This is a genomic window from Sphingomonas sp. IC4-52 (assembly GCF_020707225.1).
Classification (GTDB): Bacteria; Pseudomonadota; Alphaproteobacteria; order Sphingomonadales; family Sphingomonadaceae; genus Sphingomonas.
In genome coordinates, this window is sequence record NZ_JAJFEU010000002.1 from 227,817 (window position 1) to 283,882 (window position 56,066).

Consider the following 56,066-nt stretch of genomic DNA (forward strand, 5'->3'; position numbering starts at 1 on the left):
GGTCGCTGGTGCTCCTCGTCGGCGTCGTCAGCGTCATGGGGCGCTGGCGAGCGGTTCGGGCGGCCATTAACCCGCGCACTCTCGCGATGCTGGTTGCCAGTGCAGCGCTGATCGGGATCAACTGGCTGATCTATATCTGGGCGGTCAACAACGGGCACACCTTGGCGGGCAGCCTCGGCTATTTCATCAACCCGCTGCTGAACGTCGCATTAGGCGTGGTGGTGCTCGGCGAGCGGCTGCGTAAGTGGCAGGGCGTTGCCATCGCGCTTGCTAGCGTGGGCGTGCTGGCGATGGCCTTTGTTGCGCTCGATACCTTGTGGATCTCGCTCTCTCTCGCGGTGAGTTTCGGCCTGTACGGGCTCGTGCGCAAGGTCGTGGCGATCGACTCGCTGGGCGGGCTCCTGATCGAGACGCTGCTCCTCGCTCCGCTTTCGCTTGGCTATGTCGCGGTTGTCGGAAGTGCAGGCAGTGGCGCGATGGGTGCCGCCCGGTCGACGGACGTGCTTCTCGTTCTGCTGGGTGCGTTAACTGCGCTGCCGTTGCTGATGTTCGCCGCGGCCGCGCGGCGGCTTCCCTATTCCACATTGGCGCTGCTTCAATATGTCGCGCCGACTCTTCAGTTCATTGTCGCCGTAGCGATCTTTGGGGAGCCCCTGCGGCCGCTGCACCTGCTGGTCTTTTCGCTGATCTGGACGGGGTGCGCGATTTTCGCCTGGGATAGTGTCCGGGGCGCTCGGGCGCGTCGTCTCGCTCTGGAGCCGTAACGGGATCTGCACGTTCGATCACCGGGCCGGACATGCTATGTGATGCGGTGATACAAGCTACGGAGGTTACGATATGAGCCGGTCGCAATCCGATGTGATCCGCCACCATCTGGTATTCGCCAACCCGAACCGTGGCAGTTTCGATGGCCAGATCGTCGACGCTTATGTGGAGGCGGCTGAGCGTCATGGGCAGCAGGTGATCGTCCGTGATCTCTACGCCATGGGTTTCGACCCTGTGCTGCGTGATGAGGAGCGGCCACTACACGGAAACGGCGAGATCTCGCCCGACGTCGCAGCCGAGCTGGAGCTGCTTCAGACGGCGCAGATCCTTGTGCTAGTCTACCCGATCTGGTTCGCTCTGCCGCCGGCCATCATGAAGGGTTATGTCGACCGGGTGCTCGGCTCCGGGTACAGTTTTCGCGACGTTCAGCAGCAGTCCGGCCACCCGGCGCTGAGGGGAAAGCCGCTTCTGTCATTCAGCACGTCGGGCACGTCATTGTCATGGCTGCACGAAAAGGGGCAGGTCGGCTCGCTGCGCGAAATTTTCGACGCCTATCTGTGGCAGGGGTTCGGCATGCAGCAAGCCGAGCACATCAGGATCGATTCCGTCGTACCGGATATGAAGGCCGATTACGCCGCGCAGCAGCTTGATCGAGTCCGCGCAACGGCCGAACGAACCTGTGCGATGTTGTTGAGCGCGCGGCATTCGCAGCGAACGGATGCAGTGATGTCCCGAACGGGGGACTAATCCCACCCCGCTTGATCTGCGCGCTTGTTGGCGCTCAAGCGGCGAAAAGCTCGAGCTGCTTCTTCTTCGGCGCGACGAGCGGCTTCAACTCTGCCTTGTCGGTCAAGGCGACGGGGCGCCAATCCTCCGTGACGATGAACGGGCGGATCTTCGCTATCGAAACAGTGAGCCGCGCCACGTCCTCCAGTCGCAAGCGGCGCCAACGCCGGCTGGTGAGGATATTGGCCACCGCCTTCGTGCCGAGACCGGGGACACGAAGCAGAAGTTCGCGCGGCGCCCGGTTCACGTCCACCGGGAAGCTATCGCGAAACTTCAGCGCCCAGGCGAGCTTGGGATCTATATCGAGCGGCAGCATACCGGTGGCTTCATCCGCGGCCGCGACTACTTCGTTCGGTTGGAAGCCGTAGAAACGCATCAGCCAGTCCGACTGATACAGACGATGCTCGCGCATCAACGGTGGTCGTTGAAGAGGTAACACGGCTGAAGCATCGGGAATCGGGCTGAAGGCCGAATAATATACCCGGCGCAGGTCAAACCTGTTGTAGAGCGTTGCCGCCTTGGTGACGATATCACCATCGGTCGCCGCATCCGCGCCAACAATCATCTGCGTCGACTGCCCTGCCGGCGCAAAGCTGGGGGCGGATTTGTAGCGGGATTTCGCGTCCTTGGTATCCAGAATTGACGACTTCATGTCGCCCATCGCACCCTCGATGCGACCACCGTCCTTTTCGGGAGCGAGCCGCTTCAACCCGCTTTCCGTCGGCAATTCGACATTGATAGAGACGCGATCGGCATACAGCCCTGCCTGATGGATCAGCTCGGGATCAGCGTCGGGGATGGTCTTCAGGTGGATGTAGCCGCGGAAATGATGATCCTCGCGCAGCGATCGCGCCACCTCCACGATTTGCTCCATCGTGTAGTTGGATGAGCGAATGATTCCGGAGGAAAGGAACAGTCCTTCGATATAGTTGCGACGATAAAAAGCGAGGGTGAGATTCACGACCTCCTGCGCGGTGAAGCGCGCACGCCGAACATTGGAGCTCTTCCGATTAATGCAATAATGGCAGTCGAAAATGCAGCTGTTGGTCAGCAAAACCTTCAGCAAGCTGATGCAGCGGCCATCCGGGGCATAGGCGTGGCAAATGCCCATCCCCTCTGTGGAGCCCAGCCCCTTGCCATCGCTGGAGTTGCGCTTTGCCGTTCCGGACGATGCACAGGAAGCGTCATATTTTGCCGCATCCGCAAGGATTTCCAGCTTCTGTCGAACGTCGAGCTGCGCCATTCGTTCTACATAAGTTCTCGTTGGGCGCTTGTCGACCTCGTGCGGCGCGCAAGCTATCGACGCAAGGATGGGGACATCGCGTGTTGATCGGCTTGGACCTTATATTCTGCTCGCCCTGACGTGCGCCGCCGGGTGGTTGTTCAAGGCTCATTGTGGCGCGACATGGACCGGCGACGAGCAGTATCTGACCGGCTGCTATTCGGATGCGCTGCCGTTCTGGGGATTGCGAGGCGTAGCCGCGGGCCAACTGCCGTACGTCGAGTCCAGGATCGAGTATCCGGTGCTCACCGGTGCACTGATCTGGCTTGAAGGTCTGGCAGCGCGCACGTTGGCTGGCCCTCGGGCCGACGCGGCTGATTTCCTGCTGGTCGTGTCCATCGTCAATGCAGCATTCGCCTTTGCAGTGCTGAGAATGATGGAGCGCGCGGGCGTGCCGCTGCTGCGGCGCTGGTGCTGGGCCGCCGCGCCGCCACTGATCCTGTACCTTGGGCATAACTGGGACATGCTGGCGGTTGCTCTTGCCATGGCCGCCATCCTCGCTGCTCGGCGCGGTGAGCCGGCAGCAGCAGCCGCGCTGGCGGCGATTGGCACCGCCGCCAAACTTTTCCCCATCTTGTTACTGCCGCTGCTCGGCCTCAGCGCGCTGTTCCAGCGGAACCGTAGTTGGACAGCACGATTTCGCAGCGCCGGTGGGCTGGCGCTTGTTGCAGTCGTCTTCTGGGGCGCGCTGAATGCCCCGCTCGCGGCTCGCGCATTCGAGAACTGGGCCGAATTCTACACATTCAGCCGCGAACGAAGTGGCACCGCTGCATCCGTCTGGGAAATTCTAGCGGTACAAGGATGGTGGAACACGGACCTGGCGACGCGAAACCTCTGGTCGTTTCTGATCTTCGCTGGCGGGGCAGGAGCGATCGTCGCGTTCGGCTGGCCACGGCATCGCGATCACCTCTGGGCCTTGTTCACGCCCGTGCTCGCGTGGTTTCTTCTCACCAACAAAGTCTATTCGCCGCAATTCGACCTTTGGCTCTATCCCTTCCTCCTGTTGACGAGCCGCCGGCTGTGGCCGATCGCCTGGTTCGCGCTCGGGGACGTAGGCGCTTACTGGGCGGAGTTCTGGTTCTTTGCTTCTTTGGGCGGGGGCGGACCGGGCGTGACCCAAATGCATATCGCCTGGGCAGCCGCATTTCGGGCGGCGGCGTTGCTCTGGATAATTGTTGATATTGTACGGGGCCGTGCGCCCGATTGGGTGATGACGAGAGCTCAGCAGGAAGCTCGCAATATCGGGTCAGCTCATCTGAAGCGATGAGGTGGCATCATCACCCAGGCGGGTCAGAACTTCGCTCCATCCACCTTCTCGATCGTCAAAGAATCGAGATCGATGGTCGGAACGCAGCGCAGGTTGATCGCCGCCATCGCGGTTCCGCCCGGCGCTGTACCGCTACCAAAGGGCTGACAACCGCAGGTTGCGCAGAAGCGATGCGCGATCACATGCCTGTTGAAGAAGTACTCGGTTAGCGATTCTGTACCCTGGGTAATCGTCAGCGCCTCCGCGGGTACAAACGACAGCAGAAGTCCCTTCCTGCGGCAATGCGAGCAATTGCAGCTGATCGCTGTCGTGGGGGGTTGGTCATCGACACGAAAGGTGACCTCACCGCAGTGGCAGCTACCCTCAAAAGCCATTTCACTCTCCCGAAACAGCGGTGGATGGTAGCAGTACCGGTCGACACCGCAACAACATGGGGAGGCGGTCGCTCGCCAGGCTGCGGACAATCACTCCGCCGCGAGCAACGTCTCCGCTGCCTGAAGGTCCACCGACACCAATCGGCTGACGCCGCGCTCGATCATGGTGACGCCGAACAGGCGGTGCATGCGGCTCATCGTGACGGCATTGTGGGTGACGATGAGGTAGCGCGTTTCCGTCTCGCGGCTCATGCGATCGAGGAGGTCGCAGAAGCGCTCGATATTGGCGTCGTCGAGCGGAGCGTCGACTTCGTCCAGGACGCAGATCGGCGCGGGATTGGTGAGGAACAGGCCGAAGATGAGCGCGACCGCGGTCAGCGCTTGTTCGCCGCCGGAGAGCAAGGTGAGCGACTGGAGCCGCTTGCCGGGCGGCTGCGCCATGATCTCCAGCCCGGCCTCGAGCGGATCATCCGAATCGACGAGTTCGAGATGCGCCTGGCCGCCGTTGAATAGGGTGGTGAAGAGGCGCCGGAAGTGGCCGTTCACCGCCTCGAACGCGGCAAGCAGGCGCTGGCGGCCTTCGCGATTCAGTGTGCCGATGGAGCCGCGCAGACGATTCACGGCCTGGCCCAGCTCCTCGCGCTCCGCGGCGTTGCCGCTGGCGCCGGCCTCAAGCTCGGCCAGTTCCTGTTCGGCGACGAGATTGACCGGGCCGATGCGCTCGCGGTCGCGGGTCAGCTTGTCGTGCGCGGCGGCTTCTTCCTGCGGAGAGCGGACGTCGGTGCTGTCGAAGCCGACCTTTTCGGGGAGGACGGGCGCGGGGCATTCGAAGCGTTCGCCCGAGACCCGGCCGAACTCGACACGGCGAAGCTCCTGGCTTTCGGCACGGGCGGCAGCGCCGGCACGCGCCTCGCGCGCCGCGGCCAATGCCTCGCCGGCGCGGCGTGCGGCTTCCTCACTCTGGCGCAGCGCGGCCTCGGCGGCGTGTTCGGCGGCGGCGAGTTCGTCCGCGGCCTTGCGCGCGGCGTCATGCGCGGTGGCGGCCTCAGCGATCGCGGCGGCCAGTACGTCAGGACGCGCGGCAAGGGCGGTGGTTTCGGCGGCGATTTCCGCCTCGCGCTTGCCCATGTCGGCAATCCGCCGGGCAGCGTCGCCGGCGCGGGCGCGCCAGCTTTTCACATCGGCCTGTGCGGCGGCGAGGCGGGTGCGGGCGTCCGCCCCGGCGCGCTCGGTGGCGACGCGGGCGGCGCGCGCCTCGGCGACGGCGGCGCGGCGCTGCTCAGCCTCGCGCTGGAGCGTGGTGACGGTGGCGGCGGTGGCGCTGGTATCGGGCAGCGCGGTGAGCGCGGCGGCGGCGGTTTCGTGGTCGCGCGCGGCCTCGTCGCGTTCGGCGGCAGTCCGCGTCGCGCGGGTGTCGAGATCGGCGCGCAGGCCCGCGAGCCGCTCGATCTGGGCGGCGGCGCGGTCCTGGCGGGCGCGCGCCTCGCGGGCGGTTGCATCGGCGCGTGCGAGTTGTTCACGTGCGGCGCGCGCGGCGGTGCGGGCGGCGGCGATCGTCGCTTCCTCGCGGGCAAGATCTGCTTCGGCCACTGCCACGCGCTGGCGGGCGGCGGGGAGCGCTTCGTCGATTGCGGCAAGGCGGTTGAGGCGTTCGAGCCGTTCGGCAGCCGCAGCGCCGCCTTGTTTCGCGACATAGCCGTCCCAGCGGCGGAGCTGGCCGGTGCGGGTGACGAGGCGTTCCCCGGGCGCCAGCGGGCGCTGATCGTCGGTTTCGAGGACGATGATGTGCGCGAGGCGGGGGGCGAGAAGTGGTGGCGCGGTGACGTAGTGGATCAGGCGGTCAGCCGAGGCGCTTGCGCCTCCCTCTGACTGGGCGGCGGCATCTGACCAGTAAGTGCTGGCCTGCTGATCGAGCCCAACCTCCAGATCGTCGCCCAAGGCTGCCGCGAGGGCGCGTTCGTAGCCGGGCGCGGCGCGGACGTGATCAAGCAGGCGGTCGCGGCCCTTGCGCTCAGTGGCGCGGCGGAGCGCGGCAGCCTCGCTGTCGAGCGCGGCGAGATCGGCGCGCGCGGCGGCGCGGGTGGCTTGCGCTGCGTCTCGCGCGGTGAGCGCGGTGCGTTCAGCCGCTTCCGCCTCAGCCTGCGCGATGCGGGCGGTTTCGGCCTGCTGGAGAGCGGCGGCGAGTGTGGCGGCGGCGGTGTCGCGATCATGCTCGATCGGGGCGGCGTCGCCTAGCGCGGCGAGCTGCTGCGCGACCTGTGCCACCTCGCGATTGGCGCGGTCGAGGCGAGTGCGGGCGGCGGTGACGGCGGCCTGGGCGACGCGGGCGTCGGCAGCCTCGGCGGCCTGGCGGGCGAGTGCCTGGGCAAGTGCGACTTCGGCGTCGCGGGCTAGGCGCTCGGCCTCGGCGAGGGCGGCCTCGCGCAGCGGCAGGTCGGTCGCGGCACTGGCGATGGCGGCTTCCAGCGCCTTGCGCTCGGCATCGAGCCGGGCGAGCGCTTCAGCGGCGTCGTTGGCGAGGGCGCCCTCGCGCGTGCGATCGTCGGCGATGCGCGCAGTGGCTTGCGCCAGTTCGGCGAGGCGGCGGCGGGTGGCCTGCTCCTCGGCGCGAAGGGTGGCGAGCTGGTGGGCGATCTCGCTGCTTTGATCGCGCGCGGCGAGGGCGGCGGCGCGTGCGGTGGCGAGCGTTTCGGTGGCCTGTGCCTGCGCGGTCGCGGCCTGTTGCTGGAGAAGATTGGCCGCGGTCACGCGTGCCTCGGCCGCCGCGGCCTCTGCCTTGGCCAGATCGGCAGCGGCGGCTGCTTCGCGCCAACGGGCGAAGATCATCCGTGCCTCGGCGAGCCGGATCTGGGTGGAGAGGAGGCGGTATTTTTCCGCCTGGCGCGCCTGACGGCGGAGCGCGGCGGCGCGTGCCTCCTGATCGGCGATGACTTCGTCGAGCCGCAGCAGATTGGCCTCGGTGGCGCGCAATTTCTGCTCGGCGTCGCGGCGGCGGACGTGCAGGCCCGCGATGCCGGCGGCTTCCTCCAGCATCGCGCGGCGGTCGGTCGGCTTGGCGGCGATCACCGCGCTGATCCGCCCCTGACTGACGAGGGCGGGCGAGTGCGCGCCGGTCGCCGCGTCGGCGAACAGCAGCGACACGTCCTTGGCGCGCACGTCCTTGCCGTCGATGCGATAGGCGCTGCCGGCGCCGCGTTCGATGCGGCGGACGATCTCTGTCTCCGCGCCGTTCACCTCGGCGAGCAGCGACACCTCGGCGAAATCGCGCGGGGGGCGGGTCGCGGTGCCGGCGAAGATCACGTCCTCCATGCCGGCGCCGCGCATCGATTTCGCGCTATTCTCACCCATGGTCCAGCGCAGCGCTTCGAGCAGGTTGGACTTGCCGCAGCCGTTGGGGCCGACGACGCCGGTCAGCCCCGGCTCGATCCTGAGATCGGCCGGATCGACGAAGCTTTTGAAGCCGGAAAGGCGCAGCCGCTTGATCTGCACAGTCGCGCAGTCTTGGCGCGATCAGCAGGCGTTGCGCAAGGGGGCGTCAGTTGCGCTGTGCGACCAGCCCGCGCGCGATGACCTGCGCCTGGATTTCCGCTGCGCCTTCAAAGATGTTGAGGATGCGCGCGTCGCACAGGATGCGGCTGATCTCGAACTCCAGCGCATAGCCGTTGCCGCCGTGGATCTGAAGGCTGGCGTCGGCATTGCTCCACGCGGCGCGGGCGGCGAGCAGCTTCGCCATGCCGGCCTCGATATCGCAGCGCTTGCCCGAGTCCTTGGCGCGCGCGGCGGCATAGGTGAGTTCGCGCGCGGCGATGAGATCGACGAGGCTCATCGCCAGTTTGTCGGCGACGCGCGGGAAGTGGATGATCGCGCGGCCGAACTGCTGGCGGTCGAGCGCGTAGGAAAGGCCGAGTTCCAGCGCGCGGCGGGCGACGCCGACGGCGCGCGCCGCGGTCTGGATACGGGCGCCCTCGAAGGTGCGCATCAGCTGCTTGAAGCCCTGACCCTCCTCGCCGCCGAGCAACGCGTCGGTCGGGGCGGCCATGCCGTCGAAGGAGAGCGCATATTCGCGCATTCCCCGATAGCCGAGCACCTCGATCTCGCTGCCCGACATGCCGGGGGCGGGGAAGGGATCACCATCGGTGCCGCGCGGCTTGGGGACGAGCAGCATCGACAAGCCGGCATAACCCTTCGCATCCGGCAGCGTGCGGGCGAGGAGGGTCATGAGGTCCGAGCGGCTGGCGTGGGTGATCCAGGTCTTGGCGCCGTCGATCCGCCAGTTCTCACCGTCGCGGCGGGCGCGGGTCTGGAGCGACCCAAGGTCGCTGCCGACGTCGGGTTCGGTAAAGACGGCGGTGGGGAGCACCTCTCCGCTGGCGATACGCGGCAACCATTCGGCCTTTTGCGCCTCGGTGCCCGAGCCCGCGATCAGTTCGCCGGCGATTTCGGAGCGGGTGCCGAGCGAGCCGGCGCCGATCCAGCCGCGCGACAATTCCTCGGTGACGATGCACATGACGAGCTTCGACAGGCCGAGGCCGCCGTAATTCTCGGGGATGCAGACGCCGAAGGTGCCGAGTTCGGCCATGCTGGCGACGGTGGCGTCAGGGATCAGATCGTTGGCGAGGTGCCAACCGTGCGCGTGGGGCAGGATTTCGGCATCGGTGAAGCGGCGGAACTGATCGCGGATCGCGTCCAGCTCGGCATCGTGGAGCGTCTCGCTCGGCCATTCGCCGGCGGCGAGCCGATCGACCAGCGCGCGGCGATCCGCGGCGGCGTCATGATCGAGGAGGTTTGCGCAGGCGCTCGCCAGCGTGTGGGCGGCGGCGGTGAGGCCGAGGTCGGCGGGGCGGAACAGCTCATTCTGGCCCATCGGCAGCCCGCCGACGAGCTGGGCGATGCTTTCCCCAAAGGCGAGGCGGGCGACGAGGGCATTGATCTCACCGGCGTTGCGATCGGACCAGTCGGCCACCGCCTCAAGCGCGGCGACGGTGGTGGCGACCCAGGCGAAGCCGTGCGCCGCGCGCTGTTCGCTGTCGATCGGCGCGGCGTCGAGCCGGGCCGCGAGGGCGGCACGGGCGTCGTCGCGATAGCGTTGCGCCGCCGCCAGTGCCTGCCCCAGCGCGCTCATGCGCGCGTCTCCACCGAGAGCCGCAGCATCAGGCGCGCTCGAAGATCGCGGCGATGCCCTGGCCGCCGCCGATGCACATCGTCTCCAGCCCATAGCGGCCGTCGCGGCGGACGAGCTCGCGCGTCAGGTTGGCGAGGATGCGGCCGCCGGTCGCGCCGATCGGGTGGCCGAGCGAAATGCCCGAGCCGTTGACGTTGAGGATTTCGTTGCGGCTGTCGTCCTTGCTCCAGCCCCAGCCCTTGAGCACGGCGAGCACCTGCGGCGCGAAGGCCTCGTTCAGCTCGACGAGGTCGATATCGTCCCAGCCGAGGCCGTTGCGGGCGAACAGGCGCTCGACCGCGGGCACCGGGCCGATGCCCATGCGGGAGGGATCGCAGCCGGCGGCGGCCCAGCTGTGGAACCAGGCGATCGGCTCCAGACCCAGCTCCTCCAGCTTGTCCTCGGCGACGACGAGGCAGGCGGCGGCGGCGTCATTCTGCTGGCTGGCGTTGCCGGCGGTGACGACGCCGCCCTCGAGCGGGCGCAGACGCCCAAGCGAGTCCATCGTCGCGTCGGGGCGGAAGCCCTCGTCGCGATCGAAGACGATCGGATCGCCCTTCTTCTGCGGCACCGAGACGGGGACGAGCTCGTCGGCGAACAGGCCCTGTTCCCAGGCGGCGGTGGCGCGCTGGTGCGAGCGGACGGCATAGGCGTCGGCCTCCTCGCGGGTGATGTCGTAATCCTTGGCGAGGTTCTCGGCGGTCTCGATCATGCCGCTGATGACGCCGAAGCGCTCCACAGGCTGCGACATGAGGCGGCCGCGCGTCAGGCGATCGTGGATGGTGAGGTTGCCGGCCCGCACGCCCTTGCGGATGTCCGTGGTATAATGCTCGACGTTGGACATGCTTTCGCAGCCGCCGGCGACGACCACGTCGCTGACGCCGGTCTGCACCATCATCGCGGCGTCGATCACCGCCTGAAGGCCCGAGCCGCAGCGGCGGTCGAGCTGATAGCCGGGTACCTCGATCGGCAGGCCGGCGGCGAGCCATGCCCAGTGGCCGATCGCCGGCGCCTCGCCATTGCCATAGCCCTGCGCGAAGACGACGTCGTCGACGCGGCTCGGGTCGATCTTCGTGCGCTCCATCAGCGCCTTCAGGATCGTGGCGCCAAGCTGGCCCGCGGTCAGCGAGGAGAGGCTGCCACCGAACTTGCCGACGGCGGTGCGGATCGGGGCGACGATGGCGGCGCGGCGGAGGGTCATTGTGTCAGCTCCTGCTTGGCGGGAGCGAACTGGACGAACAACCGGCCGTCCGTGGGGACGATCCATCTCGCCTGTGAGCCCGCTCTCCTTGTCGCCATCCGGTTAAAGGATGCGGGCCGCGGTTTCAATCATCGGCAAGAAGATTCAGCGGGCTGAAAAATCCTGCCAACAGGCGATGCTTATTCGGCGGCGACTTTCGTCGCGTCAGCAGCGGCGACTTTCGTCGCGTCAGCAGCGGCCTCGATCTCCGCTGCCTTGGCTTCGACCAGCCGGACGATGTGGTCGATCATGCCCTCGTCCTGGACGACATGGTCGGTCACGCCCGAGAGGTAGACCATGTGCTTGCCGTTGCCGCCGCCGGTAAGGCCGATGTCGGTCTCGCGCGCCTCGCCCGGGCCATTGACGACGCAGCCGAGGACGGAGAGCGACATGGGGGTGCGGATGTGCTGAAGGCGTTCCTCCAGCGTCTGGACGGTGCGGATCACGTCAAAGCCCTGGCGCGCGCAGCTGGGGCAGCTGACCACGCGCACGCCGCGGTTGCGGATGCCGAGGGCCTTCAGGATCTCGAATCCGACGCGGACCTCCTCCTCCGGCTCGGCCGAGAGCGAGACGCGGATCGTGTCGCCGATGCCGTACCATAGCAGCGAGCCGATGCCGATCGCGCTCTTCACCGTGCCGCCGACGAAGCCGCCCGCCTCGGTGATGCCAAGGTGCAGCGGGCAATCCACCGCGTCGGCGAGCTGCTGATAGGCCGCGACGGCGAGGAACACGTCCGATGCCTTCACCGCGACCTTGAATTCGTGGAAGTCGCGGTCCTGCAGCAGCTTGATGTGATCAAGCGCGCTTTCGACCAAAGCCTCGGGGCAGGGCTCGCCGTATTTTTCGAGCAGGTCCTTTTCGAGGCTGCCGGCGTTGACGCCGATACGGATCGCGCAGCCGTTCGCCTTGGCGGCGTTGACCACCTCGTTGACGCGATCGGCGGAGCCGATGTTGCCCGGGTTGATGCGCAGGCACGCCGCGCCAGCATCCGCCGCCTCGAGCGCGCGCTTGTAGTGGAAATGGATGTCGGCGACGATCGGCACGCGCGCCGCGCGCACGATTTGCTTCAGCGCGGCGGTGGATTCGACGTCGGGGCAGCTGACGCGGATGATGTCGACGCCGGCGTCCTCGCAGCGGCGGATCTGGTCAATCGTCGCGCGCGCGTCGTCGGTCGGCGTATTGGTCATCGTCTGAACGGTGACGGGCGCATCGCCGCCAACGGGCACGTTGCCGACCATGATCTGGCGGCTCGCACGGCGGTGAATATCACGCCAGGGGCGTAGGGACATCGAAGGGCTTCCTATCGGCTTTGGCGGCGATATAGCGCTTCGCACACATAAACGAAACGTGGGGCAGGACGATGACGCTTTCGCTGTACGACGCGGTAATTCCGTCGAACATTCAGATCCTGGGCGCGATCGATCGCCTGCTGGACAAGGCGGAAGCGTTTGCGGCCGAAAAGGGCATGACCGCCGCCGAGCTGATCGACGCGCGCCTGGCCCCCGACATGCTGCCGTTCGGTTATCAGGTGAAATCGGTGGCGGAACATTCGATCGGTGGGATCGAGGGCGTGCGCGGGGGCAATTTCTCGCCCAGCATGGCGGCGTGGCCCACCGACTTTGCCGGGCTGCACGAGCGGGTACGCGGTGCGATTGCCGCATTGGAGGCCGTCAACCGTGCCGAGTTCGACACGCTGGCGGACCGCGATACGCAATTCTCGATGGGCGAGCTGCGCATGCCGTTCACCGGCGCGCAGTTCCTGCTCTCCTTCTCGCAACCGAACTTCTATTTCCATGCCACCACGGCCTATGGGATCCTGCGATCGCTCGGGATGAAGATCGGCAAGCGCGACTTCCTGGGCGCGTTGCGGATGAAGCGCTGATCCGCGCGACCTATCCGTAGTCGCCGCAAGCGGGTAGTCAGCGCGCGATGCAGCGGCACTATGGCCTCGACTGGCTTCGGATCGGGGCGTTCGCGATCCTGATCCTTTATCACATCGGCATGGTGTTCGTGCCGTGGGGCTTCCACGCGAAGCTCGCGGCCGAACAATGGGTGACGGTGCCGATGATGCTGTCCAACCCGTGGCGATTGTCGCTGTTGTTCCTTGTCTCGGGCTATGCCAGCCGGGCGCTGTTCGTGCGCCATACCGGGCCGTGGCCGTTCATGCGCAACCGCACCGCGCGGCTGCTGATCCCGCTCGTGTTCGGCATGGCAGTGATCGTGCCGCCACAGCCGTGGGTCGAGCTGGTGACGCAGCATGGCTATGCTGCTGGCTTCTTCGCGTTCTGGTCGGGCGATTATCTGGCGTTCGGCCGCCTCGATGGGCTGTTCCTGCCTACGTGGAACCACCTGTGGTTCGTCGCTTACCTGTGGGTCTATACGCTTGCCTTTACCGCCGTGCTGACGGTTACGCCGGGCGGCGTGCGGGCGCGGGCACAGCGCGTTTTCGAGCGGCTGTTCGGCGGGGCTGGCGCGCTGATCCTGCCAATGGCGTGGCTGATGCTGGTCAGCGGCGTCCTGTTCCCCGGCGCGCGCGAAACGCACGAGATGGTCGGCGATTGGGTGGCACACGCCACCTACTTCCCGATGTTCGTGCTCGGCTATGCCATGGCGGGCAGCGAGCGAATGATCGCGACCTTTGCGCGTTGGTGGAAAGTAACGGCGATCCTCGCTTTGCTGGCGTTTCTGACCGTGGCGGCAATCCAGATCGTCTTTGCCGGCTATCGCGTCACACCGCGGCCGTTCGGCACGATCTTCAGCCTGGCGCGCGGCGTGCAGGGCTGGATGACGATCGCGGCGCTGATCGGGATCGCCGAGACCTTCTGGAACCGCGACCATCGCTGGCGACCGATGCTGACCGAGGCCGTGTTTCCGTTTTACATCATCCACCAGACGATCATCGTGGTGGTGGCCTATTGGCTGCTGCACGCCGGGCTGCCGCTGGTGCTCGATTTCCTGATCCTGGTGGCGGCGACGGTGGCGGGATGCTGGGCCTTTTACCTCGGCGGCCGCCGCATCCCCTGGCTCCGCCCGCTGATCGGCCTGCGTCTGCACCGCCCACGCGCCGATATTCCCGATTCACGCCCGGCCATTGTTTGAAAAAGAGAAGAAGAAGGGATTTCATGCGCCTGTTTCTGCCTGTTCTCGCCGCCTTGCTGGCCACCCCGGTTACCGCTCAGCAGGCGCCGCGCTGGTCGCTCGCGATTCACGGCGGCGCCGGGGTGATCGAGCGTGACAAGCTCTCGCCCGAGCAGGACAAGGCGATCCGCGCCGCGCTGAACCAGGCGCTGAAGGCGGGTTCGGCCGTGCTGGACAAGGGCGGCAGCGCCCTGGATGCGGTTGAGGCGGCGATCCACGTCCTGGAGGATGATCCGCACTTCAACGCCGGTCGCGGCGCGGTGTTTACCTGGGATGGCCGCAACGAGCTGGACGCGGCGATCATGGATGGCCGCACCCGCGCCGCGGGCGCCGTGGCCGGCGTCACCACCACCCGCCACCCCGTCAGCCTTGCCCGTGCGGTGATGGAAAAGAGCGATCACGTCTTCCTGGGCGGGGCAGGTGCCGACGCCTTTTCTCGCGCCCAGAAGCTGGAACAGGCGGACCCCAGCTGGTTCGCAACGCCAGAGCGTCGGCAGCAGCTGGAGACTCTGAAGGCCAAGAAGCTGTCAGCCATCGACGTCGATCGCAAATATGGCACCGTCGGCGCCGTGGCGCGCGACGCGAACGGCCATGTCGCGGCGGCGACGTCGACGGGCGGCGTGACGGGCAAGCGCTGGGGCCGGATCGGTGACGCGCCAGTGATTGGAGCCGGCACCTATGCCGATGACCGTGCCTGCGCCGTTTCCGCAACGGGGGCAGGGGAGTATTTCATCCGCGAGGGCGTGGCGCACGAGATCTGCGCCAGGATCCGCTTCAAGGGCGAGAGCCCGCAGGTCGCCGCCGATGCGGTGATGGCGGAGGTTCAGGAACTGGGCGGCGACGGCGGGGTGATCGTCAACACGCCGTCCGGCGCCACGGCCTGGAGCTACAACACCCCCGGCATGTACCGCGGACGGGTAAGCGCCGGCAGCGCCCCGACGGTCGCGATCTACCGCGACGAGCCGTAGGAGGTACGCCCCTCCCCCACGCAGCCGCGGAGGCCCCGTTGCGTGGGGGGGAGGGGCCACGCAAGAGCGGAGGTCAGTGGCCGCAACGTCGGCCGCCAGGCGATGACGTGCTACCCAAGCGCGGTTATCTGGAAATCGATGTTTGGATCAGCGCTTGTGCAGCGCGTTGCCCCGAAAGCCCCTTCAACGTCAGCAGCGTAGGCGTGGGTCGATAGCGGCGGACGATCTCCTCCGCCCGCTTCTTATCGCCGGGCGATAGCTGCTGTTCAAAGCGGCTGAGCCACGCCTCCTGCTGTGCGTCAGGTTCTGACCGAGACAGGAAGAGCCGAAAATACGCTGCTGTTTTTGCAGGATCGGGCGTGATTCCCGATGTCCCGTTGTACACTGATGCGAGTCAGCAGGCTTTCGGTCCATCCTTGCGACGCAGACTTTTCGAGCCAAGCGAGGCCCTCCGCCATATTGCCGCGGCGTGCATAGAGGATGCCTACGTCCTGTTCGGCCAGAGCATATCCTGCCTTTGCAGCGACCAGCTTGTATTCAAGCGCTTTCTCTTCGTCGAAGGAGACCAGTCCTGCCCCTTGTCCGTCGTAATAGCAGCCGATTTTATAGGACGCCAATGGATCACCCAGAGCCGCAGCCTTCCTGAAGGCGGCGAGTGCCTTGTTGAGATCTTTGGCGGCACCCGACCCGGTGTGGTATGCCATTCCCAGGTGGTAGATCGCCTCTGGGTTATCGGTCTTTGCAAGCCGTTCCAGCGACGGGAGCAACCCCGCCTCTTGTGCGTGCCCCGCGGTTGCCATCAAGGCAACTGCCGTCACCGACGCCGCGATCAGTCGCATACTCCTCCCTGCACGATACAGAATGACCGCGTCTTCTCACTTGCTTTCGCCAGGGCGACTTATTGTGCGCGGCGGCAAGAAGTGCCCGGATCAGACCGGGCCTCAGGTTGTTCATTCGCGGAAGGCACGTTCCGACAGGCGGGTGATCGGCGTCAGGATGTACTGCAACACCGTGCGCGGATCGCCGAGCAGGTTTACCTCCGCCGTCATGCCGGTGCCGATCGGCAGCAGCTTGTTCGTCCGCCGATCCAGCAGGCCCTTGGTGTCGGTGCGGACGTAGACGTTGTAGTAGCTCACCTGAGCCCGCTCATCGACAATCGCGTCTGGCGAGATCGATTCCACTTTCCCGTCGATCCAGCCGTAGATGGAGCTGTCATAGGCGGTGATGTTGATCCGCGCATGCTGGCCGGTTCGCACGCGGGCGATATCTTCGGGCCGGATGCGTGCTTCGATCAGCAGCGTGTCGCGTGAGGGCGAGATTTCGGCAAGCGGCGCGCCCGGGGAAACGGCGGCGCCGACGGTTGTCACCAGCACGCGGTTGATCCGCCCGGCGAGCGGTGCGCGCACGGTGGTGCGTTGTACGCGCGCCGCCAGCGCCGGGATGGTGGAGGCGCGTGCCGCCAGGTCCGCCTGTGCCCGCGCCAACTCGTCCGCGGCACGCGCTCGCCAATCCTGCCGCGCCTGGGCGAGGCTGGCATTGGCCTCTGCCACGCCGGCCTGCGCGCGGGCGAGCGACGCCGCCGCCTGTGCCGCTTCGCTTGCGGCCACGGAGGCGGCGCTGTCGGCCTGCGCCAGGGAAAGGCGTGGCTCGATCCCCTTTTCGACGAGCGGCTTGATCGTGGCGAGCTCGGTCGCCCGCGCCTCGCGCGCGCTTTGCCGGGCACTGAGCGCGGATTGCGCCTCCGCCACTGCGCGAGTGGCCTGCACGCCGCGCGCGCCATAGGCGCCGGTAATGCCGGCCAGTTCCTGCATCCGTGCGGTGTGCAGCGCCTTCTCGATCTCGATCTGCTCAGCCACCGCCGCGTTGATCGGCGCAGGATAGACCGGCTCGCGGCCGAGAACCTCAGCCTTCAGTCGCGCGATCTTGACCTGAAGCGCAGCGGCCTGCGCTTCGCCTGAACTGAGCTCACCCCCGGTCGCCGTGGGATCGAGCCGGACGAGCGGCTGACCGGCCCGCACCACTTGTCCGGTGCGGACCAGGATCTCCTGCACGATCCCGCCTTCAAGATTGGACACGGTCTGCAACTGAGAGCTGGCGATCACCCGGCCTGGACCACGCACCGTTCGATCAAGCGTTGCCCAGGAGGCCCAGATTATGAAGATGACGAAAAAGGCGAGGATGGCCCAAAGCAGCACGTTGGACGCCTGGCGGGGCTTGATGCGCTCCGCCAAATCCTCGAGCCGCGTCGGTTCGGCTGGTGCCAGGGGGTTTACGGCGCGCGGGGCAGGTGTTTGCGACATGGTTCAGGCCACCTTCGGCCGGGTAAGTTGCTGCATCACCTTGTCGCGCGGGCCGTCCATTGCGATCCGGCCGCGCTCCATCACGATGATCCGCTGCACAAGCTGAAGCAATGGCGGGCGATGAGTGACGAGCACCATGGTGCGACCCTGTACCTCGTTCTGAAGCCGCTCGATCAATCCCTGCTCGGTCTGCGCGTCCATGCTGGCGGAAGGCTCGTCAAACACCAGCATCGGCGGCCGACCGGCGAGTGCCCGCGCAATGGCAATCGACTGGCGCTGCCCGCCGGACAGGCCTTCGCCACGATCCGCCAGCTTCAGATCATAGCCGTTGGCGATTTGCCCCATGAACTGGTGCGTGCCTGACAGCGTCGCCGCGCGCAGCAGTTCGGTATCATCGACGCCCGATCGGCCCAGACTGATGTTCTCCCGGACACTGCCGGTCATCAGCACGCTGTCCTGCATCGCCACGCCAATCTGGGCGCGCAGCGTGGCGGGGTCGATCTGCCGCAGGTCGCTGCCATCAACCATCACCAGGCCGTCTTCGGGTGGGTAGAGCCCGAGGATCAGCCGAGTGATCGTCGACTTGCCCGAACCCACGCGGCCCAGAAGCGCCACGCGCTCGCCGGGTTCGATGGTGAAGGACACGCCCTGCAGCGCCGGCTCTGCGGCGCCGGGATAGCGGAAGGTGACGTTCCGGAATTCGATCTTGCCGGAGAGTGATGCGATCTGCAGCGGTTCTCCTGCGGGCCCTTCGCTGGGCTGCTCCATCATCGCGTTGATCTGGCGATAGGCGGTTCGGGTTGCCGAGAGCCGTGCGAGCAACTGAGAGATTTGGGCAAGCGGCGCGATGGCCCGGCCGGCGAGCAAGGAGCAGGCGATCAGGCCGCCCGAGGTCAGCTCACGCGCGGCGATCAGGTTGACCCCGACGATCACCACCGCGGCATAGCTGATCGTGCTTGCCGAGCCGGCGACGGTGATCGCGATGCTGGAAATCAGGCGCTGGCGAAGCGAGGAATCGGATTGTTGCCGGACGGCGCCGAGCCAGCGATCGGTAAGCATCGGCCCGGCGCCTGATGCCTTCACCGTTTCCAGCCCGCCAATCGTTTCCACCAGCACGGACTGTTTGGACAAACCCTCCCGCAGCGTTCGCGCGGTGAGTCGTTCCAGGGCCGGATTGGTCGCCCAGGCGGTCAGCAGCACGACGGGGATGATGACGAGCAGGACGAGCACCACCTTGCCGCCGATCGCCCAGATCACCACGACGGTGAGGATCAGGAACGGAAAGTCGACCAGCGCCGTCATGGTGGCGGAGGCGAAGAAGTCGCGCAGCGCTTCCAATTCCCGCATCAAGCCGGCGAGCGCCCCGGTCGACCCTTTCTTGTGGTCAAGCCGGATCGCCAGCAGCTTCCTGAACACGCGATCGCCGACCTGGTGATCGATGTCGGCGCCAGCGATATCCACGAAATACGCACGCAGCATCTTCAGCACGAAGTCAAAGATGACGACAAAGCCAAAGCCGATCGACAAGGCAACCAGGCTCGACATGGCGTTGTTCGGGATGACCCGATCGTAGATGACCATGGAGAACAGCGAAGTCACCAGCGCAAAGACGTTGATGAGCACCGCCGCCGCAGCAACCTTGATATAGGTGCGCTTGTTCTCGGCCATCGGCTCGAGCAGCCAGGGCGCGAAGCGGGGCTTGGGATCGGGGACGAGCGTATGGTCGCTCATGGCTGGCGTCCTTGGGATGGATCGGTAATGCCGAGTGTCGGCAGCAACTGGCCCGTCCTGGACAGCAGGACGTAGCGTGATGCGTCGAGTTCAGTGACGGCCTGGAGATAGCCGACCGCCGTTTCGAAATAGCTGTCTTCCGCGCCGATCACATCGAAGAGCGTGCCGGATGCGACACGGAAACGCTCGGCGATCGTGTCGCGCGAACGGCGGCTGGCCAGATAGGTCGATTCCAGAGCGCGGCGCTGCTCCTCCAGCGCCTGTACGTCGGACCAGGCGATTTCCGCGTCGCGCGCCGCTTCGGTGGACACGCGGTTGGCGCGCGCCTCGGCCGAGCGGGCGCGGGCCTGGGCCTGCTGGTCGCGCTCCTCAATGCCGCCCCACAGACGCTGACGAAGCGTGAGCCGCGCGCGCACGTCATAGTCGCGCGGGGTTTCGTAAATGCCGTAGCGGCCGGCATCGATGCCCGCGGCAAGGGTCGGCAGCCGATCGGCATGAGCGGCGCGGGCATCGTTGCGAGCGGCCTCCGCCACCGAACGGGCGGAGCGCACCGCCGGCACGTCCACCGCCCGTGCGACCGCCAGATCCTTGCTGACGCTGGCCTGGCCGATGAATGGCGCGCGGGCGAGGCCTGGCGGGGGCGGTGCGCCGGTCAGCGACTGGAATCGCGCGGACGCCTGCGCCTCCAGCCGGCGAAAGCGCGCCAGCCGCGCGTCGGCGGAGGCGATGTAGCTGTCCACGCGCGCGATATCGGCCTCTGCCGAGGCGCCACGCCGGATGCGTTCCTGCACCATCACGCGCAATTCCCGCTGACTGGCGGAGAAGGACGTCGAGAGTGCCACCAGCGCGCGATAGGTAAAGACGTCGTACCAGGAAGCGAGCGTCATCAGGGCAACGCGATCCTGCGCGCCAAGGATGTCGGTTTCCGCTGCGCGCAGTCGCTCGCGTGCAGCACCGATCCGCGCATTGGCGCTGCCGCCGTCGAGCAGCAGTTGGTCCACCGTCAGCAATTGATCGGTGCGGCGTCCCGGACGAGACTCCTCGATGATGTTTTCGACATTGTTGCCGAAGTTGCGGGACAGCACCTTGTAGCTGGTGATCGTGACATCAACCGTGGGGCGGCGGGCCGACTTGGCCTCGCCCAGCGCGGCGCTGGCCTGATCACGATTGGCGCTCGCCTCCTCCGCCTCCGGTGCGCGCGCCAGGGTCGCGTTGACGATCTGCTGCAGCGTTTCCACCGGCGCAGTGCGGCGCGTGAGTTCCAGCAGCGGATCATCCTCCGCGCGGATCGCCATCGGATTGCCGGTGTGGCCGGGGAGCAGGGGCGGCGTCTGCGTGCTGGACGAATCCTGTCCAATGGCGGGGAACGCCAGCGTGACGGCCGTCAGAACCGCGGTGGCCGTTCTTGCCCTGCCTCTCCTGATAAACGATGGTAAAATCACAGATCCCCCCCGGGACAAGGGGTGATCTCTATCCGGTCCCGGGGCCGCCGCCAAGTATTGTCGGCGCTCTCAAAAGCATTCACTCTGGACGAGTTATTGCCCGAATGCCCCTGCACGGTACAGGAGAGTGATGGCGACCCGGCGATTTCGGGGATCCATCGGGTTTTCGGTGATCATCGGCTCGCGATCCGCCACCCCTTCAATTCGGTAGAAGCGCTGTTCCGGTATCCCGCCGGCCGCGAGGCGCCGCCGCGTCGCCTCGGCACGCGCAGTGCCCAGCATCCAGTTGTTCATCGCCCGCGGGTCGCCATAGGGCAGGCTGTCGGTATGCCCGCGGATCATGATCGGGTTCTGCGTCGGACGGATCCCTTCCGCGACCATGCCGATCAACGTGGAGGCATCCTTTTCCAGCGCGGTCGTGCCAAGCGCGAACATGGAATAATTCGCGTCATCCACCAGGTCGATGCGCATCCCGTTGGGGGTCATCGTGAAGCGGATGTGCTTGGCGAGCGCCGCCAGTGACTTGCGCTCCCTCAGCTGCCGCTCGACCTGTTCCTTCAGCTTGGCGAAGTTGCGGCGATCCTCTGCGGCGATCGCCTCGGCGCTGCGCAGCGATCCCTTCCTGCCGGTGCCCATCTGCGCGCCGCCGGCACCTTCTGCCTTGGAGACGATGGTCGGCATACGCGAGTTGCCGTCGTTCGGCCCCGTCTTTTCGGTCGACGTGACGGACTGGCCACCCAGCAACCCGCTGCCGCCGATACCGAGCGACTTGGTGTTGAGAACGGTTGGCGCGAAATAGTCGGCGATGCCCTTGCGCTGTTTTTCCGTGGTGGCGCCGAGCAGCCACATCAGAAGGAAGAACGCCATCATCGCGGTCACGAAATCGGCATAAGCGACCTTCCACGCGCCGCCGTGATGGCCGCCGTGCCCCTCGATATAGATCTTCTTGACGATGATCTTGGGCGGCTGGTTGCTGCCATGGGGTGCGCGCGCGGCCATGGCTTATTTGCCCCTGAGGCCGTCGAACACCTCGGCAAAGCCGGGCTGGTTGGTGTGGGCGATGCCCGAGCGCGCCGCCTCGATCACCAGCGGCTGCGGATGGCCGTGGAGCGAGGCGATGATGATCTGCTTCACCACATGATAGATCGCGGCATCGGCATCGATCACCTGCTTCAGGCGCGAGGCGAGCGGGCTGACAATGCCGTAGGCGAGCAGCACGCCAAGGAACGTCCCCACCAGCGCGGAGCCGATCATGCCGCCCAGCACCGATGGCGGCTGGTCGATCGAACCCATCGTCTTCACCACGCCGAGCACGGCCGCGACGATGCCAAGCGCCGGCAGGGCGTCGGCAAGCGAGGACAGGGTGGTGTGTGGCCCCTCCACCTCATGATGGTGGGTCTTGATGGCATTATCCATCACTTCTTCCACCGCGTGAACGTCGAGCGTGCCGGAGGACACGACCACCAGGCGCAGCGTGTCGGCAATCAGGTTGACCAACGTATGATCGGCCACCAGGCGCGGATATTCGGCAAAGATGGCGGAGGATTTCGGATCCTCGACATGCGGCTCCAGCGCGATCGGGCCTTCCATGCGCAGCATCTTCATCAGCTTCGACACCAGGAAGATGACGTCGAGATAATCCTGCTTCTTGTACTTCGGGCCCTTGAACACCTTGGCCAGGCCGCCGCCCATCGCCTTCAGCTCCTTGCCGGAATTGCCGATGATCAGCGCGCCGGCAGCGGCGCCGCCGATGATCAGCATTTCATGCGGAAGGGCGTGGAGCACCGGACCCAGCGAACCGCCCGTGAAGGCAAAGCCGCCGAAGACCATGGCAATAAGAACAACAAGGCCGATGGCGGCGAACATCTTTATCCCCGGACGCTACGTAAGGTGCTCTCTGTCAAACGACCGGGGGAGCAGATTCTTTATCGGGAAATTGCCCCGCGTGCGCGGCGGCAGTGCGGGTCAGCGCAGATAGTCGAACAACGACAGGCTCGAGAGCTTCGAGAAGCTCGCCTGCGTCGCCTGAAGGATCGTCATCGTCTTCTGGAGCTGGACGATCGTTTCGGTCGGGTCCGCATCCTCAATGTCTGCCCGCGCGAGTTCACGGTCGTCTGCCGCCGATTTGAGCTGCGCGGCCTGAAGATCGACTCGCGCCTCCCGGGCACCCAGCGACGCCTGGGTCGCCGTGACCTGATCAGCCACTGTCGCCAGCGTATCGGCGGCGCTCTCAGGGATCGTTTCACCGGCGCGCAGTGCGGCAACCATGGCCGCAATGGCGCTGCCCAGATCCTCGCTGTCCTTTACCGCCAGGAAATCCTTGGCGTTGACGACCACCTCGACGCTCTGACCATCGCCGATCGGCATTGCCGCCGCTTTCCCTTCGGCGAAGGTGAGCGTGCCGCCGGCGCCACGTGCAACTGCTGCCCCGTCGTCCTTGCCGCCGAACAGCGGCATGCCGCGCGCATCCTTGCCGTTCGCCAGCGCGATCACGGATTCCAGAATGCCCTCCAGTTCGGTGGCGATGGCAGCTTTGGCGGTATCCGAGTTCGTACCCGTCCGGCCCTGGATCACCAGTTCGGATGCGCGCTGCAGCCGTTCGGTCATCTGCGACAGGCTGCTGCCGGCCTGCTGCAGGGTCGACTGCGCAAGCTTCACGTTGGCGGCATCCTGCGTGCCATCCGCATTGGCGCGGTTGATCACTTGCAACCGCTGGTAACCGACGCTGTCGTCCGACGGCGCAAGCAGCTTCTTGCCGGTCGACACCTGTTCGTTCAGCCGATCGAACTGCGCCTGCAGCTTCTGCATCGACGCGGTCGAGCGGTTGAAGAACAGGTTGGTGGAGATGTTGGCGCTCATCAGCGGATATCCAGCAGGGTCTGGAAGGCGTCTCGCGCGATCGAGATCACCCGGCTTGACGCCTGATAGGCTTGTTGGAAGCGCAGCAGGTCGACAGCCTCGCGATCCAGATCGACGCCGGAGATCGCGTCACGCGCGGCAATGGCACTGTCGTGGATCGCGGTCTGGGCATCGGCAACAACCCCGCGCGCCTGGATGGCGGCCGCGTTGCTGGAGACCATATTGTTCAGCGACCCTTCGAAGCCGGCGCTGCTGCGCAGGCCTTCCAAGGCCGCAAGATTGCCGTTTCCGCGGGTTCCTTCGCCGGGGGCGGCAGCGGCAATCCCCCGCGGATCGGACATGACAAGGGTGATGTCGGTGGGCGAGGCGCCGACCGCGAAGAGCGGCGCGCCTGCTGCGCCATCGAGCGTCTGGCCGTTGCCCTGCACGCCATTGACGCCATTGACGAAGTCCGCCGCCATTTCCGCCAGTTGCGTGCGCGCTGCCGCAATCCGCTGCGCCCCATCAACGATCCCGCCGATCGCGCCACCACCGGGCGACAGCATCGACACGTCGTTCCCGTTCTTCACGGCGATGGCGACGACGCCTTCCGCGCTCCGCGCGTAGCTGACCGTGGCGGCCTGGTTGCCGCTGACGAGCATGGCACCGGTGCCGGCACCGGCACGCACCGTCGCACGGCCGGCGGCATCGTAGCTGGCGGTGATATCCACCAGCGCGCTCATCCTTTCGAGAATGTCGTCGCGCTGATCGGCGAGGTTCGCCGCGCCTGTGGTGTTCGCGCCGACCCGGCCCAGGCCCTCGTTCACCTTGGCAAGCGCGGCAGAGAGGCTGTTGAGATCGGCCACCGCCTGATCGGCGGTCGCGTCCAGCTCGGCAGTGGCCTGCGCCAGAGCCGCGCCGGTCGTGGTAAAGGATCCGGCAAGCGAGCGCGCCTGCTCGATCATTGCTGCCCGCGGCGCCGTCGCGGTCGGATCGGCCGCAACCCCTTTCGCTGCATTGAAGAAGGCGGACAGGCGGGAGTCGAGCCCGGAACCGGTCAGCGCGGACTGGATCCGGTCCATCCAGACCCCACCGGCCTCCGTGCGGGCCAGATCGGCGCCGGCGGTACGAACAGCAGCAGCCTTGAACTGATCGGCCGCACGATTGACGCCGGTCACGAACACGCCGTGTCCGGAGGTCAGACCGGCGCGACCGCCGATGCTGACGACTTCCGTGGTCGTGATCGTCCGACGCGAATAGCCGGTCACCCCGGCATTCGCGATGTTCTCCGACACCGTGCCGAGGGCAGCCTGATTCGCGCGGACGCCCGACGCGCCGATGGAAAGAAGGTCGCTCACGCGGGCCTTATGTCGGCGCCTTGGTTAAGGCCGGATTGAGACTTTTGGCCTTCGTCGGCCGCTTTGGCCGAGTCCGTTGAATTTCCCGGTGCTGTTGCCGAAAGGCCACGCGACAGGAAGTCGGTCATCGCCTTGCCGATGCCAAGCGGCGTGTGCTGCGCCATCTGCTGCACCATCTTCTGGTCCTGCATGTCGCGGAACGTGTCGATCGCCTGGCTGTCGAACAGCGGCTCGGCGAGCTTCGCCGCGCGCATCGATTTCAGCATCATGCCGGTGAACACCGCCTCGAACTGCTGCCCGGCGGCCTTCAGGTTCTCGCTGGACGCCTCGCGCTTCAGGCCCGAGTCGATGCCGGTGGTGCCGGAGATGCGGCCGATCTGAACGGGCCCGGTCACAGGACGATCAACTCGGCCTTGAGCGCGCCGGCTTCCTTCAGCGCCTCGAGGATGGCGACGAGATCCGCCGGCGAGGCGCCGATCGCGTTCACCGCCTTGACGATGTCAGCAAGCTTCGGGCCTGGGGCGAGCAGGAACATCGGGCGCTGCTCTTCTTCAACAGCGACGCCGGACTTGCGCTCCATGGCGGTCTGACCCTGGCTGAAGGGCGCGGGTTGGCTGATGCGCTGGTTCTCGTCGATCCGCACCGTCAGCTTGCCATGGGTGACGGCGGCCGGGCCGACGCGCACGGCGGAGTTGATGACGACGGTGCCCGAGCGAGCGTTGACGATGACCTTGGCAGGTGGCTCAGCCGTCGTGACGTCGAGGTTCTCGATCGTCGACATCAGCGTCGCGCGCACGTCGGCGCCGACCGGCGCGCGCACCGCGACCGACACGGCGTCCACCGCCTGCGCCACGCCGAAGCCAAGCTTCTGGTTGATCGCGGCGGCGACATTCTGCGCGGTGGTGAAATCGGCGCGCTGGAGGTTGAAGGTGAGGTTGGGCGCATCGGCAAAGCCGGTCGCGACCGCCCGCTCCACCGTGGCGCCCTCGGGAATACGGCCGGTCGAGGGCGTGTTGACCACGATCTGCGAGCCGTCCTTGCCCTCCGCGCCGAGGCCGCCAACGGCGAGATTGCCCTGCGCCATGGCGTAGATCTGGCCATCGGCGCCCAGCAGCGGGGCCATGATCAGGCTGCCGCCGCGCAAGCTCTTCGCCTTGCCCATTGAGGAAACGGTGATGTCGATCCGTTGGCCGGGCTTGGCAAAGGCAGGCAGCTCGGCGGTGATCATCACCACCGCGGCGTTCTTCAGCCCCTGATTGGCATTGGGCGGCAGCTGCAGGCCGAAGCGCGAGGCGACCGCCTTCATCGACTGCACGGTATATTCGAGATTGTCGTCGCCCGTGCCGGGCAGGCCGACCACTACGCCATAGCCGGTGAGCTGGTTCGACCGGATGCCCTGGAACCCGCCGAGATCCTTGATCCGGTCGGCCGAGGCGGGCGCCGGGACGCACAGCGCGGCAATCAGCAGCGCAGGCAGGGCGAGGAGGGTGCGGAACATGGTCATGATGCTCGGGTGTGAGGGCGACATGGTTAATGCGGCGCTAAATGCCGACGGTCAGAACGGGCTGACGACCTGGAAGAACCGGCTGAGCCAGCCCTGCCGTCCGGCGCGCGCGACATCGCCCTTGCCGGTATAAGCGATCTGGGCATCGGCGACGCGGGTCGAGGCGACGCGATTGTCGCGGTCGACGTCGGCGGTGCGCACCAGCCCCTTGATCTGGATGAATTCGTCGCCGCGGTTGAGCGTCACGCGCTTCTGCCCCTGCACCAGCATCGTGCCATTGGGATAGACCTGCGCCACGGTGACCGAGATTTCGCCGGAGAGCGAATTGGCCTGGCCCGCCGTGCCGGTGCCGGCGAAATTGCGATTGCCGCTGACGCTGGCGTCGGTGGTGTTGAAGAGGTTGAGCGGGCCGGTGGTCGGCGGGGTGATGCCGAAGCCGCCGCCCGAATCGAGCTTGGAGGTCGAGGATTTGGACGCCGCGGTCCGCTCCACCAGCACGATCGTCAGCGGATCGCCGACGCGGCGTGCGCGCCAGCCCTCGTGGAGTGCGGCATAGCCGTCCGCCGCCTGGAAGATCGCGCCGGTCGCCGGTGCCGGCGCGGGGGCGGCGGGCAGCGGATGGACCGCGGTGAAATCCTCCGCTGGCGCCTTCTTGCCAAACAGGCCGGCATGGGCGGGCGCGGCGGCGAGGAGCGCGGCGCTGCACAGCGCGGCGGCGAGCGGGAACGTGCGGGACGTCATGGCCGATCAGTCCTCAGATGTTCTGATTGACGTATTTGAGCATTTCGTCGGTGGCCGAGATCATCTTGGAATTGACCTCATAGGCGCGCTGTGTCTCGATCATGTCGACGAGCTCCTCGACGACGTTGACGTTGCTTGCCTCCAGCATGCCCTGGCGGATCTTGCCGCGGCCATCCTCGCCCGGGACGCCCATGTTGGCGGTGCCCGACGCGCCGGTCTCGACGAGGTAATTGTCGCCGATCGACTGAAGCCCGGCGGTGTTGGGGAAGCTGGCGACCTGGATCTGGCCGAGGTTCGATGCCTCCGCCTGACCGGGGATCGTCGCCGACACCGTGCCGTCCATGCCGATGGTGATCGCGGTGGCATTTTCGGGCACGTTGATGCCGGGCATCACCTGATAGCCCTCCGACGTGACCAGCAGGCCTTCGGGCGAGCGCGAGAAATTGCCCGCGCGGGTGTAGCCAAGCTGTCCGCCGGGCAGCTGCACCTGGAAATAGCCGTCGCCGTCGAGCGCCATGTCGAGGCTGTTGCCGGTGGTGGCCAGCGAGCCCTGCGTGTCGATGCGCGCGGTGCTCTGCACGCGCACGCCGGTGCCCAGGTTCAGGCCGGTGGCATATTTCGTTTCCTGCGTCGACTGCGCGCCGGGCGCGGTGATCACCTGATAGCTCAGCGTCTCGAACGCGGCGCGATCACGCTTGTACCCGGTGGTATTCACGTTCGCGAGGTTGTTCGAGATAACCCGCATGCGCGTGTCCTGGGCGTCGAGCCCGGTGCGCGCGATGTGCATGGCGGCGGTGGTCATGGTCTAATTCCTTCTAATCGCGCGCGGGGCTTAGCCGGGCATCCGCATGACGGAGGCGGCGCCTTCGTCCATGGTCTTGGCTTCCTTCAGTAGGTTGGCCTGGACCTCGTAGCTGCGCTGGTTCTCGATCATGTCGACGAGCACCTGGGTCATGTTGACGTTGCTTTGTTCGAGCGTGCCGGACGCGACCTTGGCGTCCATGTTCTCGGGCAGCACCCCGCCGCCGCGCACGTGCATCAGATTGTCGAGGCCCTTCACCGTGGACGAGCCGCGGTCCGACACCAGCTTCAGCTTGTCGATGACGGTGACGTCGGTGGAGGCGCCGCCCTGCGGCACGATCGAGATCGCGCCGTCCGAGCCGATCGACAGCGACGTGTAGGGCGGGATGGTGATGGGGCCCCCCGACCCCATCACCAGATAGCCGTCGCCTGTCTGCAACGTGCCCGATGCGGTGACGGTAAGGTCGCCGCGGCGCGTATAGGCTTCGGTGCCGTCGGGCGCCTGTACCGTCAGCCAGGTGTCGGCATCGGTCAGCGCCACGTCGAGATTGCGACCGGTCTGGATCATCGCGCCGACGCTGCGGTCGGCATCGGTCACTTCCTGTGCGGCGGGCGCACGCGCATCGAAACGCGCGCCGCCGCCCTTCAGCTCGATCCGGTCGAACACCACGCGATCGGCGCGAAAGCCGGTCGTGGAGGCGTTTACCATGTTGTTGGCGATGGCGGCCTGCGCCGCCATGTGCGCCTTGAGGCCCGTCGCCGCCGTATAGACCAGCTTGTCCATGGTTCGATCGATCCAAAGGTGTTCCGTTCACGCCGAGGCGCAACCGGAACACAGCAAGAGTCAGGCCAGAATTACGCGCGGATGTTGAAGATCGTCTGCGAGATCTGGCTGGAGGTATCGAGCGCCTTGGCGTTCGCCTGGAAGTTGCGCTGCGCCGCGATCAGCTCCACCAGCTCCTCGGTGATGTCGACGTTCGAACCCTCGATCGTGCCCGACATGAGCTTGCCGAAGCCATTCTCGTTGGCGCCGCCCATCGTTGCCGTGCCGGACAGGCCGGTGGCGCTCCAATATTGGCCGCCATTCTGGCGCAGGCCGGTCGGGTTGACGAAGTTCGCCAGCGCCACCTTGCCCAGCTTCACCGCATCGCCATTGGAATAGCTGGCGGTGATGACGCCGGCGCTGTCGACAGTGATGCCGGCGAACTCGCCCAGCGCTTGGCCGTCCTGCGAGCGCGAGGCGATGGCGAACGGCTGCTTGGCCGCCGTGGTACCGGTGAGGTCCAGCGTGATGGTGCGCGGGTCGCCGGCGCCGTCGAACACGAGCTTTTCACCATTGCCGCTGATCAGATTGCCCTCGGCATCGAACGACACCGGAGTGCCGGCGCCCTCGTTTGCCGCGGTATCACCGATGTAGCTGTAGACCGTCCAGTCGCTCGACTTCAGCTCGGTGCCGTCGGCGGCGGCTTCTGCCGGCTTGCGGACGAAATAGTTGGTCAGGGTCTGTGCATTGCCCATTGCGTCATACACCGTCGTGCTGGTCGCGCTGGTGTAGGTCGACGGATCGGTGCGCTTGAACTCGGCATCGGTGCCGGTCGCGCCGCTGTTCAGCGCGGCCTTCAGCGTCACCGTGCCGGTCGCCCTGGCGGTGCCGCTGGTCATCGGCACCTGCACGTCGATGAGCGTGCCGTTGTTCGGCACCGTGCCGTCGGTTTCCACGGCATAGGCCTGTAGCCGGCTGCCCTGCGTATCGGTGATGTAGCGGTTGGGATCGACGCCGAAGCTGCCGTTGCGCGTATAGGCGATCGTCGAGCCGCCCGCCGCAGCGGTCTTCACCGGGAAGAAGCCGTCGCCGGCGATCGCGAGGTCGAGCGACGAGCCGGTCGTCACCAGGCTGCCCGCGCCGAACATCTGCTTGTTCTGCGCCAGCGCCGCGCCCGAGCCGGTCAGGCGGCGGGGATCACTGGTGAAGTTCGACGCCATGATGTCGGTGAATTCGCTGCGGCTCTTCTTGAAGCCGTTGGTCGCGACGTTGGCGATGTTGTGCGAGATGGTCGACATGTCGGTCTGCGCAGCCTGGAGACCGGAAAGCGAAGTGTAGAAGGACATGGGGGAAGCTCCTGAAACGTGGGATAGGTGAGGGTAGAGGTCAGCCGATCTGGCGAACGGCGGTGGCGGGAACCTCACCGATCCCCGGCAAGGTGAGGACGGCAGCGCCGCTGGTGGTCGAGACGGAGGTGACGGGCGCCCAGACGAGGCTGCTGGCGGCGACCGAGCGGCTGCCGTCATTGGCGCTGATGCTGACGGTGAAGGGGCCCGGGCCGGCATCCGCGCCGGCCGCGGTCTTGCCGTCCCAGTCGTAGCTGACGGTGCCCGCCTTCTGCGCGCCGAGATCGGCGCTGTGCAGCAGCTGGCCGTTGGCATCGGAGATCGCGACGGTGACGTTGCTGGCATCGGCGCCAAGCTCGATCCCGCCGGCGATGCCGCCCGAGGCGCGGCCGTAGGCGACATTGCCCGGCGTCAGCACGGTGCGGCCGACATAGCTGACCGCGTCCTGCATGCTGGTGGCGCCCAGCTTGTCGGCGATCGCCTTCAGCGTGGAGCCCATCTCCGTGATGCCGGCGAGCGAGGAGAATTGCGCCATCTGCGCAACCATCTGCGTATTGTCGACCGGATCGAAGGGATCCTGGTTCTTCATCTGCGCGGTCATCAGCTTCAGGAAATCGGCCTGACCCATGGTCGGGGACTTTGCGGCCGCATTCTTGGCCGCCGCGTTCGCGGTGCCGATGCCCAAATTGCCGATCGTGGCGTCAAAGGAGGTCGCCATCTATCAGCGCCCCAGCTTCAGCGTGTCGACGATCAACGACTTGGCGGTGTTCATCACCTCGACGTTGTTCTGATAGCTGCGTGCGGTCTCCATCATGTCGACCAGCTCGCGCGTTTCATCGACCGCCGACTGGTAAACAAAGCCGTCGGCATCAGCCATCGGGTTGTTCGGATCGCGGATCTTGATCGGGTCCTCACCGGCGGTGACGACGCGCTCCACGTTGACGGTGGCCATGCCGCTCGCCTGGTCGAACTGCGTACGGAACACCGGCTTGATGCTGCGATAGGCGGTTTCCGACGAGCCGGTCACCGCGCCGGCATTGGCGAGGTTGGAGGCGGTCGTGTTCATCCGCACGAGCTGCGCCGACATGGCGCGGCCCGCGACCTGGAAGATCGATAGGGGTTGGTTCGCCATGGGTTATTCTCCCTTCAGCGCGCGGGTGAGCTGGTTGATGCGGCCGTTCAGGAACGACAGCGTCGTCTGATACTGGACGGCGTTTTCGGCGAAGGCGGTCTGCTCCTTGCTGAGCTCCACCGTGTTGCCGTCCATCGAGGGCGAGTCCGGTGTGCGGTACAGCGTCGCCTGTTCGATGCCGCCCTGCCGCTCCACCGAGGCGAGCGCCTGAGTGAAATCGATGTCCTTCGCCTTGAAGTTTGGCGTCGAGGCATTGGCGATATTGGAGGCGAGCAGGTTCATCCGCTGCGCCCGCACCTCAAGCGCCGCGCCGTGAACCCCGAAAAGACTGCCGTTGGCCATTGGCCTGAAATCTCCTGCACGAGCCTGTGCGCGAGTTACTCCGCAAGCTGTGTGCCAACCTGTCGCAACAGGCGGCTGGCGCGAGGCTGGCAGAGTGCGGCGGCAAGGATTTGCCGGGCGGCCGGCAATCTTGCCGGGGTGCCGGGGTGGCAGCATTGCCGCTCGCAGTTTTGCCTGACTCCGGCAGCAACCCGGATCAGGGCGGCGCACCGGCCCGATGATCAAAATGGCCCGCCGCTTGCGTAGGGGTGCGCATGAACCTCGAGACCTTTCTCGATCCCTATGCGCTTGCCCTGGTCGGCGGTGGCACCATCGCGTCCGCCGTGCTGCGAACATCGGCAGGCGATCTCGCCCGTGCGCTTCTCGCCCTTCGCACGTTGCCGCGCCGCCGGTTTGCTGCCGATCCGCTGCTGGAGCAGATCGCCGCCTTCGGCCGCATCGCCCGCCGTCATGGCCCGGTGGCGCTCGATAAGTCGGTGATTGCCGATCCCGATGTTGCCGCCGCGATCGCCGACATCGTCGATGGCCACGGGCCGGACGCGGTGGAAAGTCGCTTGCGGTACCTGCGTCAGGCCCGGATCGAGCGCCACTGCGCGGCCGCGGACGTATGGGCCGGCATGGCTGAGGCAGCCCCGGCGATGGGCATGGTGGGCACCCTTGTCGGCCTGGTCGCCATGTTCGTCCAGATGACCGACCCGCAGGCGATCGGCGGAGCGATGGCGGTTGCGCTCCTGGCGACGCTTTACGGTGCGCTGCTCGCCAATCTGGTGGCCATGCCGGTGGCGAGCAGGCTGCGCGCCGCCGCGCGCGTCGAGGCGTTCGAGCGTCGGCGGCTGGAGGAGCCACTGGTTGCGCTTGCGGCGCGTGAGCAGCCCCGTGGCACCGTTGTCCGCTCATGGCACGGCGCCAGCGAGGCGGCATGACGTACGCCGACGAGTTTCCAGCATCGCCGCAGGGTCGCCCGCTGTGGCTGGTGACTCTTGCCGATCTCGCCTTGCTGCTGGTCGGCTTCTTTGTGCTGCTTCAGGCGAACCAGTCGCTTGACCGCAAAGCTCTCGCGGATGGCATTCGCGCCGGCTTTGGCGCGGCGCCCCAAGCCATGGCGCCCGATCCGCTGGCGGTAGCCGCAGCCGGCGTGTTCGACTTCGCGCCGGGTTCAGCGGTTCTTCCGAAATCGGTCGAGGCTCTCCGTGCCTGGGCACGGGAGGCGGTCAGCGATCCGCGCGTGTCGCTCCGCGTAACGGCGTCTGTCGACGGCACCGCCCGCGATGTCGATCCCGGTACCGGCAGCGCCGCCGTGCTGGCTGCGGATCGCGCCCGGGCCGTCGCCGCCGCCCTGGCGCCCGTCGTCCCGGGCCGTCGCCTGCTTATACAAACCGCCGAGCCGCCCTCGCGCCGGCAGGCGGTCGTCACCATCGCGTTTACCGGAGAGAAGAAGTGATCGCGTTCGCCCTGGCGCTCGCCGCCGTCGCTCATCAGGACACCGCCGCGCTCGACAGGGCCGTGGCTGCCTTTACTGGTCGGCCGATCGGTGAGGATGGTGGTGCGCGCGCCGCGATCGACCCGCGGCTGCGGCTGAAGCAATGCCCCACCGTTGCCCTGTCGTGGCGCACCGACGCGCATGATGCGGTGGTCGTGTCCTGCGCCGGGCCGGAGTGGCGCCTGTTCGTGCCCATCCGGATGCCCGCGCAATCCGCATCCGTTGCGCGCCCGCCTGCCGCCCCGGCGGCGGCCAGCATGGCTGCCGAGAAGATCATCAAGCGCGGCGATCCGCTGGTCATCGAGGCGGGATCCGACGGGTTTTCCATCACCCGCGAAGGCGTCGCCATGGCAGACGCCGCGGCGGGCCAGCGGCTGATGGTGCGCGTCGATGGTGGCAAGATGCCGGTGCAGGCGGTGGCGCTCGCTCCCGGCCGTGCGACTCTGCCGGGATGGGTGGAGTGAAAAAAGTACTAAAGCCCTGCGTGCCCCGGCCGTTTAACCCGGCGGGATCGAGGCGCAGCAGGTGTAGTTATGGTCGACTCAATCGGGCCAAGGCCCTTGGATCGGAAGGTTGGAGGGGTAACCCGTGTCGGGACGGCCAAGGCCCCGGCGACGGTGACGGAGCAAGCGCGGGCGACGCAGGCGCCGACCGTCGCGGCGCAGCTTTCCGCCTCGGCGCCGGTCGACACCGCCCGGGTGGAGATGATCAAGCAGGCCATCGCCAACGGCAATTTTCCTCTTTCTCCGGCCACGATCGCGGACGCGCTGATCGCGGCACGCTACGAATGGATGTCGCATGACAAGGCGTGATGCCCTGATCCGCGTGATCGATACGCTCCACCATGAAATTGCGGCGTTGAAGGCCAATGACGTTGTCGGTCTGGAAAAGGCCACTTCGGCCAAGCTGGTAGCGATCGACACGCTCCGCGGCCTGGGGGAAGGGCCGGCTGGGCCGGAGCTGCGCGAACTGGCCGACGAAGCGAACCGCCTGAACGAAACCTGCCGGATCTACGTGAACCTGATGGCGGCAAACGTTCGCCGCCGCCTGCAGCTTCTGACCGGTGAGGGCGGCAACGCCTATCGCCCGGGGGCCGTCGCCTACGCCTGATTGCGCGCGCACGTCGTTGATGCCCTGAACGCCGTTCTTGCCTGAACTGCGCCGTCCCCATCCTCGGCGGCCGCTGCACTATCCCGCCGCCTGATCTGGCACACTCCTTGCTGATCACGCCCTGAGAACAGGGAAGTGCCTCAGCAACGATGACCGTCAACGCCATCTACAATGCCGCTGGCCGGGTGCAGTCCGCGATCCAGCGGGCAGCCGCCAAGACCGGGATCGACTTCGACTATCTGGTGGGTCAGGCGAAGGTCGAAAGCGGCTTCAACGCGACTGCACGCGCGCGCACCTCGTCTGCCAGCGGCCTCTATCAATTCATCGAGCAGAGCTGGCTCGCGGTGGTCAAGAACCATGGCGCGGAACACGGCATGGGCTGGGCTGCCGACGGTATCCAGCGCAATTCGGCGGGTCGCCTGACGGTGAGCGATCCCGGCCTGCGCCGTGCGATCCTGGATCTTCGCAACAACCCCGAGGCAGCATCGCTGATGGCCGCCGAGCATGCGTCCGACAACAAGGATGCGCTGGAGGCGAGCCTTGGCCGCGACGTGACCGGCACCGACCTCTACATGGCGCATTTCCTGGGGCTGGGCGGCGCCAAGCAATTCCTGAAGGCGATGCAGGCGTCGCCCGACCGTTCCGCCGCAAGCATGTTCCCGGCCGCAGCGGGTGCGAACCGCAACGTGTTCTTCAACCGCGATGGCTCCGCCCGTTCGCTGAGCGAGGTGTACGAGCGGTTCGGCGCCAAGCTGGGGGATGGCGCAGGTTCTGCCGGCAGCACCGGCAATGCCGGCAATTCGTTGCCGCGTCTGCAATTTGCCGCCCAGATGCTCGACATGGAGGGCGCGACGGTGATCACCGGCGCGAACCAGTCGGCGTCCGACGCGATGACCTGGGCCAATGCCGCCATGGGGCGGACCGCCAATCAGGCATCGGCGCAGGCGGCCAATCTGCTCCGCCCGTCACCCGACAATGCCCGGCTGGCGTATATGATGCTCGCGAGCATGGGGGGCTGATCCAGTGAAGCTCCTCGCCAACTCGCGCCAGGCCGCGCTGCCCGGTGCGATCCTGCTGCTGGTGCTCGTGATGGTCGTGCCGATCCCGGCCTTCCTGCTCGACATCTTCTTTGTCGCCAATATCGCGATCAGCTTGGCCGTGCTGATGGTCGCGCTGAACGCGCAAAAGCCGCTCGACTTCTCGTCCTTTCCGACGGTGCTGCTGTTCGCGACGCTGTTTCGCCTCGGCCTCAACGTCGCCTCGACGCGCGTCGTGCTGGTGCATGGGCACGAGGGCGAGGCGGCGGCCGGCCATGTCATCGAGGCGTTCGGCAGCTTCCTGATCGGCGGCGACTATATCGTCGGCATCTTCGTCTTCGCGATCCTGATGATCATCAACCTGATCGTGGTGACGAAGGGCGCAGGCCGCGTGTCCGAAGTGTCGGCGCGCTTCACGCTCGACGCATTGCCGGGCAAGCAGATGGCGATCGACGCCGATCTCAACGCCGGCCTGATGACGCCCGACGAAGCCAAGAAGCGCCGTGTCGAAGTGGCGACCGAAGCCGATTTCTACGGCTCGATGGATGGTTCGTCGAAATTCGTGAAGGGCGATGCGATCGCCGCGATCCTGATCCTGGCGGCGAACATCATCGGCGGGCTGATCCTGGGGCCGGTGAGCCACGGGCTGTCGATCGCCGAAGCGGCCAAGACCTATACGCTGCTCGCGATCGGCGATGCGCTGGTCGCGCAGCTGCCGGCGCTGATGCTGTCGATCGCCGCCGCCGCGATCGTGACGCGCGTGTCGAGCGAGAAGGACCTCGCCGGCCAGATCGGCAGCCAGTTCGGATCCCCGCGCACCTGGACGCCGGTGGCCGGCATCCTGGGGCTGCTGGGCGTCATGCCGGGCATGCCGCACCTGATCCTGCTGCCCGCCGCCGCGATTGCCGGCTTCACCGCGTGGAAGCTCCACAAGATCGCGCAGCGCCCCGCGCCGGTCGAGGAGGTCGCCGCGCCCGAGCCGGTCGACCAGTCGCGCATCGGCTGGGAGGAAGTGACCGACGGCATGATGGTCAACCTCGACATCGGCTATGGCCTCGTGCCGCTGGTCGACGAGCGCAAGGGCGCGCCGCTGATGGGCCGGATCACCGGCGTGCGGCGGCAGCTGTCGAAGGAACTCGGCTTCGTCGTGCCGCAGGTGAAGGTGCGCGACGACATCAATCTGGCGCCTTACACCTATCGCCTGCTCGTGGGCGGCGTCGTCGTCGGCGAGGACCAAGTGTCGCCGGACGAGATGCTGGCGCTGGACACCGGCACCGGCTTCGGCGAGCTGCAGGGCAAGAAGGCGAAGGATCCGACCTTCGGCCTCGACGCGACCTGGATCGCGCCGGGCGATGCCGATGCCGCCACTGGCGCGGGTTATCTGGTGGTCGACAGCGGGACGGTGATCGCAACTCACCTCAACCATGCGCTGGGCCAGAATGCCGCCGATTTGCTGGGCGCGGACGAGGTACAGGCGCTGCTCGACGGGCTGAAGGAGCGCAATCCGCAGCTCGTCGCCTCGATGGTGCCGCAGCCCTTGTCGCTCACCACGCTGACCAGCGTGCTGAAGGCGCTGCTGAACGAGGGCATCACGCTCAAGGAATTCCGCCGCATCGCCGCCGCCATCGCGGCGGTGGCGCAGCGCACGCAGGATGCCGAGGAGATCGTCGAGTTGATCCGCCCGGAGCTGGGCCCGCTGATCATCCAGAAACTGTGCGGCGTGCGCGAGCCGCTGCGCGTGATGACGCTGGAGGGTGGCCTCGAAGGGCTGCTCGGCCAGGCAATGCGGTCCGATCCGTCGCGCCGCCACGTTGTCGAGCCCGAACTCGGCCGCCGCATCGTCGATGCGCTGCAGCGCGCCGCCCAGCCGATGATCGCCGAGGCCAAGCCCTTTGCGCTCGTCGTGCAGCCCGCGATCCGCGTCGCGATCCGCAAGTTGGTCAAAACCTGTCTGCCGGATACCCCCGTCATGAGCTTCTTCGAAGTCCCCGAGGACAAGGCCGTCGAGGTCGTCGCCGTGATCGGCGCGAATGATACGCACCCGGCAATCGGCGCGGGCCAGCCGCAGATGGCGGTGGCAGCATGAGCGCGATGCCCCAGCAGGCCCAGTTCCAGCAGGCCCAGTTCCAGCAGGCCCAGCAGGTGATGCCGCTCACCTACACGCCGCGCAGCCGCGCGCGAGAAGAGGGCGCGCTGGTCCGTGAACACCTGCCGCTCGTTCGCCGGCTCGCCTGGCATGTGCATGGCAGCGTCTCCACCGCGGTCGAGGTCGAGGATCTCGTGCAGGTGGGGCTTGTCGCTCTGGTTGAAGCGGCCGGCACCTTTGAGGACCGCGGACAAGCGACGTTCAAACAATATCTCACCACGCGGGTGCGCGGGGCCATGATCGACGAGCTTCGCCGGCACGCCGCGATGACGCGCGGGGCGATCAAGCGCCGTCGCGCTTATCAGGGTGCCATCAAGGCTTTGACCCATGACCTGCGTCGGTCGCCGACCGAAAGCGAGATTGCGGGCCGATTGGAGATCAGCGTGGAAAAGCTGCGCGCTGATTATGCGACGGCGGAGGCGATGCAGTTCGATTCGCTTGACGAGGTCTATGCGGATGATCAGCCCTGGTTTGCGAGTGACGAGCCCAGCGCCTTCGAGCAACTGGCGGAAGGGCAGGTGCGCGATCGCCTGATCGCCGCGATTGCCGCGCTGCCAGAGCGAGATCAGCTGGTGATCCAGCTGTATCACGTCGAGGAGTTGAACCTGGATGAAATTGGCGCGGTGCTGGGTGTCGGTGCTGCGCGGGTCTGCCAGATCAAGAGCGCTGCGCACGCCAAGCTGAAGAAGGCGATGGCGCGCGTTTGAGCGCTGGCGGTCGGCCTTGAACGAGAGATCCTTGGTGCCCGAACCGCTGCCCTGTCGCCGCGCCGATTAACTCAGATCAACCGGAAACTCGGGAACGGACCACGCTGTCCGCGCGTAGGATCGGTCCATGCCTGCGCCTGTCACACCATTATTCCCCTGGCGCCACGAGGACCAGGACCGATTCGAGCGCCTGTTGCAGGTGCATGTTCAGGACCGGCTTTTTCCGTGCGTCGGTGCCAAGGCGGCGCTCGCCAAGGGCACGTTGAGCGTTCTGGCCTGCAACCGCATCGACAGCGGGTGGGACGATCTGCGGATTCACGACGGCCTGTTGCGCTTCGCGGCCGCTTATCGCGAGGAGCCGGCGCTTTACCGGAGCTATGCCGTCGTCTTCAACGGTCCGGAGAATTTGAGCGAGGCGGAATTCGAACGCGCGCTATGGGCGCGGATCCAATCCTTGTCGGACAAGGATGTATGGCGCGGCCAGGAATATGACGCCCGCGTCAGCCCCGATCCCGACGATGTTCACTTCTCGCTGAGCTTCGGCGGCGAGGCCTTCTTCGTCGTCGGTCTCCATCCCAACGCCAGCCGTCCGGCGCGCCGCTTCGCGAAGCCGGCGCTGGTCTTTAACCTGCACGACCAGTTCGAACGGCTGCGTGCCGATGGCCTGTACGAAAGCATGCGCGAGAAGATCCTCGTGCGTGACGAGGCGCTGGCGGGATCGCGCAACCCGATGCTGGCCCGCCACGGGGAGGCAAGCGAGGCCCGCCAATATAGCGGCCGCGTCGTGGATGACGGCTGGACCTGCCCCTTTCACTACCAAGGCCAGAATGACTGACCCCATTCGCATTCCCGAACGTAGCGGGACGGCATTTCACCTGCCCTCAGGCGCCCTGCTCGAAGTGATCGATCCCAAGGGCGTGCAGGTGGCCGATCTGCTCGCCTTCAACGCGAATGACGTCGGCGAGGCGATCTCCTCCGGGCGGACGTTCGATTACGCGGAAACCATCTATCTCACCACGGGCCACACCCTGTATTCGAACCGATCCCGGCCGATGCTGGAAATCGTCGCAGACGATGTCGGGCGACACGACTTTCTGCTTACCCCGTGCAGTTTGGATACGTTTCGCCATTTCTATCCCGACAAGCCTCTCCACCGGGGCTGTTTCGGCAACCTCGCTGCCGCCCTCGCGCCGCACGGGATTACCGAGGACATGATCCCGAGCGCGTTCAATTGCTTCATGAACGTGCCGGTCGACGGGGAAACTGGGAAGCTGCGTGTGCTGCCGCCGATCAGCAAGGCTGGCGACAGGATAGTGTTTCGCGCCGCGATGGACTTGATCATCGGCCTGACCGCTTGTTCAGCCTATGATTCCAACGGCGGCAGCTTCAAACCCATCGACTATCGCGTGCTTTCACCCGAATTGGTGGAAAGTACCTGATCTATATCAGGAATGAACACCCGCAGGGAACTCGCGCGCTCCGCCTATGTTCGGCAATCATACCCCCGGCACGGGAAGTTATTCCCGCGTTGGGGCGCGTCAAACGGAGGAGGAAGCAAGTGAAAGCACTGTCGAGTTTTGCCATCGCTGCCACGGTCATCATCGCCAGCCCGGTCGCGGCGCAGGCATTGTCGCCTTCTGACTTCGTCACCAAAGCCGGTGCGAGCGACCTTTACGAGCGCACGTCAAGCAAGCTCGTTCTGGAAACGACCAAGAACCAGAAGATCCGTCAGTTCGCTCAGATGATGATCACCGATCACACCAAGAGCACCAACGACGTGAAGATGGCCGCCAAGCAGGCCGGCGTTACCCCGCCGCCGCCCGCACTTGATGCGGACCAGTCGCGCATGGTGGCCGAGCTCCGCCAAGCGCGCGGCGAGGCGCGCGATCAGGCGTATGTGACGCAGCAGAAGGCGGCGCATCAGAAGGCGCTAGCGCTTCACCAGGGTTACGCGCAGTCCGGCACCGCCGCGCCGCTGAAGGCCGTGGCCGCCAAGACTGCACCGGTGGTCCAGCACCATCTGGAAATGCTGAACGGCATGTAATGGCGTAAGGGGCCGCCGTGAGAGCGGCCGAAGGTTCGTGATGCCGGCGCGGCGGTCGAACTCGCTTCGGCCGTCTGCCCCGTATCGCTAATCGCAAAAGAGCCCCGGCAACCGTCAGGCTGCCGGGGCTCTTTGATGTGTCGGCTCCAACCCGATGATCGGGGGCGGGGCCGGAGCCGCAGAGGCGCTTAGCCGAGGAGCTTCAGCACGCCCTGCTGCGACTGGTTCGCCTGGCTCAGCATCGCCGTCGACGCCTGGCTGAGGATCTGGGCCTTGGCGAGGTTGGTGGACTCCGCGGAGAAGTCCGCGTCCTCGATCCGGCTGCGTGCGTCGGCCAGGTTGGTCGCGTTGCTGGTCAGGTTGTTGACCGCGCTTTCCAGCCGGTTCTGCGACGCACCGAGGTTCGCACGAACGGTGGCAATCTGCTTCAGCGCAGCGTCAAAGGCGTCGAGATCCGGCACGACCGGCGCGGTGGCATCTGAATCGCCAGTCATGCCCTTTTCGGTGGCGGCCAGATCAACAACGTTGGCCAGGGCGTTGTCCGTGGTCGCCGTCAGCTTGTCGATGCTGATCTTGATGTCGTCGCCCGAATTCGCACCGGCCTGGATCGAGAATTCCTTGGCCGCGTTGCCGGTGCCGCCGGTGAACAGCGCCTCGCCGTTGAATTCGGTGTTCTTGACTACTGAGCGGATCTGGTCTGCCAGCGCGTTCTGTTCGGCGTAGATGTTCTTCTTGTCGTCTGCCGAATAGGTGCCGTTCTGCGACTGCACGGTAAGCTCGCGCATGCGCTGAAGCATGTTGCTGACCTCGTCCAGCGCGCCCTCGGCGGTCTGCGCCAGCGAGATGCCGTCATTAGCGTTGCGGATACCCTGGTTCATGCCGCGGATCTGCGAGGTCATCGAGCTGGCAATAGCGAGGCCGGCAGCATCATCCTTTGCCGAATTGATGCGCTTGCCGGTCGAGAGGCGCTCCATCGCGGTCGACAGCGCGTCCTGCGCCTTGATTGAAGCGTTGCTGGCGCGCAGCGACGAGATGTTGCTTCCGATGACGGTCATGTTTCTGGCTCCGAATAATCTGGACGGGCCGCCGCCCCCAGGCGGTTGGCCATGCCATCCGCACCAACAAACGGCCGAACGGCGCAGGACTTAAGCGGTTTTTGTTTGCGAAAAGCCCCGGCGACCTGGGGTCGCCGGGGCTGTCGTGTCGTATCGGCTCCGTTCCCCTGTGCGGGGGCGGGGCCGGAGCCGCGGTGCGGGATCAGCCGAGCAGCTTCAGCACGCCCTGCTGCGACTGGTTGGCCTGCGACAGCATGGCGGTGGACGCCTGGCTGAGGATCTGCGCCTTGGCGAGATTGGTGGACTCTGCGGAGAAATCCGCATCCTCGATCCGGCTGCGCGCATCCGACAGGTTCGTCGCGTTGCTGGTGAGGTTGTTCACCGCGCTTTCCAGACGGTTCTGCGTAGCGCCCAGGTTGGCGCGGGTCGTGGAGACGGCGGCAAGCGCCTTGTCGAACTTATTGAGATCGGTGCTGGCGAAGGCAGCCGCGGTGACGTCGATTGCGGAAGCGGTGGCGCCCGCCACGGCGATGATGTCGGCGTTGGTGGTCAGCGTATCCAGTTTCAGGTCGATGCTGTCGTCAGACGTGGCGCCGGCCTGGATCTTCACCGTTCCGGTGGTGCCCGCAGTGCCATTGAACAGCTTCTGGCCGTTGAACTCGGTGTTGGCCAGAACGTCGGTGATCTGGGTCGACAGCTGGTCCATCTCCGCCTTGATGTTCTTCTTGTCGTCGCCCGAGTAGGTGCCGTTCAACGCCTGAACGCCCAGTTCGCGCATGCGCTGGAGCATGTTGCTCACCTCGCCCAGCGCGCCTTCGGCGGTCTGCGCCATCGAAATGCCGTCATTGGCGTTGCGGATGCCCTGGTTCATGCCGCGGATCTGAGCGGTCATCGAGCTGGAGATGGCGAGGCCGGCGGCGTCGTCCTTTGCCGAGTTGATGCGCTTGCCGGTCGACAGGCGCTCCATGGCGGTCGACAGCGCGTCCTGGGCCTTGGTCGATGCGTTGCTGGCGCGCAGCGACGAGATGTTGCTTCCGATAACGGTCACTGATGTTCTCCGATAATCCGGCATCCTGCACCGCCCCCGTGGCGAAGATCCGGATACCGCCACTGCAAACGGCCGGGTTGGCGCAGGCTTTAGCAAAAAGTTGCTGGGACGCGCCGTGCGCTCGCGGCAATCGGGCGCGGCGGGCAACAATACGGAAAAAGCCCCGGCAGCCGCACGGCCACCGAGGCTTGTCCTCCGCCCGAATGATCAGGCGGCGCCGCTGGAGCCGACACCCGCAAGGAAAGCGGCGCCGGCTCCGTTCAGTGGATTAGCCAAGCAGGCGAAGCACGCCCTGCTGCGACTGATTGGCCTGCGCCAGCATCGCGGTCGACGCCTGGTTCAGGATCTGCGCCTTGGCGAGATTGGTCGATTCGGCGGAGAAGTCCGCGTCCTCGATCCGGCTGCGCGCATCGGACAGGTTGGTGGCGTTGGAGGTCATGTTGTTGACCGAGCTTTCCAGCCGGTTCTGCGTCGCGCCGAGGTCGGCACGAGCCTTGGACACTTCCTTCAGCGCGTCATCATAGGCTGCGAGGTCGGAGACGTTGTCCTTGTCGGCAAAGGTCTCGTCGGTAATGACCTTCAGCTTGGAATCGGTCGCCGCGAAGTTCGTCGACTTCAGCGTGAGCGACGTGTCCCCGGTCTGGATGTTGAAGCCGGTGGCCGCGTCCGCGTCGAACAGCTTCTTGCCGTTGAACTCGGTGTCGGTGACGACCGAGCTGATCTGCTCCTTCAGCGCCTTCTGCTCGGCGCGAATGTTGACGCGATCCTCGTCCTGATAGGTGCCGTTCTTCGACTGGACCTCAAGCTCGCGCATGCGCTGGAGCATGTTGCTCACCTCGTCCAGCGCGCCCTCGGCGGTCTGCGCCATCGAAATGCCGTCGTTGGCATTGCGGATGCCCTGGTTCATGCCCTTGATCTGCGCGGTCATCGAGCTAGCGATGGCAAGGCCGGCCGCATCGTCCTTCGCCGAGTTGATGCGCTTGCCGGACGACAGGCGCTCCATCGCCGTCGAGAGAGCCTTGTTGGCGCTGGTCGAGGCATTGGCGGCGCGCAACGCCGAGGTGTTCGAGGCGATAACGGTCATTTCGATCTCCGAGTGATTCGACGGAAACCGCAAGCCCCACTTGCGGGCGTCGATCCGTCACCACCCCAAACGGCCGGCAACCGGCAAAATTTAGCCGGAATTTGCCGGCCGCCGGCAAGTTGCTGCCTGTGCATGGAAAATCCTGAACGAAGGCGCGTCCGCATATTGCGCTGGTGCGGCAATCCACCGGCAGATTCCGGCCGGCCGGCTGCCGGTTAAACAGGCCGTTAACCACTGCACCGATATGGACTGAATCATTCGTAAGGGATCAAAGATGCGCTCGATCGTTCCATCCATAACGGTTGCTGATGCCCATGTGGCGTTGGTCTCGTCATTGCGGGCGCAAGGCTTCTCGATGACGGCGCCAACCGGTCGTCCGCACGCTGATACGGCGTGGCTGGTGGCAGAAGGGGAGGCATCGCCCGTTCCGTCGCGGACGGTGGTGCTGGCCCGTGGGGAGCGCAGGGTGGTGCCGTTTCGCGACGGTGCGCCCGCTCGTCTCACGTTTGATCATGCGGATTCCGTAGTCGGGAACGCCTTTGTTCGCGCACTGGCCGGCGGGCCCGAGCTGCCGACCGCCGCCGATCCCGAAAGCCTCGCCTTGTTCGCGCTCGCCGAGCGGGTGGCAGAGGCCGATATCACCGTGCTCATCAACGGCCCGACCGGCACCGGCAAGGAAGTGCTGGCCCGCGCGATCCATCGCAATTCGGCGCGGCGTGAGGGACCGTTCATTGCCATCAATTGCGCAGCGCTGCCGGAAACCATGCTGGAGGCAATGCTGTTCGGCCATGTGAAGGGCAGCTTCACCGGTGCGTCTGCCGCAGGCGACGGCTTCTTCCGCGCCGCCAATGGCGGAACCATCGTGCTTGATGAAGTGGCCGAAATGCCGCTGCCGCTGCAGGCCAAGCTGCTGCGCGTTCTTCAGGAGCGCGAAGTGGTGCCAATCGGCGCGACGCATCCGGTACCGATCGACGTGCGCGTGGTGGCCTGTGCCAACCGCGATCTTCAGGAAGAGGTTGCTGCCGGACGCTTCCGCTCGGACCTTTACTATCGCCTTTCGGTCTTTCCGCTGACCACGCGCGCGCTGGCTGACCGCGCACAGGATGTGCCGGCGCTCGCTGCCACCATGATCCTGCGTCACGCCGGTTCTCGCGCAGTCGTGCCGTGGCCCTCGCATGAGGCGATTGCCAAGCTCAGCGGTCACGACTGGCCGGGCAATGTGCGTGAGCTGGAGAATGTGATTCAGCGCGCGCTGCTGTTCTGTGGCGGGGATACGATCGAGGCCGAGCACATCGTCTTCGACCGGGCTGCCGCGCCGCGCCTGCCAGTGTTCGCCAACGAGCCTGCCGCGCCCGGTTCGGCGACCCTGGGATCGGTCGTACAGCTCTCAGAATTTGCCGCCATTCGCGAGACTTTGAAGGCGTGCGGCGGAAATCGTATCGAAACTGCCCGCCGCCTCGGCATTTCGGAACGAACCTTGCGTTACCGTCTCGCGAAGGCGCGCGAGCAGGGTGAAGAGATCGCTGCGCCGCATGATCGGAGACTGACGGCATGAGCGGTGTTGGAGGTGTAGGCGGGATCGACCGGGTGATGGCGCTGCGTGCCCAGATCCTGGAACGTAACGCTGCGCTGAGCCGGGCGAACGCGACGGTGGCTGCGGCAGACACGGCGCCCGCGTCGGGTGCGCAGCAGGCGGGCAGCTTCGCCGCAACGATGGAAACGGCGCTTCAGTCGGTCAACAACCAGTCGCAGAAAGCGTCGGCCCTGTCCGAAGCGTACGAACGCGGCGAAACGGTGGATATCGCCAAGGTGATGCTCGCCCGCCAGGAAGCCTCCGTCGGCTTCGAAGCGACGCTGCAAGTCCGCAACAAGATCCTGTCCGCGTACAAGGACATCATGAGCATGCCGGTCTGATATGGCTAATGCACTCGCCCCTTCGAACGCCGTGATCCCTGAACGCTTCGCCAATCCGCTGAAGCAGATCCAGGGTGTCTTCGCGCAGCCTGCGGTCCGCAAGGCGGGCCCGATGGCGCTGATGGTCAGCCTCATCGGCGCCTCCGCCCTCGCATGGTCGGCATTGTCCACGCCGCCGCAGAAGATGCTCTATTCGGGCCTGCCCGATGCCGACAAGGCGGCCGTCACCCAGGCGCTGTCCGCCGCCAGCATCGACAGCCAGATCGATGACGCGACCGATGCCGTGACGGTGAACGAAGAGGATTATTCCCGCGCCCGCCTGCTGCTCGCCGGCCAGGGCCTGCCGAAGGCGGCGCCGGGTGGTTATGCGATCCTCGATCAGCTGCCGATGGGCGTCAGCCGCGCCGTGGAAGGCGAGCGACTGCGCCAGGCACGCGAGACCGAGCTCGCACGATCGATCCAGGAGATCGACGTCGTCACCGAGGCGCGCGTGCACCTGGCTATGCCGGAATCGAGCGTGTTCGTGCGCGACAATGCGCAGCCAAGCGCCTCCGTTGTGGTGAAGCTGCAGGGTGGCCGTGCGCTGAGCGAAGCGCAGGTGCAGTCGATCATCAATCTCGTTGCGTCGTCCGTGCCGGGCATGAAGCCGGAAGCGGTAACGATCGTCGACCAGATGGGTGGGCTCCTTTCCAAGCCGGGCGGCGCCGGGCAGAGCGGCACAGAGCAGCGCATTGCCCTGCAACAGCAGGTCGAGGAAAAGTATCGCACGCAGCTGATCCAGCTGCTGACGCCGCTCGTCGGGGCCGGCAACTTCACGGCCGAGGTTCAGGCCGACGTCAACATGGACGAAACGTCCGCAACGCGCGAAAGCTACGACAAGGAAGGCGCGCTGCGTGCCGAAACCGGCAATTGGACCGGCAACCAGGCGCAGGACGGACAAGCGCCCGGCGGCATCCCCGGTGCGCTCAGCAACACGCCGCCGCCCGCCGCCGCGCTTCAGCAGCCGCAGGCCGCGACCGGCGCCAATGGGCAGGCTGCGCAGGCCGGTCAGCCGGTCGCCGGCGGCCCCGCGCCGAACCCGAACAAGCAGTCGGACCAGTTCGCCCGCTCCTACGATCTTGGCCGCGAAGTCTCCGTTACGCGTGCAGCGCCGGGCGGCGTCAAGCGCCTGTCCGTCGCCGTGCTGCTGCGCGAGCCGGAGAAGGGCAAGCGCACCGCGATGGAGATCAACCAGATCACCGAGCTGGTCCGCTCTGCCGTTGGTTATGATCAGGCCCGCAACGATCAGGTGACGGTAATCAGCCGCAAGTTCGCCGGCGAGGCGGATGCGGCAAATGACGGTCCTGCCTGGTACGACAACAGCTGGATGCCGGTCATCGCCCGCAACCTGACTGCGGTGATTATCGCGCTGCTGGTGCTGCTGCTCGGCGTCCGTCCGCTGGCCAAGGCGCTGATGAAGAAAAAGGAAGAGGCGGAGGCCCCGGGCCGCTCGGCGCTTGGCTTTGCCGCGGATGGCACCGCCGCGGGCGAGGAGGGCGAGGCCGCTCGCGCTGAGATCGCCGTCGCCCCGCCGGTGACACTCGACGAGATCGAGGCGAGCCGCAATTACGATGAGCGCATCGGCAAGGTGCGTGGCTTCACCCGCGACAATCCGGCGCGCGCTGCGCTGGCGGTGCGCGACATGATGAAGGCGACCGCGCAGTGAGCGAAGTCGCGCTTCGCACCTTCACCGGCACCGAGCGTGCCGCGGTGCTGATGATGCTGGTGGGCGAGGAGGAAGCCGCGGCGATCCTCCAGAAGCTGGAGCCCGACGAGGTGCGCGAGCTGGGCCGTGCTATGTACACCGTTGCCGACGTCAGCGAAGCCGACGTCGAAGGCGTACTCGACGATTTCGTCGGCCGCGCGCGCGAGCGGACCGGCATTACCTTCGACCCCAAGCCCAAGATCGAGGCGGTGATGCACCGCGCGCTTGGGCAGGAAAAGGCCGAGAGCGTGCTTGCCCGCATTACCCCGCCGGAAGCGGCGTGCGAGATCGAGCTGCTCGATTGGCTGGACGCGACCGACATCGCGGCGATGATCGAAAAGGAGCATCCGCAGGTCTGCGCGCTGCTGATCGCCAACCTCGATCCCGCAGTCGGCGCGCAGGTGCTGGAACTGCTGCCCGATGCGGCGCAGCCCGAAATCCTGCATCGTATCGCGAAGCTGGGTCCGATCACGCCGGAAGCGGTCGAGACGCTGAAGACCATGATCGGCAGCCGCGCCGTGAGCGCCGCGCAGGGCACGCAGGTGAAGCTGGGCGGTACGCGCGAGGCGGCGAAGATCCTGCAGGGCGCGCGCAAGGCGACCGAGCAGCGGGTGATGCCCAAGCTGTTCAAGCTGGACAAGGAAACCGCGCGGGCGATCGAGGAGGCGATGTTCGTCTTCGACAACCTGCTCGACATGGACGACAAGAACCTGGGCACGCTGATCCGCAACATCGACAGCGATATCCTGACCCGCGCGCTGAAGGGCGTGGACGAGGCGGCGCGCAATCGCTTCCTCGGCTGCATGTCCGCTCGCGCCGCGGACGGCATCCGCGACGAGATGGAAGCGCGCGGCCCGATGCGCCTGTCCGAGGTGCTCGATGCGCAGAAGGCGATCATCGCCATCGCCCGCACGCTCGCCAAGGACGGCACGATCATGATGGGTGGGGGCGAAGACGATTATGTCTGAGGCAGCCATGTCGGGGGCAGCGGCCAATGTGTTCGTCGCCGGCTTCGCGCCGCGCCAGGACGATGCGGCGGTTCGCCTGCAGCGGGTCTTTGCCGAACGGCCTGCCGGCTTTGCACCCGGCGATCTGATCGCGCGGATCGAGGAGGCGTTTTCTGCCTCATCGCAGCCGCACGGCATGCCGGTGCCAGAGCCCGAAGCAGCGGCACAGCCGCCCGCGATGGATCCAGTCGCTGCCGCCATGGCCGAAGTGCCGGCGATCGACCCTCTGGTCGAAGCTCATCAGGCCGGCTTCGACGCGGGCTATGCCGCTGCGCGCGCGGAATATGAGGCATCGGCCGCTCGCGACCTCGCGCTGATCGAGGGGATTGCCGCCGCGCTGAAATCCGACGAGCGGATCGATCGGGAACGGATTGCGCGGCAGCTTCGCCAGACGGTGCTGCATCTCGTCGGCGGGCTCATCGGCCAGACCGGCATTGCCGGCGATCTCCTCGCCGGGCGGGTCGAGGCGGCCGCCGAGCTGCTCGCCGATCAGGCGGAAAGCGCTATCCTGCGCGTGAACCCGGAGGATGTCGGCCTGCTCCATGGCCGCCTGCCGGACACGATCTTTGCCGTCGGCGATGCAACACTGGCTCGTGGCTCCTTCGTGCTGGAGGCTGCCTCCACCATCGTCGAGGATGGGCCGGACCTCTGGCTGGAACAGCTCACCAGCGCGCTCGACAAGGTCGCTGTTCCCGCTCTCTGACCATCGCATCGTCGGGGGCGATTGCGCCCACCGTCGCTGGTTATCCAGGATCGTAGATGCTCAACCGTTTCACCGCCGATTACCTTGAATCGCTGGGCAACGCCGATTTTCGTCCGGCGCCCAAGGTCGCTGGTCGGCTCGCCTCTTATGATGGCCTGTTGATGGAGGCGGTCGGCCTGACGCTGCCGGTCGGCACGATATGCCGGATCGGTGATGCGCGCGTGGGCGTGGAGGCGGAGGTGATCGGCTTTCGCAACGGCCGCACCTTGCTGATGAACCTCGGCGGACCCGCCGCGCTGCTGCCGCAGATGCCAGTCCGCCCGACCGGGGCGCCGGGCGAGGCGGAAGTTGGCGAGGCACTGCTCGGCCGCGTCGTTGATGGTGCCGGCAATCCGATTGACGGCCTCGGCCCCATTCGCGGCGCCGGTCGGTGGCCGCTCGCCGGCAAGCTCCAGTCCCCGCTCGATCGTGGCCGCGTGCTGGAGCCGCTGGACGTGGGCGTGCGCGCGATCAACGGGCTCCTCACTATCGGCAAGGGCCAGCGCGTCGGTATCATGGCGGGCTCGGGCGTCGGAAAGTCGGTGCTGCTCGGCATGATGGTGCGTGCGGCCAAGGCCGACGTGATCGTCATCGGCCTGATCGGTGAGCGTAGCCGCGAAGTTGCCGACTTCCTTGAAACCAAGGTGGCGGGCGAGGCGCGCAAGCGCTCCGTCGTGGTTGCCGTTCCGGCCAATCACTCGCCGGTGCTGCGCATCCGCGGCGCGCTGCGCGCGACCGCCATTGCCGAGGCGTTTCGTGACGAGGGCAAGAACGTGCTGCTCATCATGGATTCGCTCACCCGCGTGGCGCACGCCGGGCGCGAGATCGGCCTGGCGCTCGGCGAGCCGGCATCGGCGCGCGGCTATCCGCCGTCGGCCATCGCGATGCTGCCCAATCTGATCGAGCGTGCGGGCACCGACGTGAACACCGGCGGCGCGATCACCGCCATCTACACCGTGCTGGCGGATGGTGACGACGGCAATGATCCGGTGGTCGATTCTGCCCGCTCGATCCTGGACGGCCATATCGTGCTGAGCCGCGCGCTCGCCGAACATGCCGTTTATCCCGCGATCGACGTATCCAAATCGGTTAGCCGCGTGATGACGGACATTGCGGTTAAGCCGCACGTCCAGGCCGCGCGCGTGCTGCGTCGCCATCTCGCGACCTACGAAGAAAATCGCGATCTGGTGCTGATGGGCGCCTATCGCGCTGGCGCGGATCCCGCGATTGATGCCGCCATCGCTTACCATCCCGCCGTCATGGAGTTCATCCGCCAGGATGCCGACGCCAGCGTCTCGCTCGATGATGCGGTGGCGGAGCTGACCGGCGTGTTCGGCGATGGATAACAAGAAGCTCCAGCGCGTCCACCGCGTCCGCACGCTGCAACTGGGCCTTGCCCGTGCGGCGGAAATACGTGCGCAGGAGCAGGTCGCCAGCGAAACCGCCCTGTCGCAGCGGATCGCCCAGCTCGCTTCCGCCGTGGCGCCGGGGCAGGGAAGTGGCGCCGCCGTCTCCTTCGCCGCCATGGCGCATTATCGCGAAAAGCTTCACCGCAACGCCGAAGTGGTCGAGAACCGCGTGCGCAACGCGGCGGTGGAGGCAGAGCGAGCGGCAGAGGTGACCCGCTCGGCAAAGCGCGATCAGACGGCGGTCGAAAAGCTGATCGCCCGCGGCGAGGCAGAGGCGGCGCTGCGCGCCATCCGCGCGCTGCAAGATGCGCCGCCGACACGAAAGATCCGGCACGATCCTTGCTGATGGATTCGTCGGATTTACGCGACGAGACAACCATCACCGCTATGCTGCCGATCCCGTTCCTGTCTCCTAGTCCGGCCATGCCCGGGGCACCGGGCGCCTTGCCTGCCGCGGCGCCGGCGGGTCTGGACTTCTCCGCGCTGCTGCCCGGCTTCACAGTGCCGACCCTTCCTCGGCAGCGTGACGGCGAAGGCGGCAACATCTTGCCGGCAGTGCCCGGCAAGGATGAGGAAGCCGGCAATGACGCCTCGGCCGCGATCTGGATCGCTCCGCCCACCTGGCTGATTTCTTGCCCGCCGCCAGCCAGTATCGGCGCCGGGGAGGACGCCCCCGCGCTGCCCGCCAGCGGACCGGTGCGATCTGCCGATGTGCCGCTCTCCCCGGGGCAACTCACCGCTTTGCCCGTCCACGCGCCGGGGGCGGAGCAGGTCACCGCATATCACACGCTGGCCGATCCCGGCGCGGCAGTGATTGCAGTGCCGGGTACGGCGCATCCCCTGTTTGCTGCAACGCCGCTTCCGACGTCGCCCGGATCGGCCGTGCCTGACGTGCTCGCCGCCGCAGTCACGTCAGTCGAGTCCTTCGCCGTCCCGTTACAAGCCCGTAATGCGTCGACCGCGGGAACGCAGGATCTAGCGGCGCCGCCGACCGTGAATCCCGCCGCTGCCCCGCCTGGTCAGCCCCACGCCGGGGAAGCAATCATGTCTGCCCCCGGGCAGGGCCGCTCCCCGGTTTCCGAAACGGACGGTGCCTTCGTCACGCCATCAAACCCGGGACTGAGCGCGCCCACGGTGCAGCAGGGATCACCAGCACCGCTCCAGAAGGTTCCGGCCGAACAGGTCCGGCTTGACCAAGAACCTGCGGCCTCCATGCCGGCGCCGGTCTTGGAAGACCGTGTCTTCGTCGGCTCTGCCCGCAGCGAGCCGCAACGGATCGAAAACGCCAGCAACGGTGCGTCTCCGCTAGCGTCGCGGCCCCAGCTTCCCGCAGGCGCCACGTCCCGAATTTTTCCGCGAACGCAAGCGGGGCAGGTCGCTCCAGCCGCACAGATGTTCGCTGCTGCCATTCATCGCGCCGTGCGTGACGATCGGGCGGCAGACCAGGGGGAATTGCTGATCGCGCCGAGTGCCGCGCCCACGACCGACCTCGCACCCCATCCTGTCGCCGCTATCGAAGGCGGCCGCCACGCTGCGCTTGATATGTTTCGCGATACGTGGCCGGCGAAGATGATCGAGCGCATTGAGATGATCCGCGACGCCATGGATGCGGTGGATACCAGCATCCGCCTGGTGCCCGACAAGCTCGGCACCATCGACGTGTCATTGCGGCGCGACGGGGATACGGTCGCGGTGCAATTCCATGCGCAGCAGGCCGAGACTCGCCAGTTGCTGGCCGATGCGCAACCGAAACTGGCCGAACTCGCCGAGGCGCGGGGCCTGAAGCTCACCGCACAGGCCGGCCAGGGTGACGGGCAATCGCAGCACTCCCACCAACAGCAGCGCGCGCCGTCGCCGGCGCCGCTCTCCCCCAACCGGCCGGGCCGCATCGCATCCGATGATGATGCCGCGCTCGCCGACGAACGAATCGCGTGACTGGCAAAAGGCGTTGAGCAGTGAGTGACAAGGATAAGGGCGCGACCGAATCGGCGCCGAATAAGAAGGGCAAGCTGGCCAAGATCCTGGTGATCGCGGGTGGCACCATCGTGCTCATCGGCGGCGGCGTCGGCGCCGGCCTCTATGCCGCAGGTTCTGGCATCATCGGCGGTTCGAGCGCTCATGCGGAGGACGAAAGCAAGCCGAAGCTGGTGCCCAAGAGTGATCAGAAGCGGGCCGAAGAAGGTGGCGGATCAGGGGGCGGCCACGGCGGCGACGCCGGCGGCGGCGGGTCGGGCCATGAAGGCAAGCCGACGCCGGAGGGGACTGGCGGCGAGCGCTATGCGTCCAATTATTTCGCGCTGGAAAAGGAGTTTACGGCGAACCTTCAGGATTCCGTCCACTTCATCCAGGTGGGTGTGGCGGTCTCCACGCCCTATGACGACACCGTCATCCAGAACATCAAGACAAACGATATCGCGATCCGCTCTGCGATCCTGATGGCGCTGGGCGACACCACGGAAGACCAGGTCTTTTCCTCGCAGGGCAAGGCCGCGCTCGCAAAGCGGCTGACGGCCGCCATCAACAACACGCTTGAACAGAAAGAAGGCTTTGGCGGCGTCAGTAACGTCTACTTTACCAATTTTGTTGTTCAGTGACCTCACATGGTTAACGCCAAGCCAAATCTTCCTCGCGAGCGGCGAGAGCGCCCCCGCCCGCAGGCCGTCCAGACGGGCGGCCTCGGGCAGGCGAAGCTCAATCCGTTCGGCGACCTGCACACGTTGCAGCACCTTTCCGCGCGGCTCGCGCGGGGACTGCGCGGCGTGTTCGAGCCGCTGTTGCGTCAGGAAGTGCGGGCTTGGGCCGAACCGCTCGCGGTTCAGCGATTTGCTGATTACCGGGCCGAACGTCCCGACCAACTGACGGCGTGGCTGCCGCTCGGCATGGATGACCGGCCGGCGTTGCTGGTTCTGGACGGCAAGTTCGTGCTTGAACTGCTCGACTTCTTCTTCGGCGGCACTGGCGCTGCGCCTGCGGAAATGCCGGCGGAATTCTCGCCCGCGGCCGAGGCGATGGTGGCACGCCTGGGGCAGATGATCGCCGTGCCGCTCACGGCCGCCTGGGAGCCTCTCGCCCGCGTCAACTTCACTGTCGGCCGGTGCGAGGCGAATGCCTCGATGCTCTCCAGCTTCGACGGCGACGACGCGATGATCGTCACCCGGTTTGGCATTGCGCCCGGGGGCGCGAAGCCGTCGTTTATCGATCTGGTCTATCCGGTGACGGCGCTAAAGCCGCACGGCACGGCGCTGACCGGCAAGGTCGTGGCGAAGGCGGCGGCGGAAGACGCCTTGTGGCAGACCGCGCTCACCCGCGCGGCGATGAACATCCGCTTTCCGGTGCGCTCGGTTCTCGCCGAGCCGACGATCCGCCTGTCCAAGCTGATGGCGCTTCAGCCCGGTGACGTGATCCCGATCAGCTTCGGTCAGGACGTGCCGGTGATGGTGGGCAACGACCGCCTTGGCACCGGCACCGTGGGCACGTCGAACGGCCATGCCGCGATCAAACTGACCTCGCTCGCTTCTCTCGAAGGATTGACCCAGTGAACGACATGAGCGGCGGCTTCCCGCCAAAGGACATGGGCGATGGCGCCCTCGCCGCGAATTTCCGCCTGCTGCAGGACGTCGACGTCAAGCTGACGGTGGAGATCGGCTCCACGCAGCTGACGCTGCGCGAGCTGCTGGCGCTGGGTGAATCGAGCGTGATCGAGCTGGATCGCCAAGCCAATGAGCTGCTCGACGTGTTCGTCAACGGCACGCTGATCGGCCGCGGCGAAGTGGTGACGGTGGGCGACCGCTTCGGCGTGCGGATGACCGAGCTCGTCAATCCCGACAAGCGCGGCTGACCATCTGCGATGATGTGGTCCTATATCCTGAAGCTGATCGTGCTGTTGCCGCTCGTCTGCGGCCTGATGATCGGCTGCCTGTATCTGTGGCGGCGGCTGGAAAGCCGGATGCCGGGTCGCACCGACACGCGGCTCATCAACGTCAAGGAGACGATGATGATCTCGCCGGGTCTGCGGCTCGCCGTTGTGGAATTTGAAGGCAAAAGGCTGCTGGTATCCGTTGGGCGCGGCGGGGTGACGCTGGTCGATCGTGCTGACGCGCCGAGGACCTTTTCGTGAGCGTCACCCGCGTCGGCAACGGCCCGGCCCTGTTTCGCAATGCCGAGCACAACCGCCCGGCTGAATTCTCGTGGGGCAAGGTGCTGCTGATCGCCTTCGCCTTCTTGGTGGCAGTCCTCGTCGCCATGCCAGCCTTCGCGCAGGTCGCGCCGATTGCGCCCGCGGCGCCGGCGCCGTCCGCACCAGGGGCAGGGGACGCGTTCGATCGCGCGCTGGGGCAGCTTGGCGGTGGACCGAACGGCTCGGGCTCGATGTCGCTGTCGTTGCAGGTCCTCATCATCATGGGCCTGCTCAGCATTCTGCCAGGCATCCTGCTGATGATGACCAGCTTCACCCGGATCATCATCGTGCTGTCGATCCTGCGCCAAGCGATGGGCCTGCAGCAGACGCCGCCCAATCAGGTGCTGATCGGCCTCAGCCTGTTCCTGTCGCTGTTCGTGATGGCGCCCGTCATCAGCCAGATCAACACCACCGCGATCCAGCCCTATGCCGCCGGGCAGATGGGCGGCACCGACCTGATCAAGACCGCCGGCGCACCGCTCCACGCCTTTATGGTGAAGCAGACGCGGGTGAAGGACGTAACGATGTTCGCCGAGATGGCGAAGTCGGGCCCGTATGCGACGCCCAACGACATTCCCTATTCGGTACTGCTGCCGGCGTTTGTGACCAGCGAACTGAAAACCGCGTTCCAGATCGGCTTCCTGATCTTCCTGCCGTTTTTGGTGATCGATCTGGTCGTCGCGACCGTGCTGATGGCGCTCGGCATGGCGATGCTCAGCCCGACGATCATCTCCTTGCCGTTCAAGCTGCTGTTGTTCGTGCTGGTCGATGGCTGGGCGCTGACCATGGGTAGCCTCGCCAACAGTTTCGCCGCGTAGCGCGGCGCCGGGCGGCGGGGGTTCCTCAAGCCTCCCCGCCATCGGACGCAAGATGCAGGCGAGAGAGACCGGAGTTCAGCATGGTAGACGCAGATTATTTCCTCACCGTGGCGAACCAGACGCTCTGGGTGCTCGCGCTCGCCGCTGCCCCGATCCTGATTCCGGCGCTCGTTTCCGGCCTGATCCTCGGCATGATCCAGGCGGCCACCTCGATCCAGGAACAGACGCTGAGCTTCGTACCCAAGCTGATCGTGGTCGGCCTGTCGCTGGTGATTTTCGGTGCGATGATCCTCGGCCTGCTCAGCGATTTCACCGTCTCGATCTTCGAACGTATCCCCGATCTGGTCCGCTAGGCTGGTGCTGGCGTCCACTGTCCTCGATCGCGCCGCCGCGTTGGGCGACTGGCCGCCGCTATGCTAGGGTTCGGCCTTTCGATCGAGCCGCAGTTATGGGCCCTGATCTTTGTCATGGTCCGCGTCGGCGCCGCCTTTGTCGCAGCGCCCGTGTTCGGCAACGTGTCCGTTCCGCTTCAGGTGCGCGTCGTGCTGGCCGGAGCGGTCGGCGTGCTGGTGCTTGGCATGCACGATGTCACGCCTCCCCCGCAGGTATTCGCTCTGGCCACCTTCCTCGCCATCGCGGCCGAGGCACTGGTCGGCCTGGCGCTTGGCTTCATTCTCCAGATCGCCTTTGCCGCGCCGCTGATCGCCGGCGAACTTATCGGCGGGTCCATGGGCATCGGCTTTGCCAACATGATCGATCCCAATTCCGGCCGCTCGTCGCCGGCGATCGGCCAGTTCCTGTCGATCCTGCTGACGTTGCTGTTCCTGTCGATCGATGGCCACCTCGTGCTCGTCGACACGGTGGCCCGCAGCTATACGGCGCTGCCACCCGGCGCCGCTTGGCTCGCGCCGGCGCAGCTGCGCGACATCGCGCTGTTCGGCGGCTACGCCTTTTTCGCCGGTCTGCTGCTCGCCCTGCCGGTAGGCTTTCTTTTACTCTGCCTTAATCTGGTGGTCGGTATGATCTCGCGGTCGGCACCGGCGCTGAACCTGTTCTCGATCGGTCTGCCGGCCAGCCTTGCCGTCGGCGTGATCGCGATGGCGGCGGGGTTCCCGGCAATGGGTGATTACATGCTGGTCGTCGTGCGCGAGGGCCTGGAAGCGGCACGGAGCCTGGTACTTGGCTGACGAGTTCGGCGAAAAGACAGAAGCCCCGACACCCAAGCGTCTCAAGGACGCGCGGAAAAAGGGTGACGTTCTCAAATC

At 66.3% G+C, this 56,066-nt stretch carries 59 protein-coding genes (2 of these 59 cut by a window edge); 33 read left to right on the forward strand and 26 right to left on the reverse strand.

From position 1 onward, the window contains the following. Positions 1-764, forward strand: partial view of an EamA family transporter RarD gene (gene rarD / locus LK535_RS07500; RefSeq protein WP_227771282.1) — the 3' portion only. The gene continues 133 nt to the left of window position 1, outside the view; the window shows 764 of its 897 coding nt (coding positions 134-897); its start codon lies beyond the left edge, outside the window; it ends in the stop codon at positions 762-764. A gap of 73 nt (positions 765-837) precedes the next feature. Beyond that, positions 838-1,512, forward strand: a complete 675-nt coding sequence (locus LK535_RS07505) for an NAD(P)H-dependent oxidoreductase (protein WP_227771283.1) — start codon at positions 838-840, stop codon at positions 1,510-1,512. Positions 1,513-1,546: 34 nt separating this feature from the next. Here LK535_RS07505 and LK535_RS07510 read toward each other — a convergent pair whose 3' ends face one another. After that, a complete protein-coding gene (locus LK535_RS07510) occupies positions 1,547-2,794 on the reverse strand; it encodes a putative DNA modification/repair radical SAM protein (protein WP_227771284.1) in 1,248 nt (415 codons plus the stop codon). Between the two features lie 67 nt (positions 2,795-2,861). Between LK535_RS07510 and LK535_RS07515 the strand changes: the two genes are divergently transcribed. Beyond that, positions 2,862-4,100, forward strand: a complete 1,239-nt coding sequence (locus tag LK535_RS07515; protein ID WP_227771285.1) for a glycosyltransferase 87 family protein — start codon at positions 2,862-2,864, stop codon at positions 4,098-4,100. A gap of 23 nt (positions 4,101-4,123) precedes the next feature. Here the strand turns inward: LK535_RS07515 and LK535_RS07520 are convergent, their stop codons facing one another. The 5 genes from LK535_RS07520 to ispG all read right to left on the reverse strand — a co-directional run bounded on the left by LK535_RS07520 (position 4,124) and on the right by ispG (position 12,164). Next, the gene (locus tag LK535_RS07520) at positions 4,124-4,474 is read right to left on the reverse strand and encodes a GFA family protein (RefSeq protein WP_227771286.1); all 351 of its coding nucleotides are present in this window, start codon (positions 4,472-4,474) and stop codon (positions 4,124-4,126) included. Between the two features lie 90 nt (positions 4,475-4,564). Continuing rightward, complete coding sequence (gene smc / locus LK535_RS07525) at positions 4,565-7,963, reverse strand: chromosome segregation protein SMC (RefSeq protein ID WP_227771287.1); 3,399 nt, start codon at positions 7,961-7,963, stop codon at positions 4,565-4,567. Positions 7,964-8,009: 46 nt separating this feature from the next. Next, entirely contained in the window at positions 8,010-9,596 is a 1,587-nt protein-coding gene (locus tag LK535_RS07530) for an acyl-CoA dehydrogenase family protein (protein ID WP_227771288.1), read from the reverse strand. A gap of 28 nt (positions 9,597-9,624) precedes the next feature. Next, the gene (locus tag LK535_RS07535; protein ID WP_227771289.1) at positions 9,625-10,836 is read right to left on the reverse strand and encodes an acetyl-CoA C-acetyltransferase; all 1,212 of its coding nucleotides are present in this window, start codon (positions 10,834-10,836) and stop codon (positions 9,625-9,627) included. A 179-nt stretch (positions 10,837-11,015) separates the two neighbouring features. After that, a complete protein-coding gene (gene ispG, locus LK535_RS07540) occupies positions 11,016-12,164 on the reverse strand; it encodes a flavodoxin-dependent (E)-4-hydroxy-3-methylbut-2-enyl-diphosphate synthase (protein ID WP_227771290.1) in 1,149 nt (382 codons plus the stop codon). A gap of 71 nt (positions 12,165-12,235) precedes the next feature. Here ispG and LK535_RS07545 point away from each other — a divergent pair, with 71 nt between their 5' ends. From LK535_RS07545 to LK535_RS07555, 3 genes are read left to right on the forward strand one after another with little or no spacing between them, the layout of a single operon-like run. Further along, on the forward strand, positions 12,236-12,757 hold the full coding sequence (locus tag LK535_RS07545) for a DUF1993 family protein (RefSeq protein ID WP_227771291.1): 522 nt from the start codon (positions 12,236-12,238) through the stop codon (positions 12,755-12,757). A gap of 47 nt (positions 12,758-12,804) precedes the next feature. Further along, positions 12,805-13,974 (forward strand): acyltransferase family protein, encoded by a 1,170-nt coding sequence (locus LK535_RS07550; RefSeq protein ID WP_227771292.1) that lies wholly within the window; start codon positions 12,805-12,807, stop codon positions 13,972-13,974. A gap of 23 nt (positions 13,975-13,997) precedes the next feature. Beyond that, positions 13,998-14,981 carry an isoaspartyl peptidase/L-asparaginase family protein gene (locus tag LK535_RS07555; RefSeq protein ID WP_227771293.1) on the forward strand — a complete coding sequence of 328 codons (984 nt, stop codon included), beginning with the start codon at positions 13,998-14,000 and terminating at the stop codon, positions 14,979-14,981. Between the two features lie 299 nt (positions 14,982-15,280). On the opposite strand, the gene LK535_RS07560 is transcribed toward LK535_RS07555, so the two are convergent. From LK535_RS07560 to LK535_RS07640, 17 genes are all read right to left on the reverse strand, one after another. Beyond that, positions 15,281-15,820, reverse strand: coding sequence for a tetratricopeptide repeat protein (locus LK535_RS07560; RefSeq protein WP_227771294.1), 540 nt, complete (start codon positions 15,818-15,820; stop codon positions 15,281-15,283). Positions 15,821-15,931: 111 nt separating this feature from the next. After that, positions 15,932-17,281 (reverse strand): HlyD family type I secretion periplasmic adaptor subunit, encoded by a 1,350-nt coding sequence (locus LK535_RS07565; protein WP_227771295.1) that lies wholly within the window; start codon positions 17,279-17,281, stop codon positions 15,932-15,934. Between the two features lie 3 nt (positions 17,282-17,284). Beyond that, positions 17,285-19,012: a type I secretion system permease/ATPase gene (locus LK535_RS07570; RefSeq protein WP_227771296.1), complete on the reverse strand. Its 1,728-nt coding sequence runs from the start codon at positions 19,010-19,012 to the stop codon at positions 17,285-17,287. Beyond that, positions 19,009-20,454, reverse strand: coding sequence for a TolC family protein (locus LK535_RS07575; RefSeq protein WP_227771297.1), 1,446 nt, complete (start codon positions 20,452-20,454; stop codon positions 19,009-19,011). The genes LK535_RS07570 and LK535_RS07575 overlap by 4 nt, the downstream gene beginning before the upstream one ends. Before the next feature lie 93 nt (positions 20,455-20,547). Further along, positions 20,548-21,453, reverse strand: coding sequence for a flagellar motor protein MotB (locus tag LK535_RS07580; RefSeq protein WP_227771298.1), 906 nt, complete (start codon positions 21,451-21,453; stop codon positions 20,548-20,550). A 3-nt stretch (positions 21,454-21,456) separates the two neighbouring features. Beyond that, positions 21,457-22,320 carry a flagellar motor stator protein MotA gene (gene motA, locus LK535_RS07585; RefSeq protein WP_227771299.1) on the reverse strand — a complete coding sequence of 288 codons (864 nt, stop codon included), beginning with the start codon at positions 22,318-22,320 and terminating at the stop codon, positions 21,457-21,459. A 99-nt stretch (positions 22,321-22,419) separates the two neighbouring features. After that, positions 22,420-23,313, reverse strand: a complete 894-nt coding sequence (flgL, locus tag LK535_RS07590) for a flagellar hook-associated protein FlgL (RefSeq protein ID WP_227771300.1) — start codon at positions 23,311-23,313, stop codon at positions 22,420-22,422. Beyond that, positions 23,313-24,650, reverse strand: coding sequence for a flagellar hook-associated protein FlgK (gene flgK, locus LK535_RS07595; protein WP_227771301.1), 1,338 nt, complete (start codon positions 24,648-24,650; stop codon positions 23,313-23,315). The genes flgL and flgK overlap by 1 nt, the downstream gene beginning before the upstream one ends. Next, positions 24,647-25,045, reverse strand: a complete 399-nt coding sequence (locus LK535_RS07600; protein ID WP_227771302.1) for a rod-binding protein — start codon at positions 25,043-25,045, stop codon at positions 24,647-24,649. The genes flgK and LK535_RS07600 overlap by 4 nt, the downstream gene beginning before the upstream one ends. Further along, positions 25,042-26,148 (reverse strand): flagellar basal body P-ring protein FlgI, encoded by a 1,107-nt coding sequence (locus LK535_RS07605; protein ID WP_227771303.1) that lies wholly within the window; start codon positions 26,146-26,148, stop codon positions 25,042-25,044. Before LK535_RS07605 ends, LK535_RS07600 begins: the two co-directional genes overlap by 4 nt. 57 nt (positions 26,149-26,205) lie before the next feature. Then, positions 26,206-26,895 carry a flagellar basal body L-ring protein FlgH gene (locus LK535_RS07610; RefSeq protein ID WP_227771304.1) on the reverse strand — a complete coding sequence of 230 codons (690 nt, stop codon included), beginning with the start codon at positions 26,893-26,895 and terminating at the stop codon, positions 26,206-26,208. A 13-nt stretch (positions 26,896-26,908) separates the two neighbouring features. Further along, entirely contained in the window at positions 26,909-27,697 is a 789-nt protein-coding gene (flgG, locus tag LK535_RS07615) for a flagellar basal-body rod protein FlgG (RefSeq protein ID WP_227771305.1), read from the reverse strand. A gap of 30 nt (positions 27,698-27,727) precedes the next feature. Then, positions 27,728-28,480, reverse strand: a complete 753-nt coding sequence (locus LK535_RS07620) for a flagellar basal body rod protein FlgF (RefSeq protein ID WP_227771306.1) — start codon at positions 28,478-28,480, stop codon at positions 27,728-27,730. 71 nt (positions 28,481-28,551) lie between these two features. Continuing rightward, complete coding sequence (locus LK535_RS07625) at positions 28,552-29,805, reverse strand: flagellar hook protein FlgE (RefSeq protein WP_227771307.1); 1,254 nt, start codon at positions 29,803-29,805, stop codon at positions 28,552-28,554. A gap of 40 nt (positions 29,806-29,845) precedes the next feature. Further along, a complete protein-coding gene (locus LK535_RS07630) occupies positions 29,846-30,523 on the reverse strand; it encodes a flagellar hook assembly protein FlgD (RefSeq protein ID WP_227771308.1) in 678 nt (225 codons plus the stop codon). A 3-nt stretch (positions 30,524-30,526) separates the two neighbouring features. After that, a complete protein-coding gene (flgC, locus tag LK535_RS07635; RefSeq protein WP_227771309.1) occupies positions 30,527-30,937 on the reverse strand; it encodes a flagellar basal body rod protein FlgC in 411 nt (136 codons plus the stop codon). A 3-nt stretch (positions 30,938-30,940) separates the two neighbouring features. Next, on the reverse strand, positions 30,941-31,279 hold the full coding sequence (locus LK535_RS07640) for a flagellar basal body rod protein FlgB (RefSeq protein WP_227771310.1): 339 nt from the start codon (positions 31,277-31,279) through the stop codon (positions 30,941-30,943). A gap of 254 nt (positions 31,280-31,533) precedes the next feature. On the opposite strand from LK535_RS07640, the gene LK535_RS07645 reads away from it, so the two are divergent. The 11 genes from LK535_RS07645 to LK535_RS07695 all read left to right on the forward strand — a co-directional run bounded on the left by LK535_RS07645 (position 31,534) and on the right by LK535_RS07695 (position 39,803). Further along, complete coding sequence (locus LK535_RS07645) at positions 31,534-32,202, forward strand: motility protein A (RefSeq protein WP_227771311.1); 669 nt, start codon at positions 31,534-31,536, stop codon at positions 32,200-32,202. Further along, positions 32,199-32,720: a flagellar motor protein MotB gene (locus LK535_RS07650; protein WP_227771312.1), complete on the forward strand. Its 522-nt coding sequence runs from the start codon at positions 32,199-32,201 to the stop codon at positions 32,718-32,720. The genes LK535_RS07645 and LK535_RS07650 overlap by 4 nt, the downstream gene beginning before the upstream one ends. Continuing rightward, positions 32,717-33,223, forward strand: a complete 507-nt coding sequence (locus tag LK535_RS07655) for a flagella basal body P-ring formation protein FlgA (RefSeq protein WP_227771313.1) — start codon at positions 32,717-32,719, stop codon at positions 33,221-33,223. Before LK535_RS07650 ends, LK535_RS07655 begins: the two co-directional genes overlap by 4 nt. A 96-nt stretch (positions 33,224-33,319) precedes the next feature. Next, positions 33,320-33,571, forward strand: coding sequence for a flagellar biosynthesis anti-sigma factor FlgM (gene flgM / locus LK535_RS07660; RefSeq protein WP_227771314.1), 252 nt, complete (start codon positions 33,320-33,322; stop codon positions 33,569-33,571). Then, on the forward strand, positions 33,558-33,869 hold the full coding sequence (locus LK535_RS07665; protein ID WP_227771315.1) for a flagellar protein FlgN: 312 nt from the start codon (positions 33,558-33,560) through the stop codon (positions 33,867-33,869). Before flgM ends, LK535_RS07665 begins: the two co-directional genes overlap by 14 nt. Positions 33,870-34,018: 149 nt before the next feature. Continuing rightward, complete coding sequence (locus tag LK535_RS07670) at positions 34,019-34,888, forward strand: lytic transglycosylase domain-containing protein (RefSeq protein WP_227771316.1); 870 nt, start codon at positions 34,019-34,021, stop codon at positions 34,886-34,888. A 4-nt stretch (positions 34,889-34,892) separates the two neighbouring features. After that, positions 34,893-36,992: a flagellar biosynthesis protein FlhA gene (flhA, locus tag LK535_RS07675; RefSeq protein WP_227771317.1), complete on the forward strand. Its 2,100-nt coding sequence runs from the start codon at positions 34,893-34,895 to the stop codon at positions 36,990-36,992. Then, positions 36,989-37,759, forward strand: a complete 771-nt coding sequence (locus tag LK535_RS07680; RefSeq protein WP_227771318.1) for a sigma-70 family RNA polymerase sigma factor — start codon at positions 36,989-36,991, stop codon at positions 37,757-37,759. Before flhA ends, LK535_RS07680 begins: the two co-directional genes overlap by 4 nt. Before the next feature lie 127 nt (positions 37,760-37,886). Beyond that, the gene (gene gntA, locus LK535_RS07685; RefSeq protein ID WP_227771319.1) at positions 37,887-38,594 is read left to right on the forward strand and encodes a guanitoxin biosynthesis heme-dependent pre-guanitoxin N-hydroxylase GntA; all 708 of its coding nucleotides are present in this window, start codon (positions 37,887-37,889) and stop codon (positions 38,592-38,594) included. Further along, entirely contained in the window at positions 38,587-39,198 is a 612-nt protein-coding gene (locus tag LK535_RS07690; protein WP_227771320.1) for a DUF1989 domain-containing protein, read from the forward strand. Before gntA ends, LK535_RS07690 begins: the two co-directional genes overlap by 8 nt. A gap of 119 nt (positions 39,199-39,317) precedes the next feature. Further along, positions 39,318-39,803 carry a DUF4142 domain-containing protein gene (locus tag LK535_RS07695; protein WP_227771321.1) on the forward strand — a complete coding sequence of 162 codons (486 nt, stop codon included), beginning with the start codon at positions 39,318-39,320 and terminating at the stop codon, positions 39,801-39,803. 188 nt (positions 39,804-39,991) lie between these two features. Here LK535_RS07695 and LK535_RS07700 read toward each other — a convergent pair whose 3' ends face one another. The 3 genes from LK535_RS07700 to LK535_RS07710 form a co-directional block, all read right to left on the reverse strand. Further along, positions 39,992-40,858, reverse strand: a complete 867-nt coding sequence (locus LK535_RS07700) for a flagellin (RefSeq protein ID WP_227771322.1) — start codon at positions 40,856-40,858, stop codon at positions 39,992-39,994. Between the two features lie 202 nt (positions 40,859-41,060). After that, positions 41,061-41,906: a flagellin gene (locus tag LK535_RS07705; RefSeq protein ID WP_227771323.1), complete on the reverse strand. Its 846-nt coding sequence runs from the start codon at positions 41,904-41,906 to the stop codon at positions 41,061-41,063. Positions 41,907-42,174: 268 nt separating this feature from the next. After that, positions 42,175-42,990: a flagellin gene (locus tag LK535_RS07710; protein WP_227771324.1), complete on the reverse strand. Its 816-nt coding sequence runs from the start codon at positions 42,988-42,990 to the stop codon at positions 42,175-42,177. Between the two features lie 274 nt (positions 42,991-43,264). Between LK535_RS07710 and LK535_RS07715 the strand changes: the two genes are divergently transcribed. The 16 genes from LK535_RS07715 to LK535_RS07790 all read left to right on the forward strand — a co-directional run. Then, the gene (locus LK535_RS07715; protein WP_227771325.1) at positions 43,265-44,545 is read left to right on the forward strand and encodes a sigma-54 interaction domain-containing protein; all 1,281 of its coding nucleotides are present in this window, start codon (positions 43,265-43,267) and stop codon (positions 44,543-44,545) included. Next, positions 44,542-44,904, forward strand: a complete 363-nt coding sequence (gene fliE / locus LK535_RS07720) for a flagellar hook-basal body complex protein FliE (protein ID WP_227771326.1) — start codon at positions 44,542-44,544, stop codon at positions 44,902-44,904. The genes LK535_RS07715 and fliE overlap by 4 nt, the downstream gene beginning before the upstream one ends. Position 44,905: 1 nt before the next feature. After that, positions 44,906-46,609, forward strand: a complete 1,704-nt coding sequence (gene fliF, locus LK535_RS07725) for a flagellar basal-body MS-ring/collar protein FliF (RefSeq protein ID WP_227771327.1) — start codon at positions 44,906-44,908, stop codon at positions 46,607-46,609. Then, on the forward strand, positions 46,606-47,616 hold the full coding sequence (fliG, locus tag LK535_RS07730) for a flagellar motor switch protein FliG (RefSeq protein ID WP_227771328.1): 1,011 nt from the start codon (positions 46,606-46,608) through the stop codon (positions 47,614-47,616). The genes fliF and fliG overlap by 4 nt, the downstream gene beginning before the upstream one ends. Then, positions 47,609-48,358 carry a FliH/SctL family protein gene (locus LK535_RS07735; protein ID WP_227771329.1) on the forward strand — a complete coding sequence of 250 codons (750 nt, stop codon included), beginning with the start codon at positions 47,609-47,611 and terminating at the stop codon, positions 48,356-48,358. The genes fliG and LK535_RS07735 overlap by 8 nt, the downstream gene beginning before the upstream one ends. 56 nt (positions 48,359-48,414) lie before the next feature. Further along, positions 48,415-49,743 carry a FliI/YscN family ATPase gene (locus tag LK535_RS07740; RefSeq protein WP_227771330.1) on the forward strand — a complete coding sequence of 443 codons (1,329 nt, stop codon included), beginning with the start codon at positions 48,415-48,417 and terminating at the stop codon, positions 49,741-49,743. Further along, a complete protein-coding gene (locus LK535_RS07745; RefSeq protein WP_227771331.1) occupies positions 49,736-50,152 on the forward strand; it encodes a hypothetical protein in 417 nt (138 codons plus the stop codon). The genes LK535_RS07740 and LK535_RS07745 overlap by 8 nt, the downstream gene beginning before the upstream one ends. Beyond that, complete coding sequence (locus LK535_RS07750; RefSeq protein ID WP_227771332.1) at positions 50,152-51,741, forward strand: flagellar hook-length control protein FliK; 1,590 nt, start codon at positions 50,152-50,154, stop codon at positions 51,739-51,741. Before LK535_RS07745 ends, LK535_RS07750 begins: the two co-directional genes overlap by 1 nt. A 20-nt stretch (positions 51,742-51,761) precedes the next feature. Beyond that, positions 51,762-52,400, forward strand: coding sequence for a flagellar basal body-associated protein FliL (gene fliL / locus LK535_RS07755; protein WP_227771333.1), 639 nt, complete (start codon positions 51,762-51,764; stop codon positions 52,398-52,400). A gap of 6 nt (positions 52,401-52,406) precedes the next feature. Further along, on the forward strand, positions 52,407-53,345 hold the full coding sequence (locus tag LK535_RS07760; protein ID WP_227771334.1) for a flagellar motor switch protein FliM: 939 nt from the start codon (positions 52,407-52,409) through the stop codon (positions 53,343-53,345). After that, positions 53,342-53,644 carry a flagellar motor switch protein FliN gene (gene fliN / locus LK535_RS07765; protein ID WP_046407812.1) on the forward strand — a complete coding sequence of 101 codons (303 nt, stop codon included), beginning with the start codon at positions 53,342-53,344 and terminating at the stop codon, positions 53,642-53,644. Before LK535_RS07760 ends, fliN begins: the two co-directional genes overlap by 4 nt. Positions 53,645-53,653: 9 nt before the next feature. After that, positions 53,654-53,923, forward strand: coding sequence for a FliO/MopB family protein (locus LK535_RS07770; protein ID WP_125944174.1), 270 nt, complete (start codon positions 53,654-53,656; stop codon positions 53,921-53,923). An 80-nt stretch (positions 53,924-54,003) separates the two neighbouring features. Next, positions 54,004-54,801 carry a flagellar type III secretion system pore protein FliP gene (gene fliP, locus LK535_RS07775; RefSeq protein WP_415837115.1) on the forward strand — a complete coding sequence of 266 codons (798 nt, stop codon included), beginning with the start codon at positions 54,004-54,006 and terminating at the stop codon, positions 54,799-54,801. 80 nt (positions 54,802-54,881) lie between these two features. Next, complete coding sequence (gene fliQ / locus LK535_RS07780; protein WP_046407818.1) at positions 54,882-55,154, forward strand: flagellar biosynthesis protein FliQ; 273 nt, start codon at positions 54,882-54,884, stop codon at positions 55,152-55,154. A gap of 60 nt (positions 55,155-55,214) precedes the next feature. After that, positions 55,215-55,988, forward strand: a complete 774-nt coding sequence (gene fliR / locus LK535_RS07785; RefSeq protein ID WP_227771336.1) for a flagellar biosynthetic protein FliR — start codon at positions 55,215-55,217, stop codon at positions 55,986-55,988. Then, positions 55,981-56,066, forward strand: partial view of a flagellar biosynthesis protein FlhB gene (locus LK535_RS07790; protein ID WP_227771337.1) — the start only. The gene runs 1,045 nt beyond the window's last position; the window shows 86 of its 1,131 coding nt (coding positions 1-86); the start codon lies at positions 55,981-55,983; the stop codon falls past the right edge of the window. Before fliR ends, LK535_RS07790 begins: the two co-directional genes overlap by 8 nt.

Coding starts and splice junctions, on each gene's coding strand:
- LK535_RS07505 (WP_227771283.1), top strand. CDS start 838: ATGAGCCGGTCGCAATCCGATGTGATCCGCCACCATCTGGTATTCGCC.
- LK535_RS07630 (WP_227771308.1), bottom strand. CDS start 30,523: ATGGCGACCTCCTTTGACGCCACGATCGGCAATTTGGGCATCGGCACC.
- LK535_RS07520 (WP_227771286.1), bottom strand. CDS start 4,474: ATGGCTTTTGAGGGTAGCTGCCACTGCGGTGAGGTCACCTTTCGTGTC.
- LK535_RS07670 (WP_227771316.1), top strand. CDS start 34,019: ATGACCGTCAACGCCATCTACAATGCCGCTGGCCGGGTGCAGTCCGCG.
- LK535_RS07570 (WP_227771296.1), bottom strand. CDS start 19,012: ATGAGCGACCATACGCTCGTCCCCGATCCCAAGCCCCGCTTCGCGCCC.
- LK535_RS07650 (WP_227771312.1), top strand. CDS start 32,199: ATGACGTACGCCGACGAGTTTCCAGCATCGCCGCAGGGTCGCCCGCTG.
- LK535_RS07710 (WP_227771324.1), bottom strand. CDS start 42,990: ATGACCGTTATCGCCTCGAACACCTCGGCGTTGCGCGCCGCCAATGCC.
- ispG (WP_227771290.1), bottom strand. CDS start 12,164: ATGTCCCTACGCCCCTGGCGTGATATTCACCGCCGTGCGAGCCGCCAG.
- LK535_RS07535 (WP_227771289.1), bottom strand. CDS start 10,836: ATGACCCTCCGCCGCGCCGCCATCGTCGCCCCGATCCGCACCGCCGTC.
- LK535_RS07625 (WP_227771307.1), bottom strand. CDS start 29,805: ATGTCCTTCTACACTTCGCTTTCCGGTCTCCAGGCTGCGCAGACCGAC.
- LK535_RS07715 (WP_227771325.1), top strand. CDS start 43,265: ATGCGCTCGATCGTTCCATCCATAACGGTTGCTGATGCCCATGTGGCG.
- LK535_RS07530 (WP_227771288.1), bottom strand. CDS start 9,596: ATGAGCGCGCTGGGGCAGGCACTGGCGGCGGCGCAACGCTATCGCGAC.
- flgL (WP_227771300.1), bottom strand. CDS start 23,313: ATGAGCGCCAACATCTCCACCAACCTGTTCTTCAACCGCTCGACCGCG.
- LK535_RS07690 (WP_227771320.1), top strand. CDS start 38,587: ATGACTGACCCCATTCGCATTCCCGAACGTAGCGGGACGGCATTTCAC.
- LK535_RS07560 (WP_227771294.1), bottom strand. CDS start 15,820: ATGCGACTGATCGCGGCGTCGGTGACGGCAGTTGCCTTGATGGCAACC.
- LK535_RS07515 (WP_227771285.1), top strand. CDS start 2,862: ATGGGGACATCGCGTGTTGATCGGCTTGGACCTTATATTCTGCTCGCC.
- fliQ (WP_046407818.1), top strand. CDS start 54,882: ATGGTAGACGCAGATTATTTCCTCACCGTGGCGAACCAGACGCTCTGG.
- LK535_RS07700 (WP_227771322.1), bottom strand. CDS start 40,858: ATGACCGTCATCGGAAGCAACATCTCGTCGCTGCGCGCCAGCAACGCT.
- LK535_RS07620 (WP_227771306.1), bottom strand. CDS start 28,480: ATGGACAAGCTGGTCTATACGGCGGCGACGGGCCTCAAGGCGCACATG.
- flgC (WP_227771309.1), bottom strand. CDS start 30,937: ATGGCGAACCAACCCCTATCGATCTTCCAGGTCGCGGGCCGCGCCATG.
- LK535_RS07740 (WP_227771330.1), top strand. CDS start 48,415: ATGCTCAACCGTTTCACCGCCGATTACCTTGAATCGCTGGGCAACGCC.
- LK535_RS07640 (WP_227771310.1), bottom strand. CDS start 31,279: ATGGCCAACGGCAGTCTTTTCGGGGTTCACGGCGCGGCGCTTGAGGTG.
- fliF (WP_227771327.1), top strand. CDS start 44,906: ATGGCTAATGCACTCGCCCCTTCGAACGCCGTGATCCCTGAACGCTTC.
- LK535_RS07555 (WP_227771293.1), top strand. CDS start 13,998: ATGCGCCTGTTTCTGCCTGTTCTCGCCGCCTTGCTGGCCACCCCGGTT.
- LK535_RS07565 (WP_227771295.1), bottom strand. CDS start 17,281: ATGTCGCAAACACCTGCCCCGCGCGCCGTAAACCCCCTGGCACCAGCC.
- LK535_RS07745 (WP_227771331.1), top strand. CDS start 49,736: ATGGATAACAAGAAGCTCCAGCGCGTCCACCGCGTCCGCACGCTGCAA.
- LK535_RS07680 (WP_227771318.1), top strand. CDS start 36,989: ATGAGCGCGATGCCCCAGCAGGCCCAGTTCCAGCAGGCCCAGTTCCAG.
- motA (WP_227771299.1), bottom strand. CDS start 22,320: ATGTTCGCCGCCATCGGCCTTGTTGTTCTTATTGCCATGGTCTTCGGC.
- LK535_RS07580 (WP_227771298.1), bottom strand. CDS start 21,453: ATGGCCGCGCGCGCACCCCATGGCAGCAACCAGCCGCCCAAGATCATC.
- LK535_RS07510 (WP_227771284.1), bottom strand. CDS start 2,794: ATGGCGCAGCTCGACGTTCGACAGAAGCTGGAAATCCTTGCGGATGCG.
- LK535_RS07610 (WP_227771304.1), bottom strand. CDS start 26,895: ATGACGTCCCGCACGTTCCCGCTCGCCGCCGCGCTGTGCAGCGCCGCG.
- fliE (WP_227771326.1), top strand. CDS start 44,542: ATGAGCGGTGTTGGAGGTGTAGGCGGGATCGACCGGGTGATGGCGCTG.
- LK535_RS07750 (WP_227771332.1), top strand. CDS start 50,152: ATGGATTCGTCGGATTTACGCGACGAGACAACCATCACCGCTATGCTG.
- LK535_RS07550 (WP_227771292.1), top strand. CDS start 12,805: ATGCAGCGGCACTATGGCCTCGACTGGCTTCGGATCGGGGCGTTCGCG.
- LK535_RS07645 (WP_227771311.1), top strand. CDS start 31,534: ATGAACCTCGAGACCTTTCTCGATCCCTATGCGCTTGCCCTGGTCGGC.
- LK535_RS07605 (WP_227771303.1), bottom strand. CDS start 26,148: ATGTTCCGCACCCTCCTCGCCCTGCCTGCGCTGCTGATTGCCGCGCTG.
- LK535_RS07545 (WP_227771291.1), top strand. CDS start 12,236: ATGACGCTTTCGCTGTACGACGCGGTAATTCCGTCGAACATTCAGATC.
- gntA (WP_227771319.1), top strand. CDS start 37,887: ATGCCTGCGCCTGTCACACCATTATTCCCCTGGCGCCACGAGGACCAG.
- LK535_RS07735 (WP_227771329.1), top strand. CDS start 47,609: ATGTCTGAGGCAGCCATGTCGGGGGCAGCGGCCAATGTGTTCGTCGCC.
- LK535_RS07665 (WP_227771315.1), top strand. CDS start 33,558: ATGACAAGGCGTGATGCCCTGATCCGCGTGATCGATACGCTCCACCAT.
- flgG (WP_227771305.1), bottom strand. CDS start 27,697: ATGACCACCGCCGCCATGCACATCGCGCGCACCGGGCTCGACGCCCAG.
- fliR (WP_227771336.1), top strand. CDS start 55,215: ATGCTAGGGTTCGGCCTTTCGATCGAGCCGCAGTTATGGGCCCTGATC.
- LK535_RS07760 (WP_227771334.1), top strand. CDS start 52,407: ATGGTTAACGCCAAGCCAAATCTTCCTCGCGAGCGGCGAGAGCGCCCC.
- LK535_RS07770 (WP_125944174.1), top strand. CDS start 53,654: ATGATGTGGTCCTATATCCTGAAGCTGATCGTGCTGTTGCCGCTCGTC.